The 48,105-nt window shown below is 73.6% G+C and carries 39 protein-coding genes; 18 read left to right on the top strand and 21 right to left on the bottom strand.

Going from position 1 to position 48,105, the window contains the following annotated elements; genetic code table 11:
- Window positions 1–183 precede the first annotated feature (183 nt).
- The 6 genes from ABD207_RS13065 to ABD207_RS13040 all read right to left on the bottom strand — a co-directional run bounded on the left by ABD207_RS13065 (window position 184) and on the right by ABD207_RS13040 (window position 5,792).
- The gene (locus ABD207_RS13065; protein WP_344012649.1) at window positions 184–1,089 is read right to left on the bottom strand and encodes a universal stress protein; all 906 of its coding nucleotides are present in this window, start codon (window positions 1,087–1,089) and stop codon (window positions 184–186) included.
- A 136-nt stretch (window positions 1,090–1,225) separates the two neighbouring features.
- Window positions 1,226–1,468, bottom strand: a complete 243-nt coding sequence (locus ABD207_RS13060; protein WP_167996883.1) for a DUF397 domain-containing protein — start codon at window positions 1,466–1,468, stop codon at window positions 1,226–1,228.
- Window positions 1,469–1,576: 108 nt separating this feature from the next.
- Complete coding sequence (locus tag ABD207_RS13055) at window positions 1,577–2,743, bottom strand: thiolase domain-containing protein (RefSeq protein WP_344012648.1); 1,167 nt, start codon at window positions 2,741–2,743, stop codon at window positions 1,577–1,579.
- On the bottom strand, window positions 2,740–3,816 hold the full coding sequence (locus ABD207_RS13050; protein WP_344012647.1) for a thiolase domain-containing protein: 1,077 nt from the start codon (window positions 3,814–3,816) through the stop codon (window positions 2,740–2,742). The genes ABD207_RS13055 and ABD207_RS13050 overlap by 4 nt, the downstream gene beginning before the upstream one ends.
- A gap of 209 nt (window positions 3,817–4,025) precedes the next feature.
- Entirely contained in the window at window positions 4,026–4,979 is a 954-nt protein-coding gene (locus ABD207_RS13045) for a Zn-ribbon domain-containing OB-fold protein (protein ID WP_344012646.1), read from the bottom strand.
- Between the two features lie 12 nt (window positions 4,980–4,991).
- A complete protein-coding gene (locus tag ABD207_RS13040; RefSeq protein ID WP_344012645.1) occupies window positions 4,992–5,792 on the bottom strand; it encodes a crotonase/enoyl-CoA hydratase family protein in 801 nt (266 codons plus the stop codon).
- Window positions 5,793–5,967: 175 nt separating this feature from the next.
- Between ABD207_RS13040 and ABD207_RS13035 the strand changes: the two genes are divergently transcribed.
- Window positions 5,968–7,572 (top strand): acyl-CoA synthetase, encoded by a 1,605-nt coding sequence (locus ABD207_RS13035; protein ID WP_344012644.1) that lies wholly within the window; start codon window positions 5,968–5,970, stop codon window positions 7,570–7,572.
- A 114-nt stretch (window positions 7,573–7,686) separates the two neighbouring features.
- On the top strand, window positions 7,687–9,699 hold the full coding sequence (locus ABD207_RS13030; protein WP_425580705.1) for an alkaline phosphatase family protein: 2,013 nt from the start codon (window positions 7,687–7,689) through the stop codon (window positions 9,697–9,699).
- Here ABD207_RS13030 and ABD207_RS13025 read toward each other — a convergent pair.
- Window positions 9,665–10,525: an alpha/beta fold hydrolase gene (locus tag ABD207_RS13025; protein ID WP_344012643.1), complete on the bottom strand. Its 861-nt coding sequence runs from the start codon at window positions 10,523–10,525 to the stop codon at window positions 9,665–9,667. The two genes, ABD207_RS13030 and ABD207_RS13025, sit on opposite strands and share 35 nt — an antisense overlap.
- A gap of 298 nt (window positions 10,526–10,823) precedes the next feature.
- Here ABD207_RS13025 and paaK point away from each other — a divergent pair, with 298 nt between their 5' ends.
- A complete protein-coding gene (gene paaK, locus ABD207_RS13020; RefSeq protein WP_344012642.1) occupies window positions 10,824–12,143 on the top strand; it encodes a phenylacetate--CoA ligase PaaK in 1,320 nt (439 codons plus the stop codon).
- Here paaK and ABD207_RS13015 read toward each other — a convergent pair.
- A complete protein-coding gene (locus ABD207_RS13015; RefSeq protein WP_344012641.1) occupies window positions 12,133–13,629 on the bottom strand; it encodes an acyl-CoA synthetase in 1,497 nt (498 codons plus the stop codon). The genes paaK and ABD207_RS13015 overlap by 11 nt on opposite strands.
- Window positions 13,630–13,851: 222 nt before the next feature.
- On the opposite strand from ABD207_RS13015, the gene ABD207_RS13010 reads away from it, so the two are divergent.
- Window positions 13,852–16,290, top strand: coding sequence for a penicillin acylase family protein (locus ABD207_RS13010; RefSeq protein ID WP_344012640.1), 2,439 nt, complete (start codon window positions 13,852–13,854; stop codon window positions 16,288–16,290).
- 31 nt (window positions 16,291–16,321) lie between these two features.
- Here ABD207_RS13010 and ABD207_RS13005 read toward each other — a convergent pair whose 3' ends face one another.
- Both ABD207_RS13005 and ABD207_RS13000 read right to left on the bottom strand, forming a co-directional pair.
- Window positions 16,322–17,881, bottom strand: a complete 1,560-nt coding sequence (locus ABD207_RS13005; RefSeq protein ID WP_344012639.1) for an acyl-CoA synthetase — start codon at window positions 17,879–17,881, stop codon at window positions 16,322–16,324.
- Entirely contained in the window at window positions 17,878–18,990 is a 1,113-nt protein-coding gene (locus ABD207_RS13000; protein ID WP_344012638.1) for an NAD(P)H-dependent flavin oxidoreductase, read from the bottom strand. Before ABD207_RS13000 ends, ABD207_RS13005 begins: the two co-directional genes overlap by 4 nt.
- Window positions 18,991–19,192: 202 nt before the next feature.
- Here ABD207_RS13000 and ABD207_RS12995 point away from each other — a divergent pair, with 202 nt between their 5' ends.
- Window positions 19,193–20,968: a serine hydrolase domain-containing protein gene (locus ABD207_RS12995; protein ID WP_344012637.1), complete on the top strand. Its 1,776-nt coding sequence runs from the start codon at window positions 19,193–19,195 to the stop codon at window positions 20,966–20,968.
- Between the two features lie 227 nt (window positions 20,969–21,195).
- On the opposite strand, the gene ABD207_RS12990 is transcribed toward ABD207_RS12995, so the two are convergent.
- From ABD207_RS12990 to ABD207_RS12975, 4 genes are all read right to left on the bottom strand, one after another.
- Window positions 21,196–22,764, bottom strand: coding sequence for a phytoene desaturase family protein (locus ABD207_RS12990; protein WP_344012636.1), 1,569 nt, complete (start codon window positions 22,762–22,764; stop codon window positions 21,196–21,198).
- A gap of 90 nt (window positions 22,765–22,854) precedes the next feature.
- Window positions 22,855–25,272, bottom strand: coding sequence for a serine/threonine-protein kinase (locus tag ABD207_RS12985; protein ID WP_344012635.1), 2,418 nt, complete (start codon window positions 25,270–25,272; stop codon window positions 22,855–22,857).
- A gap of 102 nt (window positions 25,273–25,374) precedes the next feature.
- On the bottom strand, window positions 25,375–26,553 hold the full coding sequence (locus ABD207_RS12980) for an acyl-CoA dehydrogenase family protein (protein ID WP_344012634.1): 1,179 nt from the start codon (window positions 26,551–26,553) through the stop codon (window positions 25,375–25,377).
- Window positions 26,554–26,887: 334 nt separating this feature from the next.
- Window positions 26,888–27,259 (bottom strand): four-helix bundle copper-binding protein, encoded by a 372-nt coding sequence (locus ABD207_RS12975; protein WP_344012632.1) that lies wholly within the window; start codon window positions 27,257–27,259, stop codon window positions 26,888–26,890.
- A 105-nt stretch (window positions 27,260–27,364) separates the two neighbouring features.
- Between ABD207_RS12975 and ABD207_RS12970 the strand changes: the two genes are divergently transcribed.
- The 6 genes from ABD207_RS12970 (at window position 27,365) to ppk2 (ending at window position 33,118) form a co-directional block, all read left to right on the top strand.
- Complete coding sequence (locus tag ABD207_RS12970) at window positions 27,365–27,769, top strand: DUF6479 family protein (RefSeq protein WP_344012631.1); 405 nt, start codon at window positions 27,365–27,367, stop codon at window positions 27,767–27,769.
- A 345-nt stretch (window positions 27,770–28,114) separates the two neighbouring features.
- The gene (locus tag ABD207_RS12965; protein ID WP_344012630.1) at window positions 28,115–28,621 is read left to right on the top strand and encodes a SigE family RNA polymerase sigma factor; all 507 of its coding nucleotides are present in this window, start codon (window positions 28,115–28,117) and stop codon (window positions 28,619–28,621) included.
- 11 nt (window positions 28,622–28,632) lie between these two features.
- Window positions 28,633–29,133, top strand: a complete 501-nt coding sequence (locus ABD207_RS12960; protein ID WP_344012629.1) for a cellulase — start codon at window positions 28,633–28,635, stop codon at window positions 29,131–29,133.
- A gap of 167 nt (window positions 29,134–29,300) precedes the next feature.
- A complete protein-coding gene (locus tag ABD207_RS12955; protein WP_344012628.1) occupies window positions 29,301–30,602 on the top strand; it encodes a bifunctional glycosyltransferase family 2/GtrA family protein in 1,302 nt (433 codons plus the stop codon).
- Between the two features lie 302 nt (window positions 30,603–30,904).
- Window positions 30,905–32,122, top strand: coding sequence for a hypothetical protein (locus ABD207_RS12950; RefSeq protein ID WP_344012763.1), 1,218 nt, complete (start codon window positions 30,905–30,907; stop codon window positions 32,120–32,122).
- Between the two features lie 192 nt (window positions 32,123–32,314).
- Complete coding sequence (ppk2, locus tag ABD207_RS12945; RefSeq protein WP_344012626.1) at window positions 32,315–33,118, top strand: polyphosphate kinase 2; 804 nt, start codon at window positions 32,315–32,317, stop codon at window positions 33,116–33,118.
- Window positions 33,119–33,233: 115 nt separating this feature from the next.
- Here the strand turns inward: ppk2 and ABD207_RS12940 are convergent, their stop codons facing one another.
- The 6 genes from ABD207_RS12940 to ABD207_RS12915 all read right to left on the bottom strand — a co-directional run bounded on the left by ABD207_RS12940 (window position 33,234) and on the right by ABD207_RS12915 (window position 37,678).
- Window positions 33,234–34,640: a flotillin family protein gene (locus tag ABD207_RS12940; RefSeq protein ID WP_344012624.1), complete on the bottom strand. Its 1,407-nt coding sequence runs from the start codon at window positions 34,638–34,640 to the stop codon at window positions 33,234–33,236.
- Between the two features lie 113 nt (window positions 34,641–34,753).
- Window positions 34,754–35,263 (bottom strand): hypothetical protein, encoded by a 510-nt coding sequence (locus tag ABD207_RS12935; protein ID WP_344012623.1) that lies wholly within the window; start codon window positions 35,261–35,263, stop codon window positions 34,754–34,756.
- A 180-nt stretch (window positions 35,264–35,443) separates the two neighbouring features.
- On the bottom strand, window positions 35,444–36,010 hold the full coding sequence (locus ABD207_RS12930; RefSeq protein WP_344012622.1) for an Rv1733c family protein: 567 nt from the start codon (window positions 36,008–36,010) through the stop codon (window positions 35,444–35,446).
- Between the two features lie 67 nt (window positions 36,011–36,077).
- Complete coding sequence (locus ABD207_RS12925) at window positions 36,078–36,923, bottom strand: hypothetical protein (RefSeq protein ID WP_344012621.1); 846 nt, start codon at window positions 36,921–36,923, stop codon at window positions 36,078–36,080.
- Window positions 36,920–37,306, bottom strand: a complete 387-nt coding sequence (locus ABD207_RS12920; RefSeq protein WP_344012619.1) for a TraR/DksA family transcriptional regulator — start codon at window positions 37,304–37,306, stop codon at window positions 36,920–36,922. The genes ABD207_RS12925 and ABD207_RS12920 overlap by 4 nt, the downstream gene beginning before the upstream one ends.
- Before the next feature lie 45 nt (window positions 37,307–37,351).
- Window positions 37,352–37,678, bottom strand: a complete 327-nt coding sequence (locus ABD207_RS12915) for a TraR/DksA C4-type zinc finger protein (RefSeq protein ID WP_344012618.1) — start codon at window positions 37,676–37,678, stop codon at window positions 37,352–37,354.
- A 283-nt stretch (window positions 37,679–37,961) separates the two neighbouring features.
- Here ABD207_RS12915 and ABD207_RS12910 point away from each other — a divergent pair, with 283 nt between their 5' ends.
- The 4 genes from ABD207_RS12910 to secD all read left to right on the top strand — a co-directional run bounded on the left by ABD207_RS12910 (window position 37,962) and on the right by secD (window position 42,509).
- Entirely contained in the window at window positions 37,962–38,945 is a 984-nt protein-coding gene (locus ABD207_RS12910; RefSeq protein WP_344012761.1) for a HAMP domain-containing sensor histidine kinase, read from the top strand.
- Window positions 38,942–39,631, top strand: a complete 690-nt coding sequence (locus tag ABD207_RS12905; RefSeq protein WP_344012617.1) for a response regulator — start codon at window positions 38,942–38,944, stop codon at window positions 39,629–39,631. Before ABD207_RS12910 ends, ABD207_RS12905 begins: the two co-directional genes overlap by 4 nt.
- 143 nt (window positions 39,632–39,774) lie before the next feature.
- On the top strand, window positions 39,775–40,143 hold the full coding sequence (locus ABD207_RS12900) for a hypothetical protein (protein WP_344012615.1): 369 nt from the start codon (window positions 39,775–39,777) through the stop codon (window positions 40,141–40,143).
- A gap of 110 nt (window positions 40,144–40,253) precedes the next feature.
- The gene (gene secD / locus ABD207_RS12895; protein ID WP_344012759.1) at window positions 40,254–42,509 is read left to right on the top strand and encodes a protein translocase subunit SecD; all 2,256 of its coding nucleotides are present in this window, start codon (window positions 40,254–40,256) and stop codon (window positions 42,507–42,509) included.
- Window positions 42,510–42,606: 97 nt separating this feature from the next.
- Here secD and ABD207_RS12890 read toward each other — a convergent pair whose 3' ends face one another.
- Window positions 42,607–44,499, bottom strand: a complete 1,893-nt coding sequence (locus tag ABD207_RS12890) for an ABC transporter ATP-binding protein (RefSeq protein ID WP_344012757.1) — start codon at window positions 44,497–44,499, stop codon at window positions 42,607–42,609.
- 201 nt (window positions 44,500–44,700) lie between these two features.
- Here ABD207_RS12890 and ABD207_RS12885 point away from each other — a divergent pair, with 201 nt between their 5' ends.
- From ABD207_RS12885 to ABD207_RS12875, 3 genes are all read left to right on the top strand, one after another.
- Complete coding sequence (locus tag ABD207_RS12885) at window positions 44,701–45,600, top strand: lysylphosphatidylglycerol synthase transmembrane domain-containing protein (RefSeq protein ID WP_425580710.1); 900 nt, start codon at window positions 44,701–44,703, stop codon at window positions 45,598–45,600.
- 61 nt (window positions 45,601–45,661) lie between these two features.
- Window positions 45,662–46,426 (top strand): crotonase/enoyl-CoA hydratase family protein, encoded by a 765-nt coding sequence (locus ABD207_RS12880; RefSeq protein WP_344012612.1) that lies wholly within the window; start codon window positions 45,662–45,664, stop codon window positions 46,424–46,426.
- 168 nt (window positions 46,427–46,594) lie between these two features.
- Window positions 46,595–47,695 carry a mechanosensitive ion channel family protein gene (locus ABD207_RS12875; RefSeq protein WP_344012610.1) on the top strand — a complete coding sequence of 367 codons (1,101 nt, stop codon included), beginning with the start codon at window positions 46,595–46,597 and terminating at the stop codon, window positions 47,693–47,695.
- Window positions 47,696–48,105: the final 410 nt, after the last annotated feature.

Here is a 48,105-nt window from a genome sequence, read left to right as displayed (position 1 = left end):
CCGCCGCGCCGGGCGGCGCGGCGAACTGCCGCTGTGCTGCTGCCGGCCGGCCGAGGCGTGGCGGCGGAGTAACGGGCCGGCGGCTTGCCTCCGGCCGTGGCGTGCACGGCCGCCCGGGGCCGTGGGGCGTCCCAGCGGCGGCGGCCGAGGCGCGGCCGACCGGGACGGCGCCCGCCCGGTCGGTCACTCCTCCGGCGGAACCGGCGGGATCACCGCCACGGGGCAGGCGGCGTGCGACAGCACCGCCTGGGTGACCGACCCCATCATCCGCGCGGGGGCCAGCAGCCGGCGCCGGTGCCGTCCGACCACGACCAGCTCCGCGTCCCGGGAGGCGGCGACCAGGTGCCCCGCGGCGTCGCCGGGCAGCACCCGGATCTCGGCGTTCACCTCGGGCCGTGCCTTGCGATGCGGTGCGACGAAACCCTCCGCCAGGGTGAGCGTCTCGTGCTCGACCGCGTCCTGGTCGATGGCCGGTCCCGGCATCTCCCCGGGCAGCATCCAGGTCTGCAGCGGCCAGGGGTAGGCTGACACGATCTCCAGCCGAGCGCCGCGCATCGCGGCCTCGGCGAAGGCGAAGGCGAGCGTCGCCTCGTCCGGGCTGTCGGTGTGCAGCCCGGCGACCACGCGCGGGCCGGGACCCGCCGGGTAGCCGCCGTGCACCTCGCGTCCGGGCCGGGGCACCACGACGACCGGGCAGTCGGCGTCGCGGGCGACGGCCAGCGAGGTGGAGCCGAGGAGCAGGCTGGCGAAGCCGCCGCGGCCCCGGGAGCCGAGCACCAGCAGCTGAGCCGAGGCACCCAGGTCGGCGACGACCGCGCCGGGTGCGCCGTCCAGGGCGGCGTAGTCGATCGGCGGGAGCCCCTCGCGTCCCTCGAGGCGTTCCCGGATCCGGTCGAGGACGGGGCTGCTGCCGGGCGGCTCGGGCGGTGCCGCGGCGATCACCTCGGGCGGGGACCACAGCGGGTACTGGCGTACGTGCACCACCTTCAGCGAGGCCCGGCGACGAAGCGTCTCGTCGATCGCCCAGTCCAGGGCGCGCAGACTGTCGTCGGACCCGTCGACCGCCGTGACGACCGGCTCACTGATCATGGGATTCCCTCGCCTCCGCAGTACGACCGTCGCTCGTCCGCTCAGCCTGGCCCAGCCAGGGCCGCGCGGCGGCGTCCCCGCCCGCGTGTCCGGAAATCCGGAGGGCACACTCCCCGGTTCAGCTGCCGGCCCGCCCTCAGGTCAGGTCGAAGTCCCCCTCGCGGGCGCCGGACACGAAGGCGCCCCACTCGTCGGGGGTGAAGATCAGGGACGGGCTGCCCGGGCGCCGGCTGTTGCGCATGGCGACGAAGCCCTCCACGAAGGCGATCTGCACATCGCCCCGGCCTCGGCTGCTGGACTGCCACTGCGCGTTGCTGAGGTCCAGGTCCGGCTTGTCCCAGCCCTTGGGCGGGCGCTGCTGGGTGGTGCTCTCGGCCACGTCCGTGCTCCTCCCGGTGTGCGTCGTCCGCGGCCAGCCTAGCGATCGGTCCCCGCCCCCGACAGGTCACGTGAGCGGGACCTTTGCGGGGCGGCGCGGCAAGGGGCCTCAGGAGTCGGGAGGTTCGCTGCCCACGAGCCACATGGCGAAGAACTGGGAGCCGCCGCCGTAGGCGTGTCCGAGCACCTTGCGGGCGCCGTCCACCTGGTGATCGCCGGCCTGGCCGCGCACCTGGAGGGCGGCCTCGGCGAAGCGGAGCAGGCCGGAGGCGCCGATGGGGTTGGTGGACAGCACTCCGCCGGACATGTTGACCGGCAGGTCCCCGTCGAGTCCGGTGACGCCGGACTCGGTGAGCTTCCAGCCCTCTCCGGGCTCGGCGAACCCGAGGTTCTCCAGCCACATCGGCTCGTACCAGGAGAAGGGCACGTACAGCTCGGCGGCGTCGATCTCGCGGCGCGGGTCGGTGATGCCGGCCTGCCGGTAGACGTCGGCGGCGCAGTCGCGTCCGGCGCGCGGGGAGACGAAGTCCTTGCCGGCGAACAGGGTGGGTTCGCTGCGCATGGCGCCGCCCAGCATCCAGGCGGGCGGGCGGGGCGCGCGGGCCGCTCCGGCGCGGTCGGTGAGGACGAGGGCGCAGGCCCCGTCGGAGGAGGGGCAGGTCTCGGAGTAGCGGATCGGGTCCCACAGCATGGGCGAGGCCATGACCTTCTCGAGCGTGATGTCCCGCTCGTGGAGGTGGGCGTAGGGGTTCTTCAGCGCGTTGCGCCGGTCCTTGTGGGCGACGAGGGCGCCGATGGTGCCGGGGGCGCCGCTGCGCCGGATGTAGGCGCGCACATGCGGGGCGAAGAAGCCGCCGGCGCCGGCCAGCAGCGGCTGCTGGAAGGGGACCGGCAGGGACAGCCCCCACATGGCGTTGGACTCGGACTGCTTCTCGAAGGCGACGGCGAGCACGGTGCGGTGGACGCGGGCGGCGATCAGCTGGGCGGCGACCAGGGCGGTGGAGCCGCCGACCGAGCCGGCGGTGTGCACCCGCAGCACGGGCTTGCCTGCCGCGCCGAGCGCGTCGGCGAGGTAGAGCTCGGGCGTCATCACGCCCTCGAAGAAGTCGGGCGCCTTGCCGAGGACGACGGCGTCGGTGCCGGCCCAGGTCGTCCCGGCGTCGTCGAGGGCCCGCGCGGCGGCCTCGCGGACGAGTCCGGCGAGGGAGACGTCCCGGCGGGCCGCGGCGTGCCGGGTCTGGCCGATGCCGGTGACGGCCACGGGCTCCTTGGTCATACGGGCTCCCCTTCGAGTACGGCGACCAGGTTCTGCTGGAGGCAGGGCCCGGAGGTGGCGTGGGCGAGGGCGCGGTGGGAGTCGCCGCGGTGGATGCGGGCGGCGGCCTCGCCGATGCGGACGAGTCCGGTGGCCATGACGGGGTCGGCGGCGAGGGGGCCGCCGGAGGGGTTGACGCACACGGTGTCGTCCAGCCGCAGCGCCCGGCGCAGGATCACCTCCTGCGCGGTGAACGGGGCATGCAACTCGGCGGTGTCGACGGGGCGTTCGAAGGCACCGGCCCGTTCGGCGGCCAGCCGGGCGGACGGGGAGTCGGTCAGGTCGCGCACGCCGAGGCCGTGGGGCTCGATGCGGTGGTCGATGCCGCGGATCCAGGCGGGCCGGTCGCACAGCTCACGGGCCCGCTCCCCCGCGGCGAGGATCACGGCGGCCGCGCCGTCGGTCACCGGCGGGCAGTCCCCGGTGCGCAGCGGGCGCACCTGGTAGTCGCCGTGCGGGACGCTTCCGGTGAGCAGGGCGTGCGGGTTGCCTGCAGCGGCCTCGCGGGAGCGGGCGGCCACGGCGGCGAGTTCCGCCTCGTCGGTGATGCCGCTGTCGATGAGGGCCTGGGCCTGGAGGGCGGCGAGGGCGACGGAGTCGGGCCAGAGGGGGGCGAGGTAGTAGGGGTCGAGCTGACGGGTCAGCACATCGCGCAGGGATCCGGGCGAGGACTTGCCCCAGGCGTAGACGAGCGCGGTGTCCGCCTCCCCGGTCAGCAGCTTGGTCCATGCCTCGTACAGGGCCCAGGCGCCGTCGGCCTCCACGTGGGACTCACGGATGGGCGGCCAGGCGCCGACGCCGTCCAGGGCGAGGGTGAAGGAGAAGGCGCGGCCGGCCAGGTAGTCGCTGGAGCCGGAGCAGGTGAAGCCGATGTCGGAGGTGCGCAGTCCGGTCTCCGCGAGCACCTCGTGCAGCACCGGCAGCAGCATCTCGGCCTCGGAGCGGTCGGCGCTGGTGCGCCGGTGCCGGGTCTGGGCGAAGGCGACGACGGCGATGTCGCGGAGCGGTGGCTGCCGGTCGGACTCGCGGGGCACTGGTTGCCGGCCGGTGTCGCTGGGCGGTGCTTGCCGGCCGGTGTCGCTGGGCGGTGCTTGCCGGCCGGTGTCGCGGAGCGGTGCTTGCCGGCCGGACTCGTGGGACGGTGCTTGCCGGCCGGACTCGTGGGACGGTGCTTGCCGGCCGGACTCGTGGGACGGTGCTTGCCGGCCGGACTCGTGGGACGGTGCTTGCCGGTCGGGGGTGGTCACAGCAGCTCCCGGTAGGTGTCGTAGTCCGCGTCGGGCTCGCCGGTGGGCCGGTAGTGGTCGGGGTGGCGGGAACCCGCCGTCCACACCGGTTGGACGCGCAGCCCCATCCGCACCTGGTCGCAGGGGATGCCGGCGATCCGTCCGTGCAGCGCCAGGTCGGCGCCGTCGAGGGCGATGTGGGCGTAGACGTACGGGACTTCGATGTCCTGGTTCCGCGCGGCGATGTTGACGATGCAGAAGGTGGTGACGGTGCCGCGCGGACCCACCTCCACCTGTTCGGCCGTCGATACGCCGCAGGTGGGGCAGGCGCCTCTCGGCGGGATGTAGACCTTCAGGCAGGACGGGCAGCGTTCGCCGACCATGCGGTGCTCGGCGAGGGCCTCGAGGTAGGCGGTCTGGGCGCGGCCGGGGCTGTAGACGTAGTCCAGGCGGGCGGGGGTGACGATGCCGGTGACGGGGTCGGTGAACTCGCCGGTGTGGTGGGTGAGCGGGGCGGTCCCGGCGGCGGGGGCTCCGTCGTACGGCTCGAAGCAGGCGATGTCGGTGATGGCGCCGGTGCGTTCGGCGGCCCAGCGGATACGGACCCGCATCCCGGTGTGCACGGTGTCCGGGCCGGGCGCGTCGAGGGCGTGCAGCAGGGCGGTGTCGGCGCCGTCGAGGCGGACCAGCACCCAGGCGAAGGGCGTGGCCAGGGGCTGTCCCTTGCGCGGGGCGTGGTTCCAGGCCCAGGTGGTGACGGTGCCGGTGGGTGCGACCTCGACGAGTTCGCGCAGTTCCTCGGCGGTGACGGGGTCGTACTCGGCGGGCGGGACGAGGACCCGGCGGTCGGAGCCGCGCACGCCGAGGACGACGCGTTCGCGCAGTCCGGTGAGGAAGGCGCTCTGCACGGGGCCGAGGGAGCGGGTGAAGGGGAACTCGACGACCAGGGGGGCGGTGAGGACCTCGGGCACGGTGACTCCTCGTCAGGCGCGCTTGAAGACGGGTGGCCGTTTCTCGGCGAAGGCGCGGGCGCCCTCCTGGGCGTCGGCGGTGTCGAAAACGGGCATTCCGCGGGCGAGTTCGGCGGCGAGGCCGCCGGTCTCGGTCATCTCCGCGGTCTCGTACACGGACGCCTTGACCGCCTCGACGGCCAGCGGGCCGCAGGCGTTGACGCGTTCGGCGATCTCCAGCGCGGCGTCGAGCGCGGTGCCGTCGGGCACGACATGGCCGATCAGCCCGATCGCGGCGGCCTCCGCGGCGCTGTAGGGGCGGCCGGTGAGCAGCATCTCCAGGGCGTGGGTGCGCGGGATCTGGCGCGGCAGACGGACGGTGGAGCCGCCGACGGGGAACAGTCCCCGCCGCACCTCGAACAGCCCGAAGGTCGCGGACTCGGCGGCGACCCTGATGTCGGTGCCCTGGAGGATCTCGGTGCCGCCCGCGACGCAGGGGCCCTCCACGGCGGCGATCACCGGCTTGCGGGGGCGGTGGTGGCGCAGCATCGCCTTCCAGTGCAGATCGGGGTCGTCCCGCAGGCGGTCCCGGTACTGGTCCCCCGCCATGCCGTCGCCGGCCAGCGCCTTGAGGTCCATGCCCGCGCAGAACGCCCCGCCGGCTCCGGTCAGCACGATCGAGCGGACCGTGTCGTCCTCGTCGGCCTCGACCCAGCCGTCGTACAGGCCGACGAGCATGGGCAACGAGAGCGCGTTCCTCGCTTCCGGCCGGTTGAGGGTGAGCACCAGTGTGGCGCCTTCCCGCTGCACGGTGAGGTGTTCCGTCCCACCCATCGTGGTCTCCCGTCTGAAGGAACGAGAACAGGTTGCAGGAGTAGGGCGGCGGGGACAAGAGTTTTCTGACATTCCGTCAGATCCGTGCTGCGCGGACCCTTCCCCCTTGCACCGTCCTTTGCTCTGATGACCGGCGAGCCGACGGCACCGGGCGCCACGAGGGTCAGGAGGAGCGGTGGAGTACAACCTTGCCGACCTGTTCGAGTCGATCGCCGACGTCGTCCCCGACCGCGAGGCCCTGGTCCACCTCGAGCTGCCCGGCAGCGGGGCGGAGCGCCGGCTCACGTATGCCGAACTGGACGCGGCGGCCAACCGCATCGGCCACCATCTGCTGGACAGCGGCATCCGGCCCGGCGAGCATCTGGGCCTGCACCTGTACAACTGCGTGGAGTATCTGCAGACGGTGCTCGGCTGCCTGAAGGCCCGGGTCGTGCCGGTGAACGTCAACTACCGGTATGTCGAGGACGAGTTGGTGTACCTGTACCGGGACGCCGACCTGGTGGCGCTGGTCTACGACGCGGAGTTCTCCGACCGGGTGCGCGCTGCGGCCCGGCGCACCGGCACGTTACGGCATCTGCTCCGGGTCGGGGCGCCGCCCGACGGTCCCGGCACGGCCTATGCCGACGCCGAGGCCGCCGGTTCTCCCGAGCGCGGCTTCGCCCCGCGCTCCGGGGACGACCAGTTCATCATCTACACCGGCGGCACGACCGGCCTGCCCAAGGGTGTGATGTGGCGGCAGGAGGACCTGTTCTTCGCCGGGCTCGGGGGCGGCGCGCCCACGGGCGAGCCGGTGCGCAGGCCGGACGAGCTGGCCGAACGGGCAGCGGCAGGCGGCAGCGGCATCACCTTCTTCCCGACGGCCCCGCTGATGCACGGCACCTCCACGCTGACCGCGTTCATCGGCTTCCACTTCGGGCAGCGGGTGGTGCTGCACCGCAGATTCGCCGCCGAGGAGGTGCTGCGCACGGTGGAGAGGGAGCGGGTCACCAGTGTGTCGCTGGTCGGCGACGCGATGCTGCGGCCGCTGGTGGACGCGCTGGAGGGGCCGATGAAGGGCACGGACTGCTCCTCGCTGTTCAGCGTGTCCTCGTCCGGGGCGATCCTGTCGGAGACGGTGCGCAGCCGGTTCCGGGAACTGGTGCCGCACACGCTGCTGCTGAACAACTTCGGCTCCTCCGAGTCCGGATTCAACGGCACGGCGACCGAGGACGCGGGCGCGCGGCGCGGTCTGCGGCTCCAGGTCAACTCCCGCACCCGGGTGGTCGATCCGGTGACGCACGAGCCGGTGGCGGCCGGGGAGACCGGCCGGGTCGCCCAGTGCGGGCACGTCCCGCTCGGCTACTACAACGACCCCGCGAAGACCGCCGAGACGTTCTTCGAGAAGGACGGCGAGCGGTGGGTGCTGCTCGGGGACCTGGCCACCGTCGACGAGGACGGCGTGGTCACCGTCCTGGGCCGCGGCTCGCAGTGCATCAACACGGGGGGCGAGAAAGTGTTCCCGGAGGAGGTGGAGCAGGCCCTGAAGTCCCACCCGGACGTGTACGACGCGCTGGTCACCGGGGTGCCCGACGAGCGGTGGGGACATCAGGTGGCGGCAGTGGTGCAACTGCGCGAGGGGGCGCCCCTGCCCTCGCTGGAGGACATCCGGGCGCACTGCCGGGACCGGCTCGCCGGGTACAAGCTCCCCCGGCGGCTGGTGATCACCGAGACCATCCAGCGGTCGCCGAGCGGCAAGGCGGATTATCGGTGGGCACGCGAGATCGCGGCCGCGGGCGGGTGACGTCCGGCGCGGCGGTTTGAACACCGGGCGGGGTACGGACGTACTGGTGTGTGCAGGCCCGGACACCGGGCCCGTTCGTCATGCCATCGCAGGACTGCGCGGAAGGACCACCGGGTGCCGCTCTTCACACGCTCCCGTCAGCTGCCGGGCCCCACCGCCGAGAGCACCGGAAGCACACCGGGCGCGCAAGGCGACGCGGCGAAGGCCGACGCCCCGGAGAGGGAGCACGACGCGGCGCCGGCCGCGGACGCGAGCACGGCGCCGGACGGAAGGCCGGAGAAGGCGGGCGCATCGGGGGGTGAGGCGACGTCCGCCGGCGAGGACGACGCGCCCGCCTCGGACGAGGCCACGCAGGAAGCGAAGGCCGCCTCTGCCGCGCCGGACGAGGGCCGGCCGCCCGCCGACGCCGAGGACGGCACGCCGGATGCCGCCCATGAGGCGCCCGACGACACCCCCGACTCCCCCGCCCGCGCCGGTTGGTTCGGCTGGCGGCGTCGCTACCCCCGCGCCGCACGCGGTGTGACTGTGGGGACGACGGTCCTGGCCGGTGCGCTCGTGCTGTTCGCGCTGCTGATGCCCAACCGGCTGGAGCGGCTGCACATCGAGGCGTTCCTGCGGCTGCCCGCCGAGGGCATCCTGCTCGCGACCCTGCTGCTGGCCCTGCCGCCCCGGCCCCGGCGGATCACCGCCGTCGTCGCCGGTGTCCTCCTGGGCCTGCTCACCGTGCTGAAGTTCGTGGACATGGGCTTCTACCAGGTGCTGGCCCGGCCGTTCGACCTGGTGCTGGACTGGATCCTGCTGGACGACGCGGCGGAGTTCGTCCGGGAGTCGTTCGGCCGGAGCGGGCAGGTGCTGGCCGTGATCGGGGTGATCGTCCTCTTCCTCGCGGTGCTGGTCCTGATGACGCTGGCCATGGTGCGGGTGACGCATCTGATGGTCCGTCACCGCCACACCGCCACCCGGACGACGATCGTCCTGGGCCTCGCCTGGATCACCTGCGTCACCCTCGGTGTGCAGGCCGGCGGTGCCCAGCTCGCCACCAGGGGCACGGCCCAGATGGTGGAGAACCGGGTGAAGGCGGTGCGCGCGGGCATCGCGGACGCCCGCATCTTCGAGAAACAGGCCGCGGTGGACGCCTTCGCCGACACCCCGCCCGACCAGCTGCTGACCGGACTGCGCGGCAAGGACGTGCTGTTCACCTTCATCGAGAGCTACGGCCGGGTGGCGATCGACGATCCGGCGATGGCCGGGCCGATGGACGCCGCGCTGAAGGAGGGCACGGACCGGCTGAAGGCGGCCGGTTTTGCATCGCGCAGCGCCTGGCTGAAGTCGCCGGTGACCGGTGCGGGCAGCTGGCTCGCCCACTCCACCTTCCTGTCCGGTCTGTGGATCAAGAACCAGCAGCGGTACCGGAGCCTGACCACCAGCGACCGCATGACCCTGACCAAGTACTTCCGCAAGACCGGGGACTGGCGCACCGTCGGCGTCGTCCCCGGGGTGCGGCGGGCCTGGCCGGAGGGGAAGTTCTTCGGCCTGGACCACATCTACGACTCCGAGCACCTCGGCTACCACGGCCCCTACTTCAGCTGGACGCCAGTGCCCGACCAGTTCAGCCTGGAGGCGTTCGAGCGGCTGGAGCACGGCAGGAAGAACCGTGAGCCGATCATGGCGGAGATCATCCTGGCCTCCAGTCACAACCCCTGGTCCCCGGTCGCCCGCATGATCGACTGGGAGGATCTGGGGGACGGTTCGGTGTTCCACGAGATCAAGAAGGAGGGCACCGACCCCAAGGAGATCTGGAAGGACCCGGAGAAGGTGCGCACCGAGTACCGCCGGGCCATCGAGTACTCGCTGCGCAGCCTCACCGAGTGGATGGAGCGCTACGGCGACGAGGACACGGTGCTGGTCTTCCTCGGCGACCACCAGCCGGTCCCGACCGTCACCGCCGGAAGCCGCAGCAAGGACGTGCCGGTGACCATCGTGGCGCGGGACAAGAAGGTGCTGGACCGGGTCGCCGACTGGAACTGGACCGAGGGCCTCAAGCCCGCGCCGCACGCCCCGCGTTGGGGCATGGACAAGTTCCGCGACCGCTTCATGACGGCGTACGGTCCGCAGGGCGGCCGCTGAGGAACCGCTCGACCCGTCCGGTGAACCACTCCGGGTCGTCCAGCCACGGGTAGTGCGCGGCGCCGGGCTGCACCGCGAGCTCGGCGTGCGGGAACACCTCGGCGCAGCGGCGGGCGAGGTCCGGGCGGGGGCCGCCGTCGAGTTCTCCGGCGAGGACGAGCACCGGGGCGGTCAGGCGGGCGAGCGCCGCCCGGGTGGCGGGCGGGTCCCAGGCACCGTCCGCGCCGAAGAGTTCGGCGGCCTCGTCGTTGTACTCGGTGTCCCCGGCCTGTTCGTGGGCGCGGGCGGTCTCGTCCCAGCGGCCGTAGAAGAAGGGGGCGAAGACCGGGTCGTAGTCGCCGGTGCGGTCCAGCCAGTCCTGGTAGGCCGGCCAGGCCTGCGGGAACCAGGGCTCGTCCCGGCGCAGCAGGGCGGCCGCCCGGCGGTCCTCGGCGGTGGCCGGCACGCCGAGCGCCCAGGGGGCGGCGGTGATCAGGGCGAGCCGGGCCACCCGCTCGGGGCGCCGGGCCGCGTAGAGCATGGCCAGGCTGCCGCCCGCCGAGTGGCCGAGCAGGTCCATGCGCTCCAGGCCCAGGTGGAGGCGGAGCGCCTCCACGTCGTCGACGAGCCGGTCGCAGCGGTAGGTCGACGGGTCCGCCGGGACGGACGACTCCCCGGTGCCGCGCAGGTCGAGCAGGACGAGCCTGCGGTGGGCGTCGAGTCCGCCCAGGTTGCCCAGGTAGACACTGGCCCGCATGGGGCCGCCGGGCAGGACCACCAGGGGCTCGCCCTCGCCCCGCAGGTGATAGGCGAGCGTGGTCCCGTCCGGCGCGGTGAAGATCGGCATGAGGGTGATCCTGCGGGGCGGGCCCCGCCGGGCGCAACGGACTTCCCGGCCGGAGGGGTGGACGTCCGGGCCGGAGCAACGGAAGTCCCCCGGCCGGAGCGCGGCAGCTCCCGGAGCGTAGATCCGGAGTCTGAGGGCCGGAGATCCGGCGTTCCCGGGCCGGAGATCCGGAGAAAGTGCAGGCCCGGGTCTTGCATCGACCGGCGGTGACCTGAATTACTGGCCCCTGAAGCTCGACCGAATGATCGGTCGCCCGGATTGATGCGATTCGTGTGCGATGCGTGAAGGGAAGGTCCTGATGACTCAGGCGGCGGACCTGCGGGACGCGGCGGAGCGGCTCGACGCGGAGGGGCTGCGGGCGCTGCAGCTGGAGCGGCTTCGGTCCTCGCTGCGGCACGCGTACGAGAACGTGCCCTTCTACCGAGAGTCCTTCGACAAGGCGGGCGTCCACCCCGACGACTGCCGTTCGCTCGCCGATCTGGCCCGCTTCCCGTTCACCACCAAGGCGGACCTGCGGGAGAACTACCCGTACGGCATGTTCGCCGTGCCCCGGGAGCGCATCCGCCGGATCCACGCCTCCAGCGGCACCACCGGGCGGCCCACGGTCGTCGGCTACACCGAGAACGACCTGTCCATGTGGGCGGACATGGTGGCCCGCTCCATCCGCGCGGCCGGCGGCCGGCCCGGCGACATCTGTCATGTGGCGTACGGCTACGGCCTGTTCACCGGCGGGCTGGGCGCGCACTACGGTGCCGAGCGGCTCGGCTGCACGGTGGTCCCCGCCTCCGGCGGCATGACGGCACGGCAGGTGCAGCTGATCCAGGACCTGAAGCCCGCGATCATCATGGTGACCCCCTCCTACATGCTCACGCTGCTGGACGAGTTCGAGCGGCAGGGCGTCGACCCGCGCGGCACCTCGCTGCGGGTGGGCATCTTCGGCGCCGAGCCCTGGACCGAGCAGATGCGGCAGGAGATCGAGGAGCGGTTCGCGATCGACGCCGTGGACATATACGGGCTGTCGGAGGTCATCGGCCCCGGTGTGGCGCAGGAGTGCGTGGAGACCAAGGACGGTCTGCACATCTGGGAGGACCACTTCTACCCGGAGGTCGTCGACCCGGTCACCGGTGAGGTGCTGCCGGACGGGGAGCGGGGCGAGCTGGTGTTCACCTCGCTGACCAAGGAGGCCATGCCCATCGTGCGGTACCGGACGCGCGATCTGACCCGGCTGCTGCCGGGCACGGCCCGGGTGTTCCGGCGCATGGAGAAGGTCACCGGCCGCAGCGACGACATGGTGATCCTGCGCGGCGTGAACCTCTTCCCCACGCAGATCGAGGAGATCGTGCTGCGCACGCCCGGTGTCGCCCCGCACTTCCAGCTGCGGCTGACCCGCGAGGGCCGCATGGACGCGCTCACGATCCGCGCGGAGGCCCGCCCGGACGCGGACAGCGCGATCCGCGCCTCGGCCGCGCAGCTGATCAAGTCGGCCGTGAAGGACGGCATCGGGGTCTCGGTGGACGTGGAGATCGTCGACCCGGAGACGCTGGAGCGTTCGGTGGGCAAGATCCGGCGGATCGTGGACCTGCGGTCCGAGCAGCCCGCCCGGCCGGTCAGCGGCTGAAGCGGTCGCGCAGCTCGCGTTTGAGGATCTTTCCGCTGGCGTTGCGCGGAAGTTCCTCGGCGAACAGCACCCGCTTGGGCGCCTTGAACGGCGACAGCTTCTCGCGGGCGTGCGCGATCAGTTCCTCCTCGGTGACCTCGCCGCGCGGGACCACCACCGCGGTGACGGCCTCCACCCAGCGGTCGTCGGGCAGGCCGATCACGGCCACCTCGGCGACCGCCTCATGGGTGTAGAGGGCGTCCTCGACCTGGCGGGAAGCCACCAGCACACCACCGGAGTTGATGACGTCCTTCACCCGGTCGACGATGGTGAAGTAGCCGTCGGAGTCGCGCACCGCGAGGTCGCCGGAGCGGAACCAGCCGTCGCGGAACGCCCGGGCGGTCTCCTCCGGCTTGTCCCAGTAGCCCTCGCACAACTGCGGTGAGCGGTAGACGATCTCACCGGGGGTGCCGTCGGGCACGTCCTTGCCGTCCTCGTCGACCACCCGGGCGTCGACGAACAGCACCGTCCGGCCGCAGGAGTCCATGCGCCCCTCGTGCTCGTCGGGCCCGAGGACGGTGGCCAGCGGTCCGATCTCGCTCTGCCCGAAGCAGTTGTAGAACGCCAGGTCCGGCAGCCGCTCCTTGAGACGCTCAAGGACCGGCACCGGCATGATGGACGCCCCGTAGTACGCCTTGCGCAGCCCGCTCAGGTCGCGGGCGGCGAAGTCGGGGCGGTTGGACAGCCCGATCCACACGGTGGGCGGTGCGAAGAAGCTGTCCGCGCGCCCGCTCTCGATCAGGTCGAACAGGCGGTCGCCGTCGGGGGCGTCGAGGACGATGCTGGTGGCGCCCACGGCCAGGTACGGCATCAGGAACACATGCATCTGCGCCGAGTGGTACAGCGGCAGCGCGTGCACCGGGCGGTCGCCGGCCGCCAGGTCGAGGGCGGTGATGGCGCTCAAGTACTCGTGCACCAGGGCGCGGTGGGTCATCATCGCGCCCTTGGGCAGTGCGGTGGTGCCCGAGGTGTAGAGCAGCTGCACCAGGTCCTCGGAGCGGGGTTCGGGACCGTCGTACAGCGGTGCCCCGTCCAGCCGGGCGAGCAGGCTGTCGTCGCTGTCGCGCAGCGGCAGGGCCGGTACGCCGTCGGGGAGCCGTTCCGCGAGGCCGGGGTCGGCGAGGACCAGGCTGCTGCCGGACTGGCGGACCAGGTAGGCGAGGTCGTCGCCGGTCAGGTTCTGGTTGATGGGCACGTGCACCAGGCCGGCGCGGGCGCAGGCGAGGAAGCCGATCAGATAGGCGTCGGAGTTGTGGCCGAAGGCGCCCACGCGGTCGCCCGGGGAGAGCCCCTCGGCCAGCAGGAGGCCGGCCGCGCGGGAGACGGCGGTGTCCAGCTCGTCGTAGGTCCAGGTGCGGTCGGCGTATTCGACGGCCGTGCGCGCCGGGGTGCGCCGTGCGCTGCGTCGCAGGACTCCGTCGACCGTGCTGCCGTGTCCGGGCGTCATGACTGACGATCCTCGGTCGGCGGGCGGGGCAAGGTCAAGACGCCGGTCCGGGGCGGATGTACGGCCGGACGAGCGGTGCGCAGGGCGGCCGTCCGGGGCGGATGTACGGCTGGACGAGGTCGGTTGAACGGCCGTCAGAAAGCCCGTGCAGCCGTACTGACGGGTGAACATACCGGTTGGTACGCTCAGCCGCTCCTTCCCCCGACGACGTTGGGAGGCACGATGCGTATCCGCCCGAGACGGTTCGCCGTCGCGGCCGTGGCCCTGCTGACCGCGGGTGCCGCGCTGCCGGCCGGCGCCGCCGAACGGCACGGCCGCCAGGAACACCCCTCCCACGGTGGCCTGTCCGCCGTGATCCGCTACACCGAGTACGGCATTCCGCACATCGTCGCCAAGGACTACGCGGACCTCGGGTTCGGCACCGGGTGGGCGCAGGCCGCCGACCAGGTGTGCACGCTCGCCGACGGTTTCCTGACGGTGCGCGGTGAACGCTCCCGCCACTTCGGGCCGGACGCGGCGACCGACTTCTCCCTGTCGTCGGCCACGACCAACCTCGCCAGCGATCTGTACTTCCGCGGTGTACGGGAGTCCCGGACAGTGGAGAAGCTGCTCGCCCGGCCCGCGCCGCTCGGGCCGAGCCGTGCGGTGAAGGAGATGATGCGCGGCTACGCGGCCGGGTACAACGCCTGGCTGCGGAAGAACCGCGTCACCGACCCAGCGTGCCGCGGCGCCGCCTGGGTGCGGCCGGTGACCACGCTGGACGTGGCGGCACGGGGTTTCGCCCTCGCCGTGCTGGGCGGGCAGGGCCGGGCGGTGGACGGCATCACGGCCGCGCAGCCCCCGTCGGGAGCCGGCTCGGGGGCCTCCCCCTCCGCCTCCCCGGCGCCGCGGCCGGGCAAGGGTGCCGATGCCCTGGTGCGGGGTGCGCGTGAGCTGTTCGGCTCCGGCAGCGCGGACATGGGGTCCAACGCGGTCGCGTTCAGCGGGCGGACCACGGCGAACGGGCGGGGGCTGCTGCTCGGCAACCCGCACTACCCGTGGCAGGGCGGGCGCCGGTTCTGGCAGGTTCAGCAGACCATTCCCGGACGGCTGAACGTGATGGGCGCCTCCCTGCTGGGCACGGTGAACATCGCCATAGGGCACAACGACCGGGTGGCCTGGAGCCACACCGTGGCCACGGGCGTGCCCGTCAACCTGCACCAGCTGACCCTCGACCCGTCCGACCCGACCGTCTACCTCGTCGACGGCAAACGGGAGCGGATGCGCAAACGTACCGTCACGGTGCCGGTGAAGAACGGCGCCCCGGTCACCCGCACCCAGTGGTGGACCCGCTACGGTCCCGTCATCACCTCGCTCGGCGCCTCGGTCCCGCTGCCCTGGACGGCGACGACCGCCTACGCGCTCAACGACCCCAACGCCGCCAACCTCCGCGCCTCCGATACCGGCCTCGGCTTCGGCAAGGCGCGCAGCACCGCCGATCTGCTCACCGTGCTGCGCCGCACCCAGGGGCTGCCCTGGGTCAACACCATCGCCGCGGACGCGCGCGGCCACACCCTGTTCACTCAGTCGCAGGTGCTGCCGCGCATCACCGACGGCCTGGCCGAGCGGTGCTCCACACCGCTGGGCAAGCTGACGTATCCGTCCGCGGGCCTGGCGGTCCTGGACGGCTCCCGTTCCGGCTGCACGCTCGGCCGCGACCGCGACGCCGTGCAGCCGGGCATCTTCGGCCCGTCGCGGATGCCGACGCTGAAGGACGCCCCGTATGCGGAGAACTCCAACGACAGCGCCTGGCTGGCCAACGCGGACCGGCCGCTCACCGGCTACGAGCGGATATTCGGGGACGTGGGCACGCAGCGGTCGATGCGCACCCGGGGTGCCCTCGAGGACGTGGCGGGCCTCGCCGAGCGCGGCCGGCTGACCGTACGGGACCTGCAGCGGCAGCAGTTCGCCGACCGGGCACCGGCCGGTGACCTCGCCGCCGAGGACGCGGCGAAGGCCTGTGCCGCGCTGCCGGGCGGGACGGCCACGGCCTCCGACGGCACCGCCGTCGACGTGCGCGAGGCCTGCTCCGTGCTCGCCGCGTGGGACCGCACCATGGACCCCGGCAGCCGGGGCGCGCTGCTCTTCGACCGGTTCTGGCGGCGGCTGACGGCGTCGGTCCCGAGCGCCCAGCTGTGGAAGGTGCCGTTCTCCGCCGCCGACCCGGTGCGCACACCGCGCGGCCTGAACACGGAGGCGCCCGGCTTCGCCGGCGCGCTGGCGGACACGGTGGCCGGACTGCGGGGCGCGGGCATCGCGTTGGACGCCCGGCTCGGCGAGCACCAGTTCGTGGTGCGGTCCGGCAAGCGCCTCCCGGTGCCCGGCGGCACCGAGTCCCTCGGCGTGTGGAACAAGATCGAGCCCCGGTGGGACCCGGCGAACGGCGGCTACACCGAGGTGAGCACGGGGTCCAGCTACATCCAGGCGGTCGGCTGGGACGGCGGCCCCTGCCCGGTCGCCCGGACCCTGCTGACGTACTCCCAGTCCTCCGACACCGGGTCGCCGCACTTCAGCGACCAGACACGGCTGTTCTCGCAGCAGCGGTGGGTGACCTCCCGCTTCTGCGAGAAGGACATCCGGAACTCGCCCGCACTGCGGGTGGTGCGCGTCGGCGAGCGGTGAGGGAAGGGCGCGGGTCCCGTCCGGTGGGCCCTCACACCGGACGGGACCGGCCCTGCCAGTAGGGCTCGCGCAGCCGGCGCTTGTAGAGCTTGCCGTTGGGGTCGCGGGGCAACTCGGCAGTGAAGTCGACGCTGCGGGGGCGCTTGTAGGCGGCGAGCCGGCCGGCGCAGTGGTCGAGGAGGGCGGCGGCGAGGGCCGGGCCGGGCTCCTGGCCGGGGGCCGGTTCGACGACCGCCTTGACCTCCTCGCCCCAGTCGTCGTGCGGGACGCCGAAGACGGCGGCGTCGGCGACGGCGGGGTGGGCGAGCAGCACGGACTCGATCTCGGCGGGGTAGATGTTGACGCCGCCGGAGATGATGAGGTCGATCTTGCGGTCGTGCAGGAAGAGGTAGCCGTCCTCGTCGAGGTGGCCGAGGTCGCCGACGGTGAAGAATGCGCCGACCCGGTTGCGGCGGGTCTTGGCCTCGTCGCGGTGGTAGGTGAAGCCGCCGGTGGTCATCTTCATGTAGACAGTGCCGACCTGGCCGGGGGGCAGCGGGTCGCCGTCGTCGTCGAGGACGGCCAGTTCGCTGACGGGCCAGGCCCTGCCGACGGTGCCGGGCCGCTTCAGCCAGTCCTCGGCGGTGGCGAAGGTGCCGCCGCCCTCGCTGGCCGCGTAGTACTCCTCGACGCAGGGGCCCCACCAGTCGAGCATGGCCCGTTTCACATGCTCGGGGCAGGGGGCGGCGCCGTGGATGGCGTGCCGCATGGAGGAGACGTCATAGCGGGCCCTGACCTCGTCGGGCAGGGCCAGCAGCCGGTGGAACTGGGTGGGGACCATGTGGGTGTGGGTGCACCGGTGACGGTCGATCAGGCGCAGCATCTCCTCGGGCATCCACTTGTCCATCACCACGAGTCGGTGGCCGATGTGCAGGGAGGCGCCCGCGAACTGGAGCACGGCGGTGTGGTAGAGCGGCGAGCAGACCAGGTGCACATTGTCGTCGAACGGGCGGATGCCGAAGATGCCGAGGAACCCGCCGAGGTTGGTCTCCTCGGGGGGCTTGCCGGGCAGGGGGCGGCGGATGCCGCGGGGGCGTCCGGTGGTGCCCGAGGTGTAGTTCATGACCCAGCCGAGGGTGCGGTCGCCGGGCGGTGACCCGGGTTGTCCGGTGAGGAGTCCGGCGTACGGCCGGAAGCCCTCGGCCCGGCCCACCGCGTACCGGTGGGAGGCCGGGAGTGCGGCCTCGTCGGCGGCGGCGCGGGCGGCGTCGGCGTACCGCTCGTGGGCGATGAGCGCCTTGGCGCCGGAGTCGGCGACGATCCAGGCGATCTCCGGTGCGACCAGATGGTGGTTGACGGGCACCAGGTAGAGGCCGGCCTGGGTGGCGGCGAGGTAGGCGGTGAGGAACTCGGCGCCGTTGGGGAGCACCACGGCGAAGGTGTCGCCGCGCCGCAGCCCGGCGGCGCGCAGACCGTGCACCATCCGGTTCGCGTCGGCGTGCAGGCGGCCCGCGGTGCACCGGGTGCCGTCGGGGGCGATGAGCACCGTGCGGCCGGGGTCCTGCGCGGCCTGGGCCCAGAAGCCGGGGGGCGCGGTGGGGGCGGTGGTCATGACGGTCCGCTCCTTCGGGCGATGCGGTTCACGCGGTCGAGGGCCTCCTCGAAGCCCCGGGTGAGGTCGTCGAAGACGGCCTGGACGCTGCGTTCGCGGGTCATCCGGCCGACGATCTGCCCGACCGGTGTGCCGAGCAGGGGTTCGACCTCGTAGCGCTGGATGCGGGAGACGGCCTCGGCGACCAGCAGTCCCTGCAGCGGCATGGGCAGCGGGCCGGGTCCTGACGGGTCGTCCCAGGCGTCGGTCCACTGGGTGCGCAGCTGCCGGGCGGGCTTGCCGGTCAGCGCGCGGGAGCGGACGGTGTCGCCGGAGCCGGCCGCGAGCAGTCTGCGGGTCAGGGCGGGCGAGTGCAGATCGGCCTCGGTGGTGGTGAGCCACACCGAGCCCAGCCACACCCCCTGGGCTCCGAGGCTGAGCGCGGCGGCCACCTGGCGGCCGCTGCCGATGCCTCCGGCGCACAGCACCGGCAGGGGGGACACGGCGTCGACGACCTCGGGGGTGAGCACCATGGTGGCGATCTCGCCGGTGTGGCCCCCGGCCTCGTAGCCCTGGGCGACGACGATGTCGATACCGGCCTCCTTGTGGTGCAGCGCGTGGCGTGCGCTGCCCGCGAGCGCGGCGACCAGCACGCCCCGCTGGTGCGCGCGGTCGATCACGTCGGCGGGCGGTGAGCCGAGGGCGTTGGCGAGCAGCTTGATCGGGTGGTCGAGGGCGACGTCGAGCTGGCTGCGGGCGACCTGCTCCATCCAGCCGGTGATGCGCCAGCCGGCCCGCTCGCCCTCGGGGAGTTCGGGCACGCCGAAGCGGGCGAGGAGATCCTTGACCCAGGCACGGTGGCCCTCGGGGATCATCGCCTCCACCTCGGCCTCGGTGACGCCCTCCACCTTCTTCGCGGGCATCACCACGTCCAGGCCGTAGGGCTGTCCGCCGGTGTGCGCCTCGATCCAGTCGAGGTCGCGGGCGAGCTCGTCGGGGGCGGTGTACCGGACCGCGCCGAGCACTCCGAGGCCGCCGGCCCGGCTGATGGCGGCGGCGACGGCCGGGAACGGGGTGAAGCCGAAGACGGCGTGCTCGATTCCGAGGGTCTGGCTCAGCTCCGTCTGCATGGGCGCAGGATGCCGCAGTCCTCCGGACGACGGAAGACTTCTTCTGATGCTTCGTCAGATCATCTTTGATGGATCGTCAGATCGGCGGGCGTGCAACACCCATTGACACACGGACTCGCTGACAGGAAAGTTTCACTCCGCGACGCGATCGCGAAAGATACTTTCAGACGGCGCAGCAGGCCCACGAGCCGGGAGGAAGCCCATGACGGGCGACGGAGCGAGCGGCATCACCAGACGTCAACTCGGTCGCGGAACCCTGGCGCTGGGAGGTGCCCTGGCCCTCGCCGCACTGCCGGCCGGCCCCGCCGCCGCGGCCCCGGCGGGCGGCGGGCGCACCACCCTGCGGCACGGCTCACCCCGCCGGGCCGGACTGCTCGCCGAGCATCTGGACCGGCTCGTCGCCGACGCCGAGACCTTCCTCGGCCCGTCCCCGAAGCACCCCTGGTACGCGGGTGCCGTGCTGCTCGCCGGCCGGGGCGGCACCGTGGCCCTGCACCGGCCCATCGGCATGGCGGTGCGCTACCGGGCCTACGACGAGAAGACCGACACCGGCATCGAATTCCCGGCTGACCAGCAGATCCCGATGGCCGAGGACACCGTCTTCGACCTGGCCTCGGTGTCGAAGCTGTTCACCTCGGTCCTCGCCGTACAGCAGATCGAACGCGGGCGGCTGGAGCTGGAGGCCGCCGTCGCCTCCTACCTGCCGGACTTCGGGCGGGCCGGCAAGCAGGAGGTGACGATCCGCCAGCTCCTCACCCACACCTCCGGTTTCCGGGCCTGGATCCCGCTCTACCAGGAGAACACGTACGAGGAGAAGCTCCAGCGCCTGTACGACGAGAAGCTGGTGAACCCGCCCGGCACGGCCTATCTGTACTCGGACCTGAACCTGATCTCCCTCCAGCTGGTCCTGGAGAAGATCACCGGCCGCTCCCTCGACACCCTGCTGCGCGAGGAGATCACCGGGCCGCTCGGCATGCGCCGCACCCGTTACAACCCACCCGCCTCCTGGAAGCCGAGGATCGCCGCCACCGAGGACGCCCGCCTGCCCTGGTCGGGTCTCGACCGGGGCCTGGTGTGGGGCGAGGTGCACGACGAGAACGCCTACAGCCTCGGCGGGGTCGCCGGACATGCGGGCGTGTTCTCCAATGCCTGGGATCTGGCGGTGCTGGGCCGCACCCTGCTCAACGGCGGCTCCTACGGCAGGGCGCGCATCCTGCGGCCGGAGTCGGTGGAGCTGATGTTCACCGACTTCAACACCGGCTTCCCCGGCGACGAGCACGGGCTGGGCTTCGAGCTCTACCAGCACTGGTACATGGGCGCGATGGCCACCCCGCGCACGGCGGGCCACACCGGCTTCACCGGGACGGCTCTGGTGCTCGACCCGACCACCGACTCGTTCCTGGTGCTGCTGGGCAACTCGGTGCATCCGGTGCGCAGTTGGCGCTCCGGATCCGCTCCCCGGGTGGCTGCCGCCACCAGCCTGGCGCGTGCGGTGCCGGTGCGGCCGGCGCGGGGACGTACCGCCTGGTTCTCCGGGATGGCGAGCTCCGCCGAGGCGACACTCGCGCTGCCGGCGCTGGACACCGCGCGGGGCGGTGCCCGGCTGCGCTGCGCCCTGTGGTGGGACACCGAGCCGCGGTCCGACGTGCTCACCCTGGAGGCCACGGACGACGGCGGGGCCACCTGGCGGCCGGTGCCCTTCACCACCGCGCCCCGGCGCGGCGAGCCCGCACCCCACCCCTCGGGCACGGCCACCGGCTGGTCGGGGCGCGTCTGGCACACCCTGACCGCCGAACTGCCCGCCGCCCGGGGCCTGGTGCTGCGCTGGCGCTACACGACGGACCAGCTGTACGTGGGCCGCGGTGTCTATGTCGACGCCCTGTGCGTCGAGTCGGCCGGCCGGGTCCTCTTCGACGAGGCACGGCCCGCCGACCGGGCCCGCATCGAGGCACGGGGCTGGACGGCGTCGGCCGACTGACCGCCGACTGACCGGACGCGTGGTCCGTCGGCCGACTGACCGAACTCGTGCATCGTCGGCCGACGTTCCTGACTCGTGCACCGTCGGCCGACTGACCGGACTCGTGCACCGTCGGCCGACTGACCGGACTCCTGCGCCGTCGGCCGACTGACCGAACTCGTGCATCGTCGGCCGACGGACCATCTGTACGCCGTCGGCCGACCGGCCAGGGTTGTGCGCGGTCGCCGTCAGTCCTCCGCGCTCTCCAGCACGGCCATCGCCGCGTTGTGTCCGGGCACCCCGCTCACCCCGCCGCCGCGGACCGCGCCCGCGCCGCAGAGCAGGACGTTGCTGTGGCGGGTCTCCACGCCCCAGCGGCCGGTGCGGTCCTGGGCATGGGGCCAGGACAGGTCGCGGTGGAAGATGTTGCCGCCGGGGAGTCTGAGGTCGCGTTCGAGGTCCAGGGGCGTCTTGGCCTCCAGGCACGGGCGTCCGTCCGCGTCGGTGGCGAGGCAGTCGGCGAGCGGTTCGGCCAGATGGGCGTCGAGCTGGGCGAGCGTCGACTTCAGCAGGTCCTCGCGCACCCCCTCGTTGTCCTGCCGGAACAGCCGCGCGGGGGTGTGCAGGCCGAACAGGGTGAGGGTCTGGTAGCCCTGCGCGGCCAGGTCCGGGCCGAGGATCGTGGGATCGGTGAGCGAGTGGCAGTAGATCTCCGACGGCGGCACGGCCGGCAGCTCGCCCGCAGCCGCCTGGGCGTGCGCGGCGGCCAGCTGCTGGTAGCCCTCGGCGATGTGGAAGGTGCCGGCGAAGGCCTCCCGGGGGTCGACCGAGCTGTCGCGGAGCCGGGGCAGCCGCTTGAGCAGCATGTTCACCTTGAGCTGGGCGCCCTCGGCGGGCTCCGGGGGTGTGTCGCCGGTCAGCGCCGCCAGCTCCTGCGGGGAGGCATTGACCAGGACGTGCCGGGCCGCGGCGACGCCCTCTCCGTCGGCGGTGCGGTAGGTGACCTCGGCGGTGGTCCCGTCGGTGTCGATGCGCACGGCCTCGTGGCCGGTGGCGAGGACGGCTCCCGCGTCGCGTGCGGCGGCGGCCAGCGCGCCGGTGAGGGCGCCCATGCCGCCGACCGGGACGTCCCACGCCCCGGTGCCGCCGCCGATCACGTGGTAGAGGAAGCAGCGGTTCTGCTTCAGGGACGGGTCGTGGGCGTCGGCGAAGGTGCCGATGAGGGCGTCGGTGAGGACGACGCCGCGCACCAGGTCGTCACTGAAGTGACGCTCGATCGCGACGCCGATCGGCTCCTCGAACAGGGTCCGCCAGGCCTCCTCGTCGTCGACGGTGCGGCGCAGTTCCTCGCGGGTGGGCAGCGGCTCGGTGAGCGTGGGGAAGACCCGCCGGGCGACGCGGCCGGTCATGCCGTAGAAGTGCTGCCAGGACTCGTACTCGCGGTCGGATCCGGTGAGCCGGACGAAGGCCTCGCGGGTGCGCTGCTCGTCACCGGCGACCAGCAGGCCGGTGGGGCGTCCGTCGCGCTCGGTGGGTGTGTAGGAGGAGACGGTGCGGGTGCGCAGCCGGAAGTCGAGCCCGAGATCGGTGACGATCTTCTGCGGCAGCAGGCTGACCAGGTACGAGTAGCGGGACAGCCGGGCGTCGACACCCTTGAACGGCCGCGTGGACACGGCCGCTCCCCCGGTGTGGTCCAGCCGCTCCAGCAGCAGCACGGAGCGCCCTGCCCGGGCGAGGTAGGCGGCGGCGACCAGGCCGTTGTGGCCTCCGCCGACGATCACGGCGTCGTAGGTCCCGGACGGGTGGAGTGCGGTCATGCCTCTTGGTAACACGCGATGATCGCGGGCGGCCAGGGGACGAATCGGGTGCCGGGCGTGCGGCGGGACCACCGAGGAAGGGGGCCGGGGTCACCGTCCGTCCGCCGTGGCGCGGCGGCGCAGGGCGGCCACCTGGCGGTAGAGGTCCACGGCCTCGGTGTCGCGGCCCAGTTGCTGCAGGCACTGGGCCTCGTCGTCGCGGCTGGCCAGGGTGTCCGGGTGATCGGGGCCCAGCACGCGCTCCCGCGCCTCGGCCACGCTCCGGTACTCGGTCAGCGCCTCCGCCCACCGGCCCAGCCAGCCCAGGCCGACGGCCACCTCCCGGCGGCTGACCAGCGTGTCCGGGTGGTCGGGGCCGAGGGTGCTCTCCCGCAGGGCGCACACCTCGCGGGACTCGGCCAGGGCCTCCTCCCACCGGCCGAGCCGGCCGAGGTTGACGCCGACGCCGTGCCGGGCGCGCAGTGTCTCGGGGTGGGTGGGGCCCTGGACGCGGGTGCGGTCCCGGACGAGCTCGCGGTAGTGCTCCAGCGCCCGGGTGATGTGGCCCAGGCGGCCCAGGCTGATGCCGATCTCGTAGCGGGCGGCGAGCGTGTCGGGGTGGTCGGGGCCGAGGACGGCGGCCCGCGCCTCGGCGACCTCCCGGTAGATGTCCAGCGCCTCCTGCCAGCGGCCCAGCAGGCCCAGGGTGTAGGCGACTTCGCAGCGGCTGACCAGCGTGTCCGGATGGGTGGGGCCGAGCACCCGGGCCCGGGCCCGCGCGACCTCGCGGGCCATGCCGCAGGAGTCCTCCAGGCGGCCGAGCCGGCCGAGGTTGAAGGCCAGGTTGTGCCGGCAGCGCAGGGTGTCGGGATGGTCGGGGCCCATGGTGCGCTCTCGGGCGGAGAGCACCGACAGATAGACCTGGTGGGCGTCGAAGGCGCGGCCCAGCTGGGCCAGGACGTAGGCCATCTCCTGGCGGGCGGCGAGCGTGTCGGGGTGGTCGGCGCCGAGCGCGCGGATGCGGGCCTCGGCCACCTGTTTGTACTCCTGCAGCGCCTCGGCGGCGCGGCCGGTGCGGCTGAGCGCGAAGGCGACCTCGTAGCGGCCGGCGAGGGTGTCGGGGTGCTCGGGGCCGAGCAGGCGGCGGCGTTCGGCGGCGACCGCGCGGTGCACCTCCTCCGCCTCCGCCCAGCGCCCCAGCCGGCCCAGGCTCAGGCCCGCGTTGTGCCGGGCGGCCAGCGCGGTCAGCGTCTCGGGTGACGGGGTGGGCAGGTCGTCCGGCACGGAGCGGTCGGCGCGCGGGTCGGCGGCGGGGCGGGGGATCCACTCGCCGGACAGGCCGGCCGCGGGGTCCGGCGGGGTGGTCCGCAGCGTGCCGCCGGCGGTCTTGTGCCCGGTGGTCATGCCGCGGGTCCAGGAGGGTAAGCGCGCGGGCCGGCCGGTTCCCGCGCGCCGGCCGCCGGCGGCGGGTGCCGCACCGGCCGCCCGCTCCGCTGCTGCGGCTTCCGTCTCGCCGGCCGTCACCCGGCCCTCCCCCGACGGGAGGCCCTCCCCCGGAGGGAGGGCCGCACGCTCCGCCCAGCCGGGCCGCGTTCTGCCCGGCGGGCCGGCCCGGTCCTGCGTCGCCGGCGCCGCCCCGCTCACCGGCTCTCCCGCGCTCCCCGGGACCACGAGCGGGCCCGCTCTGAGCGCGGCCAGGCGGCGGGACAGCTCCCGGGCGGTGTCCGGGCGGGCGGCGGGGTCCTTGGCGAGGAGGTCCAGGATGATGCGGTCCAGTTGCTCGGGCAGTTCGGCGCGGTGGGTGCGGGGCGGCCGGGGCGGGGTGTCGCGGTGGCCGACCAGGACCGCCCAGGCGTCGTCCAGGTCGAACGGCGGCACACCGGTGGCGATCTCGTACAGCACGCAGCCGAAGGAGTACAGGTCGCTGCGCCGGTCCACGGGGGAGCCGCTGATCTGCTCCGGCGACATGTAGTGCGGGGTGCCCATCGCCACGCCCGTGCCGGTCAGCCGGGAGGTGAAGCCGATGTCGTGGCCCAGCCGCGCTATGCCGAAGTCGCAGATCTTCACCGTCCCGTCGGCGGTGCGCACGATGTTCGCGGGCTTGAGGTCCCGGTGCACCACGCCCTGGTCGTGGGTGTAGGCGAGCGCCGCGGCCACCTGTTCGGCGATGTCCACGATCTGCTCGACCGGCAGCGGATGCTGCTTGTTGTCCTCCAGGAGCTGGCTGAGATTGCGGCCCTGGAGCAGCTCCATCACCAGGTAGAGCACGCCGTCGGACTCCCCGAAGTCGTGCACCACCGTGATGCCCCGGTGCTGCAGGGCCGCCGCCACCCGGGCCTCGCGGCGGAACCGCTCCCTGAGCACCCGTCCGAACGACTGGTCGTGGCCGGAGCCGAGCGGCTTCAGGCACTTCACCGCGACCTGCCGCCCCAGAGACTCGTCACGGGCCCGCCACACCTCGCCCATGCCGCCGCGCCCGATCAGGTCCAGCAGCCGGTACCGGCCATGGATGAGCCTGGTGTCCCCCATCTTCTGCGCACGCCCCCGTCGCTGTAAGCCGTGCCCTCCCCTGGCTCGTCCAGTATGGCGACCTTCCGCCCGAGTTTGTACGGTGCCGTGTACTCCTGCGCACTACCTCCGCACCCGCGGCATCCCCAGGCCGATCCAGGAGATGATCTCCCGCTGGATCTCGTTGTTGCCGCCGCCGAAGGTGAAGATGACCGCCGAGCGGTAGCCCCGCTCCAGTTCCCCGTGCAGCACCGCCCCCGCGGAACCCTCCTTCAGCGCGCCCGGCGCGGCGACCACCTCCATCAGCCAGGCGTAGGCGTCCCGCCTGGCCTCGGAGCCGTAGACCTTGGCCGCGGAGGCGTCCTGCGGGGTGAGCGTGCCGTCCTCGACGGCGGACACCAGCCGCCAGTTGAGCAGCCTGAGCGCCTCCAGTCGGGTGTGGGTGCGGGCCAGCAGACGGCGCACCCAGGGCAGGTCGACGACCCGGCGGCCGTCGGCGAGCTTGGTCCGCGCCGCCCAGCGGCGGACGTCGTGCAGGGCGCGGATCGCCATGCTGCCGTGCGCGGCCAAGGTCACCCGTTCGTGGTTGAGCTGATTGGTGATCAGGCGCCAGCCCTCGTTCTCCGCGCCGACCCGGTGCGACACCGGCACCCGTACGTTCTCGTAGTAACCGGCCGTGGTGTCGTGCGAGGCGAGGGTGTTGATGAGGGTGCAGGAGTAGCCGGGGCCGGAGGTCGGCACCAGCAGCATGGTGATGCCCTTGTGCGGGGGCGCGTCCGGGTCGGTGCGCACCGCGAGCCACACCCAGTCGGCGGTGTCGCCGTTGGTGGTCCAGATCTTCTGCCCGTTGACGACGTAGGTGTCGCCCTCGCGCACCGCCCGGGTGCGCAGCGCGGCGAGGTCGGTGCCGGCGTCGGGTTCGCTGTAGCCGATGGCGAAGTCGATCTCGCCGGAGAGGATCCGGGGCAGGAAGTACCGCTTCTGCTCCTCGGTGCCGTACCGCATGATCGTCGGGCCCACGGTGTTCAGCGCCATCAGCGGCAGCGGGACGCCAGCCTGGGCGGCCTCGTCGAAGAAGACGAACTGCTCCCGTGCGCCCAGGCCGCGCCCGCCGTACTCCTTGGGCCAGCCGACGCCGAGCCAGCCGTCGGCGCCGAGCCGGCGGATGGTCTCCCGGTAGAACCGCTTCTGCGCGGCCGGGTCGGCGTGCCGGGCGTACGCCTGGTCGGGCACCAGCCCGGCGAAGTACTCCCGCAGTTCGGTGCGCAGTCGCTGCTGTTCGGGCGTGTGGTCCAGATGCACGGCGCCTCCAGGCTCCCGGGAGCGGGTCCGGTCGGCGCACACGGTAGAACGCGTTGCAGAAATTGGGAATGGATGCGGAGGGGCGCCGCTGTCGGAGCGGAGGCGGGCGCGGTGCTGCCGGCGCGGTGGCCGGGCGACCCCGCGCGGTGGCTCGGTGGCACCGGCCAGGCGCTTCGGTGGGCGTCGCTCAGCGGCGGCGCGGTGATCCGGTCGGGCCGGGCCAGGCGCGTCGGCGCGCGTCTCGTCGGCGCGCGTCTCGTCAGTGCGCGTCTCGTCGGCGCGCGGCTCGTCAGTGCGCGTCTCGTCAGTGCGCGTCTCGTCAGTGCGCAGGGCGTCATGCCAGGACGGCGAGGAAGTCCGTGCAGGCCCGGGCGCAGGCGCGGCAGGCCTCGGCGGTCTGCTCCGCTCCCGGCTGCCGGTCGAAGACGTGCGCGCTCTCCAGGGCCACCTGGCGGCACCACTCGACCTGGACCCGGATGGTGTCCTCGTCCACCTGGTTCTGTTCGGACAGCACGCGGCAGGTGGCGTCGCACACCTCGGCGCACATGATGCCCTTGCGTCGTACGAGTTCCTGGTTCTCGGTGCCGTCCGGATCCACGAGGCTCGCCCGCAGTGCGCACGCCCTGGCGGTCTCGGTGCACGCCTGGGCGCAGGCGAAACGGTCCTCGAGGAACCGGAACAGCTCCTCCTGCGATGTGGTCGTCACACAGCGCGAGTAGCCGGGGTCCCTCATGGCCAAACCCCTTGGTGTCCGGGTTCCGCCCGGTTTTCCCGGCTGGTTCACCGGCCCGTCCGGGGGTACCCGCGCCGCATGACGAACACCTCATGGATCGAGACGGCCGGCCTCGCCGCCGGGCGCGGAGCCCTCGGCATCGGGATGGTGGTGGCGGCGGCCGTGGTCGTGGCCCTGCTGATCGGCGCCTTCGCCTTCGGCAGCCGGCGGGTCCGGCAGGCCGGGCGCGTCCGGCCGAGCCCGGAGGAGCAGCCGCGGATGCCGGAGGGGGGTCCGGTCCGGGAGGTACGGGAGAACCGGGAGCCCGATGAGATGCCGACCGGTGAGGGCCGGCTGACCCCGCACCAGATGAAGGGCCGGGGCAGCTCCGCCACCCGCACCGGTACCGGCGCCGGCACCCGCACCGGTACCGGGCAGGAGCGGCCCCGGTGGGACGAGGGGAGCAGCGGCGGCTTCGGCAGCGGTGGGCCGGGCGCACGCTGAGCGGCCGGTGAGGCGGGCGCCCACGGAGCGGGGAATTGCGGTGACTTGGCGGCTGCGGGTACGCGGTGGCTGGTCGCGCAGTTCCCCGCGCCCCTCAGGGATGCGGCCGTACCGCACGCAGGCCGCGCGACGTACGCGGCCCGATTGATCTGAAGCACTGCCGCGCGCTCGCCCAGGGGGCGGGTCGTGTGGCCTCCATCTGCGCTGAACGGCGCGGGTGGGGGCCGCACGGGCCGCCCTTTCGCATGTCCGAGGTGACGTGGATCACACCGTTTCGGTGCATCGTTTCGGGGGGCCGGGAGTCTTTGTCAGGGGTGCAAGGGTTTGCCGGACACGGGGGCTGGGATGGAGCGGTGGGGGGTCGACGGCTTCGACGCGTTCGTGGCCGCCCGCTGGTCGTCGCTGCTCCATGTCGCCCGGCTGCTGACCGGCGGGGACCGGCAGCGGGCCGAGGACCTGGTCCAGGAGGCCCTGGTGAAGCTGTGGTTCGCCTGGCCGAGGATCGCCGAGCAGGCCCCGGAGGCGTACGTCCGCCAGGTGCTGGTGCGGATGGCCGCCCGCTCGGCGCGCCGGCGCTGGTGGGGCGAGCGCCCCGTGGAGCGGCTGCCCGACCGGCCCGGACCGGGCGACCTGTCCGCGGCCGTGGCCGAACGCTCACGGCTGGAGGCCGCGCTGGCGCTGCTGCCGCCGAAGCACCGGGCCGCGGTGGTGCTGCGGTACTGCGAGGACCTGTCGGAGGCCCAGGTGGCCGAGGCCCTCGGGTGCCCGGTGGGCACAGCCCGGTCGCACGCCTCGCGCGGGGTGGTACGCCTGCGGCAGATCCTGTCCGGCACGGTCAGGCACCTGGGGTGAGGGGAGAAGCGATGGACGACTTCGAGCGGGAGCTGGCCCGCATGATGCGCGGCTCCCACCGCCCGAGCCCCTACGGCCCCGACCAGCAGCAGCGCCTCTACGCCGGCATCCGGTCCCGCCGCCGGGCCCGGATGCTGTGGCGGGCCGGCGGGTCCGCGCTCGCGGTGACCGGTATCGGCATCGGCCTCGCGCTGCTGCCCGCGCTGAACGACGGGTCACGGCCCGAGGACCGGCAGCCTCTCCCGGCGACCACGCCCTCGGCGCCCCCGGTCCTGCCCAGCCCCACCGCATCGGTGCCGCCCGCCGATCCCAGCACCTCGCCGCCGCCGGACTCGTCGGGGGCGGGCACGTCCCTGCCCGGCGGCGGCCGCACGCCGACCTCCCTGCCGCCCTCCCCCACCGAGGGTGCCGGGACGACACCTCCGCCGCCGGACGGGGCCTCCCAGCCGGTCTCCCGGTCCGCGTGGCACTCCGGCGGGCCGCCCGGCCCGGAGTCGGCCGACAGCGGCTAGCGGCCACAGGCACCTCCTCACTCCTCGATCGCGCACACCCGTGAGTACCGGATGACTCCGCTCCGGTACCGGGCCTCGTGCGTCCCGATGACCGCCCGTGGCGCCGCTCGGCAGTCCCCTCCCGGGACCCTGTCCCGCCGGCGCCGGAAAGAGACCGTGAACCCCTCATGAGAACCGCGAGGCGGTCGGCACCGGCCGGCCGCCGCACATCCGCCGCGAGCGCCGCCCCGGTGGCCCTTCCGCGCCGTGCGCCGCTGCCCGCCCTGCACACCGGGCCCGTCCTGGACGTCGTCGTTCCGGTGCACAACGAGGAGAACGATCTGGAGCCGTGCGTGCGGCGGCTCCACGCCCACCTCGGCGAAACGTTCCCCTACTCCTTCCGCATCACCATCGCGGACAACGCCAGCACCGACCGCACCCCGCTGATCGCCGCCCGGCTGGCAGAGGAGCTGCCCGGGACCGAGTGGATCCGGCTGGCCGAGAAGGGGCGCGGCCGGGCCCTGCACACCGCCTGGTCCCGCTCCGCCGCCCCGGTGCTCGCCTATCTGGACGTGGACCTGTCCACCGACCTCGCGGCGCTGCTGCCGCTGGTGGCGCCGCTGATCTCCGGGCACTCGGACATCGCGATCGGCACCCGGCTGGCGCGCGGCTCGCGGGTGGTGCGGGGGCCGAAGCGGGAGTTCATCTCCCGCTGCTACAACGGCCTGCTGCGCGGCACCCTGGCGGTGGGCTTCTCCGACGCGCAGTGCGGCTTCAAGGCGGTGCGGCGGGACGTGGCCGAGCGGCTGCTGCCGCTGGTGGAGGACCGGGAGTGGTTCTTCGACACCGAGATGCTGGTGATAGCCGAGCGCGCGGGCCTGCGGATCCACGAGGTGCCGGTGGACTGGGTGGACGACCCGGACAGCAGGGTGGACATCCTGGCCACCGCGCTGGCCGACCTGCGCGGCATGGCCCGGCTGGGCCGTGCGCTGGCCGGGGGCCGGCTGCCGCTGACCGCGCTGCGCCGCACCGGCACGCTGGGCGGGGACGGCCCGGAGCTGCCGCCCGCGCTGGTGCCGCAGCTGCTGCGCTTCGCCGTGGTCGGGGTGGCCAGCACGCTGTTCCACCTGCTGCTGTTCACCTCCCTGCGGCCCCTGGCCGGCGCCCAGGCGGCCAATGCGCTGGCCCTGCTGGCCAGTGCCATCGCCAACACGGCGGCCAACCGGCGGCTCACCTTCGGGGTGCGGGGGCGCGGCGGGGTGCTGCGCCACCAGCTCAAGGGCCTGGCCGCGTTCCTGGTGGGCCTCGCCCTCACCAGCGGTTCGCTCGCCGCCCTCCACCACACCGCGCCGGACGCCGGTGCCCGGGTGGAGCTGGTGACGCTGGTCGCCGCCAATCTCGCCGCCACCCTGCTGCGCTTCCTCCTCCTGCGGGCCTGGGTGTTCCCGGGCCACCGCTCCCGCCGCACGACAGGAGCCTCCGCCTCATGAGCACCACCGGGACCAGCCGGACCGACCCGACGCCCTCCTCGCCGTCCCCGTCCGCCTCACCCTCCTCGCCCTCCTCGCCCTCCTCACTCTCCTCGCCCTCCTCGCCCTCCTCGCCCTCCTCGACCTCCTCGCCGGCCTCACCCTCCTCGACATCCTCGCCGTCCTCGCCCGCCTCACCCTCCTCGACCTCCTCACCCTCCTCCTCGGCTTCCTCGGCTTCCTCGGCTTCCTCGGCTTCCTCGGCTTCCTTGCCGTCCTCGCCCGCCTCCCCGCCCGAGCCGCCGGTCACGACGGCCTGGCTGGTGCTGCCGCGCCCCGCGCCGCGCGGCCGGCACGAGCGGTGGCGGCGGGCCGCCGCCCGGTACGGCCCGGTCCTCGCCACGTACGGCGTGCTCAAGCTGGCAGGGTTCGCGGTGTTCATGTACCTGCTGGACGCGGCCGGGGACTTCCGGGAGAAGCATCCGCGCTTCGGCGGGGGCGAGCACACCTGGGACGTGCTGGGCAGCTGGGACGGCTGGTGGTACCAGCAGATCGTCCTGCACGGCTACGACCCGGCCCTCGAGCCGGTGCCGGGCGCCACCGGCATGATCACCCTGAAGGGCAACTCGGCGGCGTTCTTCCCGCTCTACCCGGCGCTGATGAAGCTGGTCTCGGCGGTCACCGGGCTCGGCCCGTACGGCTCCGGCATGGCCGTCTCCATCGTCTTCTCCTTCGTCGCCGCGCTCGGCATCCACGCCGTCACCGCCCGGCTGGGCGGGCCCCGGGCCGGTCTGGTCGCGGTCGGGCTGTGGGCGGTGTGGCCGGGCTCCGGTGCGGAGTGGGCGGTGTACTCGGAGTCGGTGTACACCGCGCTCGCCGCATGGGCCTGCTACGCGGTGATGACCCGCCGCTGGCTCACCGCGGGCGTGCTGACCTTCACGGCGGGGCTCGCCCGCCCCACCGCGGTCACCCTGGTCGCCGCGCTCGCCGTGGCCGGGCTGGTGGAGGTGTGGCGACGGCGGGACAACTGGCGCCGGCCGCTGCTCGCGGTGGCGATCGCGCCGCTGGGCACGGCCGGCTATCTCGGCTGGGTCGGCTACCGCATGGGCGACTGGAACGGGTACAGCAAGCTGCAGGACGGGGCGTGGGCCCACAAGTTCGACTACGGCCGGCACACCCTGGACGTGCTCACCTCGGTGGCCGTGGGCCGCACCGACTACCACTTCGCCATGCCGTTCGAGGACATGATCGGTGTCGCGGTGGTGCTGCTGGTCCCGGTGCTGACGGTGCTGCTGGTGCGGCTGCGCCCACCGGCCGTGCTCGTGGTCCACACGGTGCTGTCGTATCTGATGGTGATGGGCACCCAGCAGTACTTCGGCAATGTCTCGCGCTATCTGCTCCCGCTGTTCCCCCTGTTCATCCCGCTCGCCCTGGCCATGCGCCGGCTGCGCCGGCCCTCGCTGGCCACGGTCCTGGGCACGGCGGCCCTGGCGTCCGGCTCGTACGCGGGGTACGCGCTGTTCGAGCTGGGGGTGCCGTAGGGCTTCCGGGGCGGAGTCGCCCCTGGTGTGCGTGGCGCGGGCCGTCCGGGTGCCGGGTCCTCCGGTCGGTCCCGGTTGCGTCAGAGTGCCGGGTCCTCCGGTCGGTCCCGGTTGCGTCAGAGTGCCGGGTCCTCCGGTCGGTCCCGGTTGCGTCAGGGTGCGGCCGGGTCCGCCGGTCAGTACGGTGCGGGCATGGGCGGCGAGAAGGCAGCGAAGCTGCCGCGCAAGGTGTACGAGAAGGAACTGCTGCGGCTGCAGATCGAGTTGGTCAAGCTCCAGGAGTGGGTGCGGGCGGAGGGCGCCCGGCTGGTCGTGGTCTTCGAGGGGCGGGACGCGGCCGGCAAGGGCGGCACCATCAAACGGGTCGCCGAGCACCTCAATCCCCGGGTCGCGCGGGTCGCCGCGCTCCCCCGGCCCACGGAGCGGGAACGCACCCAGTGGTACTTCCAGCGGTACGTGGAGCATCTGCCGGCCGCCGGGGAGATCGTGCTGTTCGACCGCAGCTGGTACAACCGGGCCGGCGTGGAGCACGTCATGGGCTTCTGCACCAAGGAGGAGTACGAGCTGTTCCTGCGCCAGTGCCCGATCTTCGAGCGGATACTGGTGGAGGACGGGATCCTGCTGCGCAAGTACTGGTTCTCGGTGAGCGACACCGAGCAGCAGGAGCGGTTCCGGCGCCGGCTGGAGGATCCGCTCAGGCGCTGGAAGCTGTCGGAGATGGACCTGGAGTCGATCACGCGCTGGGAGGACTACTCGCGGGCCAAGGACACCATGATGGTGCACACCGACATCGCCGAGGCGCCGTGGTACGTGGTGGAGAGCGACGACAAGCGACGGGCCAGGATCAACATGATCGCCCATCTGCTGGACTCCGTGCCCTACCACGAGGTGCCGCCCGCGGTGCTGGAGCTGCCGGAGCGCCCGGAGTCCACCGGCTACGAGCGCTCGCCTCGCGAACTGCGCACCTACGTCCCCGACCACGCGGCCACTCTCTGAGGAGCCCGGGAAGCAGCGGCCGGTCTCTGCGGGCCACGGGGGACACGGACGTGCGGCGCTGCGATGTCCGTCGCAGCGCCGCAGCTTCACCAGGCCCTGTGCGAGTGACGGGGCGTCACTCGCTGATCGGCACCTTGCCGTTGGGCTGCGCACCGCCGCGGGCGGCCAGGCCCTTGAGCAGCTCGGCGAGGTCGACGCCCGTGGTGGAGCTGAGCAGTTCCATGCCCTGGGCGACGTTGTCGGCGACCGTGCGCGGGAGCTGACCGGCGCCGTCCGTGGAGATCACGGTCATCTTGTCCACCGCGGCCAGCGGCTCGGCGGCCTTGCCGACCACCTGCGGCAGCACCTCCACCAGCATCTGCAGCACCGCCGCGTCGCCGTAGCGCTCGAAGGCGTCCGCCTTCTTGTGCATGGCCTCGGCCTCTGCCGCTCCCTTGGCCGCGATGGCCGCGGCCTCCGCGTCACCCTCGATGCGCACCGCCTCGGCGAGCGCGGCGCGCTGGGCCTTCTCGCCCTCACCGGTGAGCCTGGCCCGCTCGGCGGCCGCCTCGGCCTCCTTGACCGCGGCGATACGGCGGGCCTCGGCCTCCTGCTCGGCCTGGTAGCGGGCGGCGTCCGCGGGCTTGCGGACCTTGGTGTCCAGCTCACGGTCCGTCAGCTCGGCCTGCCGCTGGGCGACCTTCTCCTGCTCCTGGAGGATCTCCTGCTGCCGTGCCGCCTCGGCGAGCGGTCCGGCGGCGTTGGCGCGGGCGGCGGCCTCGTCGGTCTCCGCCTTGATCTCGGCCTGCTTCAGCGCGAAGGTGCGCTGGGCGATGGCGATCTCCTCCTCGGCCTTGAGCCGGGCCTGCTCGGAGGCGCGCCGGGCCTCGGCCTCGGCGATGTCGGCCTCCTGCTTGGCGCGGGCGGCCTCGGGCCGGCCCAGGTCCTCGAGGTAGGAGCCCTCGGTGGAGATGTCCTGGATCTGGAAGGCGTCCAGCACCAGGCCCTGCCCGGACAGGCTGGCCTCGGCCTCCTCCGCGACCTGGCCGGCGAAGGCGGCACGGTCACGGATGATGTCCTCCACCGACATGCGCCCGACGATGGAGCGCAGGGCGCCGGAGAGCACCTCCTGGGTGAAGCCGACGATGCCCTCCTGCTGCATCAGGAAGCGCTGGGCGGCGGCGCGGATGGAGTCCTCGGTGCCGCCGACCTTGACGATGGCGACGCCCTCCAGGTTGGCCTTGACGCCGCGCAGCGTGACCGCGCCGCGGACGGCCACCGGGATGTGCCGGCTGGACAGGTCGAGGGTGAACTTCTGCTGCACGAACGGCACGACGAAGACGCCGCCGCCGACCACGACCTTCTGGCCGCTGTTGTCGGTGAAGACCCGGCCGGTCTCCGGGTCGGTGGCCTTCTTGCCGCGCCGGCCGGTGACGATGAACGCCTCACTGGGGCCGGCGACCTTGTAGCGGGTGATGACCACGAGGGCCAGCAGGACGACGAGGACGACCGCGCCGGTCACGGCGATCAGTACTGGGCTCATATGTGTGTATCCCCTTCAGCCCTCCCTTGGGGACGGCGCATCGGAACGACATGACGTACATGGGTGCGACAGGTGCGGTCGTGCGGCGGCCGGCGAGGCGGCGCCGTGCCCGGTCAGCGTTCGACCGGGCGGACCACCACGGAGGTGGGCGTCGGGGACGACTCGACCCAGACCTCGGCGCCGCGGTCCACCGGCACCGAGCACTTGGCGGCCAGCTTCAGCGGCTGCCCGGCGAGGTGGACCAGCACTTCGCCGTAGCCGTCCGCCGGGATGGCGGTGACCACGGAGCCCGGGCTGCCGACGAGATCGCCGCCGCGCGGCGTGGCGGCCGGGTCGTCCCGCATCAGCACCTGGGTGAACCTCAGCGTCAGCCAGGCGGCACCGATCCCCGCCGGCACACCGATCGCGGTGGCACCGGCGGCCCCGAGGCCCGTGGTCGCCAGTGCGACGGCCCCGCCGAAGCCGAGCATGGACACGAAACCGGCGATGACCGGAAGCGAGAGCCACCCGTCGAACAGGCCGTCCAGGACGCCGTCGAGCAGGCCCTCCAGAAGCCCGTCGAAGATCAGGGAGAGCGCCAGCAGCACGAGTCCGGCGATACCGAGCCCCAGGAACCAGTTCATTCAGGGCCCCCTGTCGTCGACAACCCCCGTGCGCGCATCCTGGCACACGGTCAGGTCGTGGCACATTGCCGGAGTCCGGCAATCTTCACGCCGTCTTGATGCCGTGTTCGGCACGGAGCGGCTCCCGGTGCGCGCGACGGGCTCCGGAGGGCGCCGCGGGCGCCTGTGGGCAGGCGGGCCTCAGGTGGGGGTCGTCCAGCGGGGTGCGGTCTCGGCCCAGGCGGCGTCCCAGGCGGCGAGGTTGCGGCGGTGCAGGGCGAGGACGGTCGCGGCGTGCGCGGCGGCTCCGCCGAGCGCGACGCCGATGGCGGCGAGCAGCCCCCAGCCCATGCCCCGGCTGCGGATCTGCTCACGCGACATCGGCGGTCCGGTGGCCTCGCCGTCTGCGCCGACCCAGATGCGGATCTTGCTGCCGGCGGGCAGCCCCGGCCGTACCTCGGCGCGGGTGGTGCGGGTGCGGCCCTCCCGGGTGGTGAAGCGGACCTCCACCGGGTAGCGGGTCTCCTTCTCCTCCTCCGAGCCCGGTTCGGGGTGGCGCGGCGCGTCCCGGGTGAGGGTCGCGGTCGCCTGGTACCGGGTCTCCCGCTGGTGCCGTGCGGTGTCCTCGTAGTGCCGCATCGCCGCGTCACCCGCCAGGAGGGCGGCCACCGGTGCCACCGCCGGCACGACGAGGAGCAGGACGATGCCGGCCCAGGCGCGGATCACGTCGGTGCGGCGGCGCAGGCCGTTGCGCCGCAGGGTGCGCATGCGCCACAGCGCCACGCGCGGGGGCGGGCCAGGAGGCGGCTGTGGCGGTCGGGGATGGCCCGTCACGTCAAGGCTCCTCGAGGGAATGCAGGTCGTGCCCCGGTGCGGAGGGATGGTCCCGGGCCACGTCCGGCGGCCGGCGCCGCAGGTGGCCGGCCAGGCTCGCGGCGCCCCGGACCGCGGCGGTGTGCGGGGACGGCACCGGGCTCACCGGGCAGCCCAGGCGGGCCGGGAGGGCATGGGTGATGTCGGGGCGCAGGGCGCCTCCGCCGGCCAGCAGGACGCCCCGGCGCAGGGCGGTGCGGGTGCGCGCGGTGCGGTCCTGGCGCAGCATCCCGGTCACCATGTCGACGATCGCGTCGGTGACCTGCCCGGGCGGTGTGCCGTCGGCCAGGTCGGCGGTGCCCAGCGCCGTGCGGCGCGCGTCGGTGACCGCGCCGCCGGCGAGCAGCACGGCCTCGGTGAGATGCGCGCCGATGTCCACCACCAGCAGCGGCCGGTTGTCGTCCGCGCCGGCGGCCACGGCCACCGCTCGCGCCCCGGGGACGGTCAGCACCTCGCGCGGGTGGAGCACTTCGGCGGCCGTGCGGGCCGCGATGCGGAAGTCCGGTCCGCCGAGAGCGGGCGTGGTGACGACGACCAGGGGCCGGCCGAAGCGGGGCAGCCGGTGGCCGAGCAGCCGGTCGAGCATCCGGGCGGCGCCCGCCGGGTCGACGATGGTGCCGCGCTGGACGGGGTGCGCCGCGCCGCTGCCCGGGAAGGTCACGGTGGGCACGTCGAGCACGATGCCCCGCCCGGCGATCCACGCCCGCGTCCGGGCGCTGCCCAGGTCGAGGGCGACGGCCGGGCCACGGCGCCGGGGCGGCCGGACCGCGTCGGGTCCGGCCGACCGCAGCACCCGGGGCGCGGTCATCGGGCCGCCTCCCGCACCTGCTGGCAGCGGCCGCAGTAGCGGGCCTGCGGCACGATCCGCAGCCGTTCCCGCTCCACGGGGCGGCGGCACAGATGGCAGCCGCCGTACGTACCGGCGTCCATGCGGGCCAGCGCGGCCTCGACGTCGGCGAGGACCATGCGGGCGGAGGCGGCGAGCTGGGCGCGGACCTCGCCGTGGCCGGGCCCCTCCGCGTCGCCCCCACCACCGGGCGGGGACCCGGCGCGGGCGAACTGCCGCAGCTGCTCCCGGCGGAAGAGCCGCTGCTCGTTCAGGCTCTCGCGCAGGGCCGCGAGGTCCTCGGGCGTGAGGCCGGCGTGGTCGGCGCCGGCCTCCTGGCCGGACAGCGTGTGATGAGACACCATTTCACCCCTGACGCGGGACGGGGACGACGCGGACGGGGACGCCGGTCAGGCCGCGCGGCGGCGGCAGGTGACGCAGTGGCGGGTGTAGGGCAGGATCTCCAGGCGCTCCGGCGGCACCGGCTTGCCGCAGCCCTCGCAGATCCCGTACGTGCCGTTGTCGAGGCGGGCGAGGGCCTGTTCGATCTCCTGGAGCGCGCTCTCGATCGCCTCGCGCTGGTGTGCGGTGAGCGGATCGTCGGGACTCGCCGCTTCTTCGTCGAGTGCCTTGAGCTGGGCCAGCCGCGTGCTGCGCGCGTGCTCCAGGCGCCGGCGGATCTCCTCGGCGGCGGTGTGGCCGGGGCGCGGTTCGGTGCGGGGCACGTCGAGCGACATGACAGGGTCCTCCAGGGTCGGCATACGAGTGGATGTCCCCACCATGACCCGTTCCGGGTGCGGAACCCATGGGCCGAGGTACCCATCTGTGCGGGGTCGGTGGACCCACCCCGCCCGGCCTGGGCAACGCGGTCCGCCGGAAATGGGGTGCGCACCCCATCGACGGGGAGCCGGGGCCCCGGGCACGCTGGCCGGTGATCGCCAGAGCAGGGGGCCGTGGCCGCACCGTTCGGCGCGGTGACCGACAGTAGAGGCAGACGAGTGTGAGGAAGGCGTGACCTCCGTGTCCCTGTACTGGCGGATCTTCGGCCTCAACGCGGTGGTGCTGGGTATGGCCACCGCGCTGCTGCTGTGGGCTCCGGTGACCGTGTCCGTTCCGGTGCTGCTGACGGAGGCGGTGATCCTGGTGGGCGGTCTTGTGGTGATGCTGGTCGCCAACGCGGCGCTGCTGCGCATCGGTCTCGCCCCGCTGGACCGGGTGACCCGGCTGATGACCACCGTCGACCTGCTGCGTCCGGGGCAGCGGCTGCCGGTGCGCGGCGGCGGTGAGGTCGCCAAGCTGGTCTCCACGTTCAACGCGATGCTGGAGCGGCTGGAGGGCGAGCGCGCCGCGAGCAGCGCCCGCGCCCTGCTCGCCCAGGAGTCCGAGCGGCGGCGCATCGCGCAGGAGCTGCACGACGAGGTCGGGCAGAGCATGACGGCGGTGCTGCTGGCGCTGGAGCGGGCCGCCGACGAGGCACCGGATCCGCTGCGGGCCGATCTGCGGCAGGTGCAGGAGATCACCCGGGAGAGCCTGGACGAGGTCCGCCGCCTGGTGCGCCGGCTGCGTCCGGGGGTGCTGGACGACCTCGGTCTGGTCAGCGCCGTCACCTCGCTCGCCACCGAGTTCGCCACCCATACGGGCCTGCGGGTGCGCCGCAGCTTCGACGCCGATCTGCCCGCGCTGGACCGGGAGACGGAATTGGTGATCTACCGGGTGGCGCAGGAGGGGCTGACCAACGCGGCCCGGCATGCCGAGGCGCAGAACGTCGACGTGAGCCTCCGCGGCGACGGCGGAGGTGTCGTGCTGGAGGTGAGCGACGACGGCCGCGGCATCGGTGCCGCCCAGGAGGGCGCCGGCATCCGCGGCATGCGTGAACGTGCCCTGCTCGTCGGGGCCACACTGGACATCGTCCCTGCGGCTCCCGCCGGAACCACTGCCGCCGGAACCACTCCCGCCGGAACCAGGATCCGGCTGACCGTGCCCGTCCCCAGGAAGCAGTCATGACCCAGCACCCATCGCCCGGCGCCGACGGCGCCGGCACCTCGCCGATCAGGATTCTGCTCGCCGACGACCATGCCCTGGTGCGGCGCGGCGTGCGGCTCATCCTCGACCGGGAGCCGGACCTGGAGGTCGTCGCCGAGGCCGGGGACGGTGCGGAGGCGATCGCCCTGGCCCGCGAGCACGAGGCCGATCTGGCCGTGCTGGACATCGCCATGCCCCGGCTGACGGGGCTGCAGGCCGCGCGGGAACTGGTGTCGCTGAAGCCGGGCCTGCGGATCCTGATGCTGACCATGCACGACAACGAGCAGTACCTGTTCCAGGCGCTCAAGGTCGGCGCGGTCGGCTATGTGCTGAAGTCGGTCGCCGACCGGGATCTGGTGGCCGCCTGCCGGGCGGCGATGCGTGACGAGCCGTTCCTCTACCCGGGGGCGGTGACCGCGCTGATCCGCACCTACCTCGACCGGGTGCGGCACGGTGAGGAAGCGCCCGAGCAGCTGCTCACGCCGCGTGAGGAGGAGGTGCTGAAGCTCGTCGCCGAGGGCCACTCCTCGCGGGAGATCGCCGAGCTGCTGTTCATCAGTGTCAAGACGGTGCAGCGGCACCGGGAGAACCTGCTGAACAAGCTGGGCCTGCGGGACCGCCTGGAGCTGACCCGCTACGCCATCCGCGCCGGGCTGGTGGAGCCTTGACCGGGCAGCGGTACGGGTCGGGGCCGGGGCACGCCCTCCCGTGGTCCCGGCACGCCCTCCCGTGGTCCCGGCACGCAGGGCTGGCTGCCGCCCGGTGGCCCCGGGGTGCTCGGGGGGCCGCCGCCCGGTGGCCCCGGGGTGCGGTGGCCGCCGTCGCCGCCCTGGCCTTCCTGCTGCTGATCCTCGCGCCGGGCGCCGCCGCCTCGTCCGCCCCAGCCGGGTCCGGTGCGCCCGGGCCGCCCGCCACGTACGCCCCCTCGGCGGACCCGTCCGGTGCGCGGCCGGCCGCGGACGAGGCCTACGTCGGCTCCTCCCCCGTTCCCCTCCGGCCGCAGCGCGACGCCGGTGAGCGGAGCGTGCCGGCCGGGCCGCTGCTGTTCACTCCCCCGTACACGCCCGTGATCCCGCCGCGGCCGGCGCCGCCAGCGCCGGTACACGGCAACGCACCGCCCGACGCCGCCCATCTGCCCGGTGACCTCGGCCGGGCACCGCCCACCGCCTCCAGCACCTGAGAGCCCACAACTCCTCACCGCCGCGCCGCCCGTGAGGGCCGCGGCCCGCCTGCTGGAGGCATCACGTGAAACGTCCCGCCCGCTTCCGGGCGTTGTTCGCACTGGCCGTGATGGTCGCGGCCGTGTTCATCGCCGTCACCGTCCCCGTGAAACTCGGTCTGGATCTGCGCGGCGGCACGCAGATCGTGCTGGAGACCCGGTCCACGGGCGAGGCCAGAGCCGACGGGGAGGCCACCGACCGCACGCTCGAGGTGCTGCGCGGCCGGGTCGACGCGCTCGGTGTCGCCGAGCCCACCCTGGTCCGCTCCGGGGACAACCGGATCATCGTCGAGCTGCCCGGTGTGCAGGACCCGCGCCGGGCCGCCGACGTCCTGGGCCGCACCGCCCAGCTCACCGTCCACCCCGTGCTCGGCCCCGACGCGCCGAAGGAGAAGGGCGAGCGCACCCTGCCCGACGAGCAGGGGCAGCGGCTCAGGCTCGGCCCGGCCGCGCTCACCGGCACCGACGTCGAGGGCGCCGAGGCCCGCTTCGACCAGCAGGGCGGCGCCGGCTGGTATGTCGCCGTGGACTTCGAGGACGACAAGAAGTGGGCCCGGCTGACCGGCGAGGCCGCCTGCAACCCGCCCGGCGATCCGCGGCGCCGGGTCGCGATCGTGCTCGACAACAAGATCATTTCCTCGCCGCAGGTCGAGCCGTCCGTCGCCTGCGACGTCGGCATCACCGGCGGCTCCACGCAGATCACCGGCTCCTTCTCCAGCGACGAGGCGCGCGAACTGGCGCTGCTCATCGAGGGCGGTGCGCTGCCGGTGCCGGTGGAGACGGTGGAGCAGCGGACCGTGGGCCCGACGCTGGGCGCGGAGGCCATCGAGGCGAGCGCCTGGGCGGCCGTCGTGGGCACCGCCCTGACCGCGCTGTTCATCATCGTGGTCTACCGGCTCCTGGGCTTCCTGGCCACGGTGGCGCTGGCCTGCTACGGGGTGATCTCCTACGCGGCCCTGGCGGCGCTCGGCGCTACGCTCACCCTGCCGGGTCTCGCCGGTTTCGTGCTGGCGATCGGTATGGCCGTCGACGCCAATGTGCTGGTCTTCGAGCGGGCGCGCGAGGAGTACGGCAGGCGGAACCGGCCCAGCAGCCGCTCGGCGCTGACCGCCGGCTTCAAGGGCGCGTTCAGCGCGATCGCCGACTCCAACATCACCACGCTGATCGCGGCGGCGCTGCTGTTCCTGCTCGCCTCCGGACCGGTGAAGGGCTTCGGCGTGACCCTCGGCATCGGTGTGGTCGCCTCGATGATCAGCGCCCTGGTGATCACGCGGGTGCTGGCCGAGTTCGCGGTGTCGCGGCGCTCGGTGTACCGCCGTCCGCAGCTGACCGGTCTGGCCTCTCTCGGCCGGGTCCGCGAGTACCTGACGCGCCGTGACCCGCAGCTGATGCGCCGGCCGCGCCGCTGGCTCGCGGTGTCCGCCGTGGTGCTGGTGCTGGCCGGCGCGGGCACGGTGGTGCGCGGGCTGAACTTCGGGGTCGAGTTCACCGGCGGCCGGCTGATCGAGTACTCGACCTCCACCGCCGTCGACCCGGACCGGGCGCGCGACGCCCTGGCCGACGCGGGCTTCCCGCAGGCGGTGGTGCAGTCCTCGGGCGACAACCAGCTCACCGTGCGCACCGAGAAGCTGAGCAACGCCGAGGCGGCCAAGGTCGCCGAGGCCATCGCCGAGGTGGGCGGCGGCGCGGAGAAGGTGCGCGACGAGCTGATCGGCCCGAGCCTCGGCGAGGAGCTGCGCCGCAACGCGCTGATCGCGCTGGGCCTGGCCCTCGGCGCCCAGCTGCTGTATCTCGCCGTGCGGTTCCGCTGGGTGTTCGGCACGTCGGCGGTGGCCGCGCTCGCCCACGACGTGGTGATCCTCACCGGAATCTTCGCCTGGCTGGGCAAGCCGATCGACGGGGTGTTCCTGGCGGCGCTGCTGACGGTGATCGGCTACTCGGTGAACGACTCGGTCGTGGTCTTCGACCGGGTGCGGGAACTGCTGGCCAAGGACCGCAAGAGGCCGATGGCGCAGTCCGTGAACCAGGCGATCCTGCAGACGGTGCCGCGCACGGTCAACACCGGCATCGGCGTGATCTTCATCCTGGCGGCGCTGGCGGTGCTCGGCGGTGAGTCGCTCACCGACTTCGCGCTCGCCCTGCTGATCGGCATCGGGGTGGGCACGTACTCGTCGGTGCTGACCGCCTCGCCGCTGGCCGTCGAGCTCGACGCCCTCCAGCACGGCAAGGCCAGGGGCGGCCGTGGCCGGGCCGGGTCCGGGCGCCCGAAGGCCGGTGCCGGCCGGCACCCGAAGGGCCGGGACCAAGGCACCGGCCGAGGGAAGTGACCTGGTCGGCGGGGTGCCGTACGCCTGTGAAACGCGCGTCCTCGCCCCGCCGATGTGCCGGCGCCGGGTGCGGAACTCGCCTGGATCGCCTGGCGGTTCAGGCGGCCAGCGGTGCCTTCTCCGTCCCGTCGCCGGCCGGCTGCCGGGCGAACTGGGTGCGGTACAGCTCGGCGTAGCGGCCGCCCGCCGCCAGCAGCTCGGTGTGGGTGCCGCGTTCGACCACCCGGCCGTCCTCGACGACGAGGATCAGGTCGGCGGCCGTCACGGTGGACAGCCGGTGGGCGATCACCAGCGCGGTCCGGCCCTGAAGGGCCTCGGTGAGCGCCTCCTGGACGGCCGCCTCGGAGGTGTTGTCCAGGTGGGCGGTGGCCTCGTCGAGGATGACGACCCGCTGGCGGGCCAGCAGCAGCCGGGCGATGGTCATGCGCTGGCGTTCGCCGCCGGAGAGCCGGTAGCCGCGTTCGCCGACCACGGTGTCCAGGCCGTCGGGCAGGGACCGTACGAGGTCGTCGAGGCGGGCGCGGCGCAGCGCGTCCCACAGCTCCTCCTCGCTCGCCTCCGGGCGGGCGAGGAGGAGGTTGGCGCGCACGGTGTCGTGGAAGAGGTGGCCGTCCTGGGTGACCATGCCGAGGGTGTCGCGCAGGGAGGCGGCGGTCAGGTCGCGCACGTCGACGCCGCCGACCCGTACCGCGCCCGAGTCCACGTCGTAGAGGCGGGGCAGCAGCTGGGCGATGGTCGACTTGCCGGCGCCGGAGGAGCCGACGAGGGCGACGGTCTGCCCGGGTTCGGCGCGGAAGGAGACGCCGTGCAGCACCTCGGAGCCGCCCCGGGTGTCGAGGGAGGCGACCTCCTCCAGGGAGGCGAGGGAGACCTTGTCGGCGGACGGGTAGGCGAAGCGGACGTCGTCGAACTCGACGGACACCGGGCCCTCGGGCACGTTCCGGGCGCCGGGCTTCTCCTCGATCAGGGGTCGCAGGTCCAGGACTTCGAAGACACGCTCGAAGCTCACCAGGGCGCTCATCACCTCCACGCGCGCCCCGGCGAGCGAGGTCAGCGGCGCGTACAGGCGGGTGAGCAGCAGGGCCAGCGAGACGACCGCGCCCGGGTCGAGGGCGCCGCGCAGCGCGAACCAGCCGCCGAGCCCGTAGACCAGTGCCAGGGCGAGCGCGGAGACCAGGGTGAGGGCGGTGATGAACACCGACTGGGCGGTGGCGGTGCGGACGCCGATGTCGCGGACCCGGCGGGCGCGCACCGCGAACTCCCGCGACTCCTCCTCGGGCCGCCCGAACAGCTTGACCAGGGTGGCGCCGGGTGCGGAGAACCGCTCGGTCATCCGGGTGCCCATGGCGGCGTTGAGGGTGGCGGCCTCGCGCTGCATCCGCGCCATGCGGCGGCCCATCAGCCGGGCCGGGATCACGAACACCGGCAGCAGCACCAGCGCGATCAGGGTGATCTGCCACGACAGGGCGAGCATGACGGTGAGGGTGAGCAGCAGGGTGACGATGTTGCTCACCACGGTGGACAGGGTGTTGCTGAAGGCCCGCTGGGCTCCGATGACGTCGTTGTTGAGCCGGGAGACCAGCGCTCCCGTACGAGTGCGTGTGAAGAACGCAACGGGCATACGCTGCACATGGTCGAAGACGGCCGTGCGCAGATCGAGGATGAGGTCTTCGCCGAGGCTCGCCGACAGCCGGCGGCCGAGGATGCCGAGCGCCGCCTCGGCCACCGCGATCAGGGCGATGAGCAGAGCCAGTCGGACGACCCGTTGCTCGTCCCCGCCGGAGACGATGGTGTCGACGACGCTGCCGGCGAGCAGCGGGGTGGCGACGGCGAGCAGCGCGGTCGCCGAGCCCAGCAGCACGAACAGGGCGATGCGGCGGCGGTGCGGTCGGGCGAAGCCGCCGATGCGGCGCAATGTCACCCGTGCGAGGGGGCGGCGTTCCTGTGCGTTCAGGACGCTGTGCAACTGTGTCCACGCTGTGGTCTCCATGCTCATGGAGCCGAACGTAGAACCTCAAGCAACGTTGAGGTCAAGCTCCGAGGTGCGAAGGTCCCGATGACGCTGCAGGAAACCCTGCCCACCCGTGCGCCCGAGCCGCCGGAACGCGCTGCGGTGCCGCCGGCATCCGCTGCCGCTGCGGGACATGGCGGCTCCCGGGGTCCGGCGCGGACGATCCGCCGCGTTCTGTGCGTGGTGCCGCTGCTGCTGGTGACCGTGGCCGCGGTGCGGCACCGCTCGGTGCTCGCCGAGGGCTTCGCGCATCTGTCGACCGCGCGCTGGCCGTGGCTGCTGGCCGCTGCCGGGGCCACCTGCCTGACCTGGGTGGCGGCGGCCTGCACCCGGCAGGGCGCGGTGCTTCCGCGGCTGCCCGCACGGCGGTTGCTGGCCACGCAGTTCGCGGCGGGCGCGGCGAACCATCTGCTGCCCACGGGCCTCGGGGCGAGCGCGGTCAATCTCCGGTTCATGACGGTGTGCGGTCTGTCCCTTTCGCGCGCCTCGGCGGGTCTTGCGCTGTATCTGCTGGCGGAGGCGGCGGGCCGGGTGGCGCTGCTGGGCGTGCTGCTGGTCGCCTTCCCCGGTGCGCTGAGACTTCACGTGCTGCTGCCCGCGGGGGCGTTCGGCCCGCTGCTGCTCGGCCTCGCGGGGGTGGCCGCCCTCGCGGCGGGCGCCCTGGTGTGCGTACGGCGGCTGCGTACGGCCGCGTACTCCTTCCTGCGCACCGCGCTGGGCGAGGCCCGGTCGGTGCACACCCGGCCGGCCCGGGCGCTGGCGCTGTGGGGCGGAGCGCTGGCCTTCCCGGCGCTGCAGGCGACCGCGCTGGTGCTGGTGGGTCTGTCCCTGGGGCTCCGGGTGCCGCCCGCGCACATGGCGCTCGCCTATCTGGCGGCCACCGTGGCGGTCGCGCTGGTGCCGACGCCGGGCGGGCTGGGGTCGGTGGAGGCGGCGCTGATCGTGGCGCTGGTGGCGGCCGGCGGTGCGCCGCCCGTGGCCACGGCGGTGGTGCTGGCCTTCCGCGTCATCACGGTGTGGCTGCCGCTGCTGCCGGGCGCGCTGACGCTGGCGGCGCTGGTGCGGCTGAAGGTGATCTGAGCGTAGGGTGCCCCTTCCTTCACGCTACGAGACCTCGAAGCCACGGAGAGGGGCACTCGCCATGCCGGTCCGGACCGAACGCCAGGGACCCGTCACCACCGTCGTCCTGTCCCGCCCCGAGGTGCGCAACGCGGTGGACGGGCCTGCCGCCGCCGAACTCGCCGATGCCTTCCGCGCGTTCGAGGCGGACGAGGAGGCGCGGGTCGCGGTGCTGTGGGGAGAGGGCGGCACCTTCTGCGCGGGCGCGGACCTCAAGGCGCTCGGCACCGAGCGCGGCAACCGGGTCGCGCCGGACGGGGACGGGCCGATGGGGCCCACCCGGATGCGGCTGTCCAAACCGGTGATCGCGGCGGTCGCCGGGCACGCCGTGGCGGGCGGTCTCGAACTGGCCCTGTGGTGCGATCTGCGGGTCGCCGAGGAGGACGCGGTGTTCGGGGTGTTCTGCCGCCGCTGGGGCGTCCCCCTGATCGACGGAGGCACCGTCCGCCTCCCCCGCCTGATCGGCACCAGCCGGGCGCTCGACATGATCCTCACCGGCCGCCCGGTGTCCGCCGCGGAGGCGTACGACATGGGGCTGGCCAACCGTGTGGTGCCCACCGGGCGGGCCCGCGCCGCGGCGGAGGAGCTGGCCGCCGGGATCGCCCGGTTCCCGCAGGACTGCCTGCGCTCCGACCGCGCCTCGGTGCTGGACCAGGAGGGCCTGGACGCCGAGTCGGCCCTGCGCGCCGAACTCCGGCACGGCACCGGCGTCCTGACCGAGAGTCTGAGGGGCGCCGCACGCTTCGCCTCCGGCGCCGGGCGGCACGGCTCGTTCTCGGACATGTGACCGGCGCCGGTGCGAACCCGCCCCGCGGATACGGCAGGATGATCGATCGTGCCGGTTCCGCGGACGTCCCGGGCGGCACGACGTACTTCCCGGAGATTCGAACAGGTGACGAGACGTGACACGACTTCACATACGGTCGTCGGCACAGGCGTTCGGCGGAGGTGAGCGATGACCCGCGAACTGACCGTGGACGACCTGGTGCGTGCCGGTATCGCCGTGGCCGCCGGTCTGCTGGCGGCCCTGGCGCTGCGCATGCTGCTGCGCTGGCTCGGCCGCAAGGCGGAGCTGACCCGCTGGCGCGGGGACGACGTGATCGTGGACGCGCTGCGCATGGTCGTGCCCCTGGCCGCCATCGCGGGCGGTGTCGCCTCCGCGGCTGCGGCGCTGCCGCTGACCCGCACGGTGCAGCACACCGTCAACCAGGTGCTCACCGTGCTGCTGATCTTCGCCGCGACGGTGTCGGTGGCCCGGGTGGTGGCCGGCCTGGTGCAGTCGGTCACCCAGTCCCGCTCCGGCGTGGCGGGATCCGCGACGATCTTCATGAACATCACCCGGATCCTGGTCCTTGCGATCGGGTTCCTGGTGGCGCTGCAGACGCTGGGCATCTCCATCGCCCCGCTGCTCACCGCCCTCGGCGTCGGCGGTCTCGCGGTCGCGCTGGCCCTGCAGGACACGCTCGCCAACCTCTTCGCGGGCATCCACATCCTCGCCTCCAGGACCGTGCAGCCCGGTGACTACATCCGGCTGAGCAGCGGCGAGGAGGGGTACGTCGAGGACATCAACTGGCGGCAGACGACGGTCCGCGAACTGTCCAACAACCTGGTGGTCATCCCCAACGGGCAGCTCGCCAAGACCAACATGACCAACTACATGCGGCCCGAGCAGAAGCTGACCGTGCTGGTGCAGGTCGGCGTGTCCTACGACAGTGACCTGGAGCATGTGGAACGGGTGACGACGGAGGTCGTCGCCGAGACCATGAAGGAGATCACCGGGGCGGTGCCCGAGCACGAGCCGGCGGTGCGCTTCCACACTTTCGGCGACTCGCGGATCGGCTTCACGGTGATCCTCGGGGTGGGCGAGTTCAGCGACCAGTACCGGATCAAGCACGAGTTCATCAAGCGCCTCCACCGCCGCTACCGCGAGGAGGGCATCCGCATCCCGTCCCCGGCCCGCACCGTGGCCCTCCAGCAGGGCTCGGTGGTGATCCCGCAGCAGCGGGGCACGGAGAACACGGAGCCGGGCGAGATGACGGCCGCCCGGCCGGTCTGAGCGCGCGGGGAGGCTCCCGGAGGGCCCCGCGCTTTTTTTGGGGGGCGTTCAGCAGGGCCGGAGGGTTTCCTCCTGCCGAGGGGAGCGTCCCTGAGGGCCGCTCCCCGGCCGGCGGGACTGTGCCGGAGGCTGATGTCCCGGGCGAGGTGGGCCCGCCCGGGGGCCGCCTCCCAGGCGGGCGGGAATCCCCCCGGGGGCTGATGCCCCGGAATCGGGCCCGCCCGGGGGTTGTCCCGGGGAGACGGGGGTCTGCCGACCTACTGACGTCGGCCACGATGCCGCCCGCGGGCAGCATCCCCCCGCCCACGGGGTGCACCACGGGGGGGTCTGATACCAACCGAGGTAGGCCCGCTCGCAGGCCGCTTCCTCCGGTGGCCTGGGTGTGCCCAGGTGCTCATGACGGCCGAGGC

Source organism: Streptomyces thermospinosisporus, from assembly GCF_039526425.1.
GTDB lineage: Bacteria > Actinomycetota > Actinomycetes > Streptomycetales > Streptomycetaceae > Streptomyces > Streptomyces thermocarboxydovorans.
This window is presented reverse-complemented; position numbering and strand designations above follow the sequence as displayed.

What these genes read in the sequence shown, in the direction of transcription:
- ABD207_RS12965 (WP_344012630.1), top strand. Translation starts at nt 28,115, where the DNA reads ATGGAGCGGTGGGGGGTCGACGGCTTCGACGCGTTCGTGGCCGCCCGC.
- paaK (WP_344012642.1), top strand. Translation starts at nt 10,824, where the DNA reads ATGACTCAGGCGGCGGACCTGCGGGACGCGGCGGAGCGGCTCGACGCG.
- ABD207_RS12970 (WP_344012631.1), top strand. Translation starts at nt 27,365, where the DNA reads ATGACGAACACCTCATGGATCGAGACGGCCGGCCTCGCCGCCGGGCGC.
- ABD207_RS12920 (WP_344012619.1), bottom strand. Translation starts at nt 37,306, where the DNA reads ATGGTGTCTCATCACACGCTGTCCGGCCAGGAGGCCGGCGCCGACCAC.
- ABD207_RS12875 (WP_344012610.1), top strand. Translation starts at nt 46,595, where the DNA reads ATGACCCGCGAACTGACCGTGGACGACCTGGTGCGTGCCGGTATCGCC.
- ABD207_RS12905 (WP_344012617.1), top strand. Translation starts at nt 38,942, where the DNA reads ATGACCCAGCACCCATCGCCCGGCGCCGACGGCGCCGGCACCTCGCCG.
- ABD207_RS12915 (WP_344012618.1), bottom strand. Translation starts at nt 37,678, where the DNA reads ATGTCGCTCGACGTGCCCCGCACCGAACCGCGCCCCGGCCACACCGCC.
- ABD207_RS12890 (WP_344012757.1), bottom strand. Translation starts at nt 44,499, where the DNA reads ATGGAGACCACAGCGTGGACACAGTTGCACAGCGTCCTGAACGCACAG.
- ABD207_RS12985 (WP_344012635.1), bottom strand. Translation starts at nt 25,272, where the DNA reads ATGGGGGACACCAGGCTCATCCATGGCCGGTACCGGCTGCTGGACCTG.
- ABD207_RS12930 (WP_344012622.1), bottom strand. Translation starts at nt 36,010, where the DNA reads ATGCGCACCCTGCGGCGCAACGGCCTGCGCCGCCGCACCGACGTGATC.
- ABD207_RS13015 (WP_344012641.1), bottom strand. Translation starts at nt 13,629, where the DNA reads ATGACGCCCGGACACGGCAGCACGGTCGACGGAGTCCTGCGACGCAGC.
- ABD207_RS13040 (WP_344012645.1), bottom strand. Translation starts at nt 5,792, where the DNA reads ATGGGTGGGACGGAACACCTCACCGTGCAGCGGGAAGGCGCCACACTG.
- ABD207_RS12880 (WP_344012612.1), top strand. Translation starts at nt 45,662, where the DNA reads ATGCCGGTCCGGACCGAACGCCAGGGACCCGTCACCACCGTCGTCCTG.
- ABD207_RS13055 (WP_344012648.1), bottom strand. Translation starts at nt 2,743, where the DNA reads ATGACCAAGGAGCCCGTGGCCGTCACCGGCATCGGCCAGACCCGGCAC.
- ABD207_RS13005 (WP_344012639.1), bottom strand. Translation starts at nt 17,881, where the DNA reads ATGACCACCGCCCCCACCGCGCCCCCCGGCTTCTGGGCCCAGGCCGCG.
- ABD207_RS12960 (WP_344012629.1), top strand. Translation starts at nt 28,633, where the DNA reads ATGGACGACTTCGAGCGGGAGCTGGCCCGCATGATGCGCGGCTCCCAC.
- ABD207_RS12940 (WP_344012624.1), bottom strand. Translation starts at nt 34,640, where the DNA reads ATGAGCCCAGTACTGATCGCCGTGACCGGCGCGGTCGTCCTCGTCGTC.
- ABD207_RS12995 (WP_344012637.1), top strand. Translation starts at nt 19,193, where the DNA reads ATGACGGGCGACGGAGCGAGCGGCATCACCAGACGTCAACTCGGTCGC.
- ABD207_RS12990 (WP_344012636.1), bottom strand. Translation starts at nt 22,764, where the DNA reads ATGACCGCACTCCACCCGTCCGGGACCTACGACGCCGTGATCGTCGGC.
- ABD207_RS13065 (WP_344012649.1), bottom strand. Translation starts at nt 1,089, where the DNA reads ATGATCAGTGAGCCGGTCGTCACGGCGGTCGACGGGTCCGACGACAGT.
- ppk2 (WP_344012626.1), top strand. Translation starts at nt 32,315, where the DNA reads ATGGGCGGCGAGAAGGCAGCGAAGCTGCCGCGCAAGGTGTACGAGAAG.
- ABD207_RS13010 (WP_344012640.1), top strand. Translation starts at nt 13,852, where the DNA reads ATGCGTATCCGCCCGAGACGGTTCGCCGTCGCGGCCGTGGCCCTGCTG.
- ABD207_RS12955 (WP_344012628.1), top strand. Translation starts at nt 29,301, where the DNA reads ATGAGAACCGCGAGGCGGTCGGCACCGGCCGGCCGCCGCACATCCGCC.
- ABD207_RS13025 (WP_344012643.1), bottom strand. Translation starts at nt 10,525, where the DNA reads ATGCCGATCTTCACCGCGCCGGACGGGACCACGCTCGCCTATCACCTG.
- ABD207_RS13000 (WP_344012638.1), bottom strand. Translation starts at nt 18,990, where the DNA reads ATGCAGACGGAGCTGAGCCAGACCCTCGGAATCGAGCACGCCGTCTTC.
- ABD207_RS12935 (WP_344012623.1), bottom strand. Translation starts at nt 35,263, where the DNA reads ATGAACTGGTTCCTGGGGCTCGGTATCGCCGGACTCGTGCTGCTGGCG.
- secD (WP_344012759.1), top strand. Translation starts at nt 40,254, where the DNA reads ATGGTCGCGGCCGTGTTCATCGCCGTCACCGTCCCCGTGAAACTCGGT.
- ABD207_RS12925 (WP_344012621.1), bottom strand. Translation starts at nt 36,923, where the DNA reads ATGACCGCGCCCCGGGTGCTGCGGTCGGCCGGACCCGACGCGGTCCGG.